Raw genomic sequence first — 56,831 nt, 5'->3', positions numbered from 1 at the left:
GCGAGGCGAAGACGCTGGGAGCATCAAAGCGCGTGCAGCAGTACCAGTCGATCGTGCCGTTCGTGCCCACCAGAGCCGCACTGCGCAGGTCACCGATCAGCCCGTGATCGGCTACCGGAAGATAACGAGGTTCACCGGCACCGGACGCTCCCAGGGGCACCTCATTCTCACTGCCCATTGTCCGACCTCCCAGCACTACCGCCCGGGGGATCCGGGAATTCGAGCGGGATGTGACACCGACGCTCCCTCAGCCGGGAGCCGGCGGACCGGAGATCCAAGTTGAGCCCCGCACCAGGACGAATTCCCGGGCGCCCGGATGTAAGGCCGGGTGAACCAGCGCTCGGTCGATATTCTCCGAGCCGCGAAAATGGCCACAATTTCAGACTGCGTCCACGCACCCGTCTCCCGCTTCAACGTAATACGGCGAAACCCCAGCCGCAACAGGGGGCATCCGCACATACCGCGTGAGCACCGAGAGTCCGAACGGGAGCAGCCCTCGGTGACGGCGGTGCGGGGAGCGGGTCGCGGGCCGGGGCCCGGTACGGCTGGATCATCACCCCCCGAGTTGCGCGGCACGTCGGGTACACCCGCACCGGACGACGCATCGTCCGCCGCACCATCGGTCTCGGGCCCGCGACGATCGCCCCCGGCGAGACCGTCCGCTACCTGTGGGCCGCGCTCACCGGCGGGCGTGTCGAGGCCGACGAGGTGACGGCGTATCAGATCGTCTGGCAGATCCGTACGCCCCGGGTGCTGCTGGCCGCGCTGGTGGGCGCGGGGCTTGCCACTATGGGCGTCGCCGTCCAGGCGCTGGTGCGCAACGCCCCGGCCGACCCGTTCATTCTGGGAGTCTCGTCGGGAGCGTCGTACGCCGCCGCGGTCGGCCGCGGCGGCGCGCTGGCCCCGCTGCGCCTGGTGCTGACCGGCGTGGCGATGGCGCTCGGCTTCCAGGCCGTGATGAGTGTGATCGTCTACTTCGCCCCGGACAGCGAGGCCACCGCCACCGTCCTGTACTGGACCATGGGCAGCTTCGGCGCCTCCACCTGGGGGGCGTTGCCGGTGGTGGCCGCCGCCGTGCTGCTGGGCGTGCTGGTGCTGCACCGCAGCGGCCGGGCGCTGGATGTGCTGGCGCTGGGCGACGAGCTCGACGAAGCCTGTCGCGGCACCGAGGCGGTCGGCCCAGCGCTCGACCACGTTGCCGGCCACGAACGGCTTCCTCCCGAACGCGAGCTGGCCCGGCAGCTAGATGAATGAGTCCGATGTTCTCAGTGGTCGTAGTCGATCAGAGATCGTTTGATCTTGGCGTCGGTGGTCCAGTTGTGCCAGATGCCGGCGGCCAGGGCGAGGAGGCGTTGGCCGGTGCGGGCGAAGACCCCGGCGGGGGTTCTGCCGCCATGGTGTTCCAGGCTGAGCTGACCTTTGAGGGTGTCGAACACCGCCTCGATCCACTGGCGGACACGGGCCAGTCGGCCGTGCCGGGCGGGTTCGTCCTTGCGGTCCGGCCGCACCAGGTGGATGCCCAGCCGTTCGGTGAGGAACGCCTCGAACTCGCGCCCGGCGAAGCCCTTGTCGGCGAGGATCACCTGCCCGCTGCGGACGAGGTGGTGGTCGCGTTCCAGCAGCGCGGTCATCACTTCGCGTTCGCCGAGCTTGGGGTTTGCCAGGCACCAGGACACCGGCATGCCTTCGGCGGTGGTGAGCAGGTAGAGCCGGAACCCCCAGAAGAAGCGGGAGTGGCTGCGGCAGTAGCCGTATCCGGCGTGCCCGGCCAGTGCGGAGCGTTTGACCGTCTCGCGGGAGGCTGCGCAGGGCAGAGGCGTGGAGTCGATCAGCCGCAGGTCGTCCTGCCAGGTCGGCACCTGCTTGGCCAGGGCCTCGATCACCTGGCTGATCAGCGGACCCGCCGCGTTGAGCCTTTTGTTGTAGGCCGACTGCTGGGGCAGATAGCGGAAGAGGTGCCCGAGCCGGGCGTGGGCGAAGCGGATCCAGTGCCGGGCCGAGGGGAAGCCGAGCAGTACCTGCGCGACGGCCAGGCACAGCAGTTCGGCATCCGTCAGTTTCGGGGGTCGCCCGATCCGGCGACGAGGCGCCACGTGGTCGTCGATGAACACGTACAGTGCCGCCAGAAGGGCGTCCAGGCTGGTAGTCACACACGAGCCAACGGGCGCCCTTCGCGATGGTCGCGACCAGCACAAACATCGGACTCATTCATCTAGGGGTGAGTCGACCGACTCTGCGTGAGGCCCTCGCCGCACTGGAACTGGCCACTGTGATCGAGTCCCATCAGGGTCGAGGCTCGGTCGTGACCGCCACCCCTTCCCGTATCGCGAACTGGGGCATAGAGGTGCTTCCCACCCAGGTCTTCGAGGTGCGACTCGCTATCGAGCCGCACCTCGCGGAGCTCGCGGCTACGAAGCGGTACCCCGAGGACATTGCCCATCTGTGCCAGGGCCGGCAGGGATCTGCGGGCCGAGTTCGAGACCACCGGCGCGTACCGCAGCGACCTCCCCGTCCACCGCGCCATCGCGCGGGCGGCCCGCAACCCGATCCTCGCCGACGCGCTCGAATCCACTCTGAAGCACACGGAGTCGCCGAGATGGACCGACCTGCGCACCCAGGCCCTCGCCGATCCGCACGCCCGTGAGGGGCATGTGGCCGAGGTCCGGTCCGTCATCGGACACATCGAGGCGGGCGAGGCCGAGGAAGCCGCCGCCCTGGCATGGACACCTGACCTATTTCCGGGACGAGATGCTCGCCGGCCTCAAGAAGGACCAGGACGCCCCGGCGGCCGGGGCCCCGGGGCCAGGACCGGGATTCGTCCGCGCCGTCCCGCGCCTGATGTCCGGCCGCGTGGGATTCGCGCGGCAACCGGAAAGACCCCGGACTCCTCTCTGCGACCAGACCGCATCCACGGCCTCTGGAGAGGCTCCCGGGCAACTACTACATCTACCCCGGTGCCCACCGACCGTGCTCTGCAGCGGTACCAAGCGTTTCTGCGGCCACCGGGGCGACGGCCCCTCTATCCGCAGGATGCGGAGTGTTCGTGCCGTGGCTGTTCCTTTGATGACGTGCGGCACGCCGTCGAGGTCCTTGAGGAGGTCTTGCTGCAGTTGCCTCCCCGGCCCCGGACGGAGCTGAAACAGCGAGTGTGGTCGCGGCCTATTGGCGCACCAACTTGGCGCTGCGCCAACTCGCCCCGGACGACCGATCCGCGAAGGAGCCAGCATGGGCATGAACAAGGCTCACGAGCTGCCCGAGCCGGTCGGAAGGGGGCGCGGGCGAGGTGAGCACATCCACCCAGGACTTGTCGTCCCACGGCAGAGCGACTACCCAGCGCTCGTCGATGTGGCCTTGGCGGCCCACGGTCAGCCAGTACGTCAACGTCATGCTGCGGTCAGGATGGTGATCGGCCGTCATCTTGATGACGCCGAACCGGAGTCCGTCTGCGGTGACGTATGAGTGACTGAGGGCCTGCTCGGCTGGCGTCTGTCCCTTCACAGTGGACCAACCATCCTTTCGCCTCGGCCCACGCACTGACCACTCTGGGCGTGGAGTCCGGTTCCGTACGCTGCCGCCGACCGCAGCGTACGGAACCGTGCGCGCGTGGCCACCAGCGAAGGAACTCGGGGTCAGGCTGCGTTCGCCGTCGCCAGGTGGTCGGCGACCGTGACCTCGGTGGCGGTCGCGGTGCGGACGTCGTCGACGCTTACGCCGGGGGCGAGTTCGTGCAGCAGCAGGCCGCCGTCGGTGACGTCGAGGACGGCGAGGTCGGTGATGATGCGCTGGACCACGTTCCGGCCGGTGAGCGGCAGGGTGCACTCGTCGACGAGCTTGGGGGAGCCGTCACGGGCGGTGTGTTCCATGAGGACGATCACACGGCCGGCGCCGTGCACCAGGTCCATGGCTCCGCCCATGCCCTTGACCATCTTCCCGGGGATGAGCCAGTTCGCCAGGTCGCCGCGGGCGGAGACCTGCATGGCGCCGAGCACGGCGACATCGATGTGACCGCCCCGGATCATTCCGAAGGATTGGGCGGAGTCGAAGAAAGCGGCTCCGGGGGCGACCGTGACGGTCTCCTTGCCCGCGTTGATCAGGTCGGGGTGGACGTCGTCATCGCCCGGGTAGGGGCCGACGCCCAGGATTCCGTTCTCGGACTGCAGGACCACCTCCACGCCACGGGGGAGATGGTCGGGGATGAGGGTGGGCAGTCCGATGCCGAGGTTCGCGTACGCGCCGTCGGGCAGGTCCCTGGCGGCGCGGGCGGCCATCTGCTCCCTGGTCAGCGGCATGTCAGTGCGCTCCTTCCGCTACGGGGCGCACCGTGCGCCGTTCGATGTGCTTCTCCGCCCGGGCGTCGCCGGCGGACACCGGCACGACTCGCTGGATGAACACGCCTGGCAGGTGGACGCTGTCCGCAGAGATCTCTCCCGGATCGACCAGTTGTTCCACTTCGGCGATGGCCACCTTGCCGGCCATCGCGGCGAGGGGGTTGAAGTTTCGGGCCGCAGCGTGGAAGACGAGGTTGCCGTGCCGGTCCCCGACGGCCGCCCGGACCAGGGCGAAGTCGCAGGTGATGGCCTCTTCCAGCAGGTATTCGCGATCGTTGAAGGTGCGGGTCTCCTTCGGCGGTGCGGCCACCGCCACCGTGCCGTCCGCGTGATGCCGCCAGGCCAGGCCGCCCTCGGCGACCGGGGTACCGACCCCGGCGGGGGTGTAGAAGGCCGGGATGCCGCAGCCGCCGGCCCGCAGCCGTTCGGCCAGAGTGCCCTGCGGCACCAGCTCCACCTCGAGTTCACCGCTGAGGTACTGGCGAGCGAACTCCTTGTTTTCGCCCACGTAGGAGCTGGTCATCCGGCTGATCAGCCGTTCACGCAACAGCAGGCCGAGGCCCCGGTCGTCCACACCGCAGTTGTTGGACACCACCGCCAAGTCGCCGATTTGCGGCTCCAGCAGCCCGTGGATCAGCGCACTCGGGATACCGCACAGCCCGAACCCGCCCACGGCCAGCGAGGCTCCGTGCGGAATGTCCGCGACGGCCTCGACCGCGTCTCCGACCACCTTGTCCAGACCCATGCGCACAACCCCTTCGGTGTGGGAACCGGGAGGCGGCGGGCTGGGTTCACCGCCGCGACCGGACCGAGGCTAGGAAGGGCGTGGCGGCACAGGCCATGGCGTGCGATGCCATAGCTGACGACCGTGCTGTGGTTGCGGCACACATGGGCTCCTTCGCCGTGTGTCCTTAACGTTTCCGGGCATGACAAGCGCACTCACCCCTCCGCCGGCGCCGGCCCGCAGCCTGACCGGCCGCACCGCCCTGGTCACCGGCGGCGGCAGCGGCATCGGCCGGGCCTGCGTAACAGCGCTGGCCGCCGCCGGCGCGTACGTGCACGTGGCGGACGTCGACGCAGAGGCGGCCAAGGCGGCCGCCGAGGCCGCCGATGGCACCGCTCACGTGGTCGACCTGGCCGACGCCGACGCCGACGCCCTCGACTGCCTGCCGACCGCGGTCGACATCGTGGTCAACAACGCCGGGCTGCAGCACGTGGCCGCCCTCCACGAGTTCCCGCCGGAGCAGTTCACGCGGATCCAGCAGGTCATGGTCACCGCGCCGTTCCTGCTGATCCGTCGCTCGCTGCCGTACATGTACGGCCAGGGCTGGGGACGGATCGTCAACATCTCCAGCGTCCACGGCCTGCGTGCCAGCGCCTACAAGGCCGCCTACGTCGCCGCCAAGCACGCGCTGGAGGGGCTGAGTAAGGTGACCGCCCTGGAAGCCGCCGAGCACGGTGTGACCAGCAACTGCATCAACCCGGGCTACGTCCGTACGCCCCTGGTGGAGCAGCAGATCACCGCCCAGGCCGCGGCGCACGCGATCCCCCAGGAGAGCGTGATCTCCGACGTGCTGCTCAAGCGGTCCGCGATCAAGCGGCTGATCGCCCCCGAAGATGTCGCCGGCGCTGCCGTGTGGCTATGCGGGCCGCACGCGGCCTTCGTCACCGGTGCGTCGCTGCCGCTGGACGGCGGCTGGACCGCCGGCTGACCACCGCACCCATCCCGCCCTCGCTATCCGCTCGCGAATACTGGAGACCTCATGGACTCGACTCCCCGGAAGGATGGCATCGGGCGCGTCGTCACGGCCAGTCTCATCGGCACCACCATCGAGTGGTACGACTTCTTCCTCTACACCTCGGCCGCCGCGCTGGTGTTCAACACCCTGTTCTTCCCCACCAGCGACCCGCTGGTGGGAACGCTGCTGTCGTTCATCACCTACGCCATCGGGTTCGCCGCCCGGCCGCTCGGCGGTGTCGTCTTCGGACACTTCGGGGACCGGATCGGACGCAAGAAGCTGCTGGTGATCAGCCTGCTGATCATGGGCGGATCCACCTTCGCGATGGGGCTGCTCCCCACCTACGACACCATCGGCGTCGGCGCACCGATCCTGCTGACGCTGCTGCGCCTGATCCAGGGCTTCGCCCTGGGCGGCGAGTGGGGTGGCGCCGTGCTGCTGGTCTCCGAGCACGGCGACGACCGGCACCGCGGCTACTGGGCCTCCTGGCCGCAAGCCGGTGCCCCCGGCGGCAACATGCTGGCTACCGGCGTGCTGGCGCTGCTCGCCGCGTTCCAGTCCGATGCCGCCTTCGACGCCTGGGGCTGGCGCATCCCCTTCCTGCTTTCCGGCGTGCTTGTCGTCATCGGCCTGTGGATCCGTATCTCGGTCTCCGAGTCCCCCGTCTTCCTCCAGGCACAGGCACAGGCACGGGCCGCCCAGCGCGCCAAGGCCGGCGCCGGCGTGGAGGAGCAGCCGCCCGTCGTCGAGGTCTTCCGCACGAGCTGGCGCAGCGTGCTCACCGCCATCGGTACCCGCTTGGGAGAGAACGTCTCGTACTACATCATCACCGCCTTCGTCCTGGTCTACATCACCGTCCACCTGGACCTGCCCAAGGGCTACGCGCTGAACGCCGTGCTCATCGGCTCCGCGGTGCACTTCGTGACCACCCCGGCCTGGGGCGCGCTGTCGGACCGTATCGGCCGCCGCGCCGTCACCCTCATCGGCTCCGTCGGCATGGCCGGCTGGGCGTTCGCGTTCTTCGCGCTGCTGGACACCAAGTCGTTCGCCGCCATCACCCTCGCGGTGACCTGCGGACTGGTGCTGCACGGTGCGATGTACGGGCCGCAGGCCGCGTTCATCTCCGAGATGTTCGAGACCGAAGTCCGCTACTCCGGCGCCTCGATGGGATCCCAGCTCGCCTCCATCGTCGGCGGCGCCCTGGCCCCCATCGTGGCCGTGGAACTGCTCAAGGACTTCGACTCGTCGGTGCCCGTCTCGATCTACCTCTGCGCCATGGTGCTGATCACCTCGGTGGTCGTCCTCTTCGCCGGTGAGACGCGCGGGCGCAGCCTCGCCGGCGAGCATCCGACGGCGGACGATGCCACCCGGCGGGAGGTCACGACCGCCGCGAGGTGACGAACGCGGAGAGGCCCGGCCCGGGGCCCGGACCGGGCCCCGCCCCCCACCGAGGAGACGCACCCGTATGCTCCCTCCCGTGACCGGCACAGACAAAGGTGTGGTGTCCGGCCTCCGGCAGCTCTTCGACCTCCTGGTCCGCGACGCCCCGGCCGAGGACTACACCCAGCCCGCCACCTGCGCCAGAAGCGCCGGCGCCGACGGCGCTGCGCTGCAGGCGCTGGACGAGGCCACCCAGGCCGCTCTGCACATCCGCGGAATCCTCCGTCAGCACCGCAAGCGTGAGGCGGAGCTGACCGCACTCTTCGACACCGCCGGCGACCTCGCGACGCTGCGGGACCTGGACGGGGTGCTGCGCGCCATCGTCCGGCGCGCCAAGATGCTGCTGGGCACCGACGTCACGTACCTCTCCCTCAACAACGAGGAAGCCGGCGACACCTACATGCGGGTCACGGAAGGTTCGGTCTCGGCCGCCTTCCAGCAACTGCGCCTGGGGATGGGGGAGGGGCTCGGCGGCCTCGTCGCCCAGACCGCCCGTCCTTATGTCACCGACAACTACCCGCAGGACCCCCGCTTCCGGCACACCTCGGCGATCGACGGGGCCACCGGCGAGGAGGGGCTGCACGCCATCCTCGGCGTCCCCCTCCGTCTCGGCCCCCGGGTCATCGGCGTCCTGTACGCCGCGGACCGCACCGCCCGGTCCTTCGCCCAGGACGAAGTCGCCCTGCTGTCCTCGCTGGCCGACCACGCGGCCATCGCCATCGACAGCGCCCGGCTGCTGGAGGAGACCCAGAGCGCGCTCGCGGAGCTCAATCAGGCGAACGACATCATCCAGGCGCACAGCGACGCCCTGCGCCGCTCGGAGGACGCGCACGACCGCCTCACCGACCTGGTGCTGCGCGGCGGCGACATCGCCGAGGTCGCCGCTGCCATCGGCGAGGTCCTCCGCGGTGGCACTCTCGTCCACGACGCCGACGGCATCGAACTTGCCCGCGCCGCCCACACCGACTCCCTGCCGCCGCACCCCGACGCCGTCGCCACCTCCCGCTCCACCGGCCGCGCCGTCGCCCACGACGGCACCTGGGTCTGCGCCGCTCTCGCCGGACCCGAACTGCTCGGCAGCATCACCCTCACCGGCCGTACCGACCTCGACGACGCCGGACGGCGCCTCTTCGAGCGCGCCGGTGTGGTCACCGCCTTGCTGCTCCTGCTGCGCCGGTCCGTCGCTGAGGCGGAGGACCGCATCCGCGGCGACCTCCTCGGCGAGCTGCTCAGGCCGCACGGCGACCCGGCCGGCCTCGCCTCCCGCGCCCGCCGGCTCGGCATCCAGCTTGGCCGGCCGCACACCGTGCTGATCGCCCACAGCGACGCTGTCCCCCGCCAGCAGCTCCTGACTGCTGCCGCCCGCAGCGCCCGCCGCCGCAACGGCCTGGCCGGCCTGCACCACGACCACGTGGTCCTGATCGCCCCGACCACCACTCCCGGTCCCACCGCCCGGGCCCTCGCACGCGAGCTGACCCAGGCCACGGCCGCCCCGACCACCGTCGCCGCCGGCGGACCCGCCGCCGGATCCCCGGCACTGCCCGCCGCGCACGCCGAGGCCGAACGCTGCCTGGCCGCCCTCGAAGCCCTCGGCCGCACCGGGGAAGGCGTCGCCCTCGACGACCTCGGCTTCCTCGGCATACTCCTCGGTGACAACGCCGACCTGGACGGCTACATCCGCTCCGCCCTCGGCCCGGTCCTCGACTACGACGCGAGGCGCGGCACCGACTTGGTGCACACCCTCCAGGTCTACTTCGCCTGCGGCATGAGCCAGGCCAGAGCCAAGGAGGTCCTGCACCTCCACGTCAACACCGTCGTCCAGCGACTGGACCGCATCGGACGGCTCCTCGGCCCCGACTGGCAGCACCCTGACCGGTCCCTGGAACTCCAGCTCGCCCTCCGGCTGCACCGCGCGTCACCGGCGAACCGCCGATCGGACTGAGGGCTCAGGACTGAGACTGGAGCTGCGAGGGCGAAGGGGGCGGCGGGGCACCGGCCCATCGCCAGTGGAAATACCCTGTCAGGTCTGGCCGCTCGTGTACGTCTGCACCACGAAGCGGCCGGAATCGGTCCTCCCGTCGGGAGAGGGTGGGGCGCGGTCGTCTGCCGGGGGCCAGGCCCGCATCGAAGACTCAACCGCACGCTAGCCACGCGCCGCTGCCGGGCCAGTGGCCCAGACCCACACTCTTGAAGTCCGGGCGTGTGGCCCGCTCTGTCCGGCGGATATCGACACAACGAGCCGGTCGAGTCGGACTCCTCCAGCGCGGGCGCATACGACTGCGGCAACAGGGGCCTTCCGATACTCGGTTGGATGTGCGTGCCAGAGCTACCGCGGGGCCCAGTTCTCGTACCGGCGCCGCCGGAAGATCGCCCCAGCGGGGAGAGTGCTCCGAATTAGCATCTCCGGTTCGGCGGGTCAACGGATCTGTGGCCGGTTGGTGGCAAACGGACTGTGGAAGTCCGCGCCATGTCGACGACGCCGCCTCCCTCCTACGGTGTGTGGATCTTCGACCTTCGCCCACCGTTCGGAGTGGTGGCCGAGGGCCGGGGTGCGGGACCGGGACGGTCCCATTCCCCCCACTAGGAGGTCTCCTGTGCAAGCCCATGGAATGCCGCCGGAAACGAAGCGGCGGGCGCGCCACGCGATCGACCGGCGGTTCGGACTGTTCGGGCTGCTCGCGATCGCTGCGGCACTGGCCGCGGTCGCGACGCTGGTTTCTCCGTCGTCCCACGCGAGTGCCGCTGTCAGCCTGGAGAAGGTCTCCAACTTCGGAAGCAATCCGGGCGCGTTGAACATGTACGTGTACAAGCCGTCGTCGGCGCCCGAGAAGGCACCGGTCGTGGTGGCACTGCACGGGTGCACCCAGGACGCTCAAGGGTACGCCGACCACTCCGGCCTGCCCGAGATGGCCGACAAGCACGGCTTCATCGTGGTCTTCGGTGAGCAGACGTCGTCGAACAATCTCAACAAGTGCTTCAACTGGTTCCAGTCCGCCGACATCAAGCACGGTCAGGGCGAAGCGGCGTCGATCGCGCAGATGGTTGAGCACGCGGGCTCGGCCTACGGCGCGGATACCGGCAAGGCGTATGTCACCGGGCTGTCGGCGGGTGGCGCCATGACCTCGGTGATGCTCGCGGCCTACCCGGACGTGTTCAAGGCCGGTGCCGTGGTGGCCGGGCTGCCTTACGACTGCAGCACCGGCTCGTCCCCGTACACATGCATGAGCCCCGGAGTCGACAAGACGCCGGACGAGTGGGCGCAGCGGGTCCACGACGGCTACCCCGGTTACTCGGGCACCTACCCGCGCATCGCGATCTGGCACGGCGACAACGACACCACGGTCGTGCCGAAGAACGCCGATGAGCTGCGGGACCAGTGGACCGCGGTGCACGGCCTGGGCCAGACTCCGGACAAGACCGGCAGCATCGGGCCGAACGGCACCAAGCAGGAGCAGTACCTTGCCGGGGACGGCAGCGTGGCCGTAGAGGTCGACAAGGTGCCCGGCATCAACCACGGCACGCCTGTGGACCCGGGCAGCGGCGAGCAGCAGTGCGGGCAGGCGGGGGCCTACTTCCTGGACTCCATCTGCTCCAGCCACTTCATCACCGATTTCTTCGGGCTGCAGGGTAGCTGAGCTGGACAAGCGTCGTTCGCGGGCGCCACAGCGGGACTGTCCGCCGTGGCGCCCGCACCCGTGCCGGCACACCGGGGACGCGCGGATCTGTGTTCTGCCCATCCACGTGAACACGGTGCAGGGCCCGGCGCGTGTCACCCAACTCCTCGGGCGTCGGCTGCCGGTCTCGGACCGGCCCTGGAACCTCAGCCGGCGATGCGCCCGCACGGGATCACTGCCGTGCAGGAAGGCCGGTACCTCGCGGGAGCACTCCCGTTACGTGGGACGCAGACACTCTCCGGGCGGCAGGAATGGCGTGCGTCCACATATCGGCACCGGAGGCCCACTTCTATCGTTGCCGACACCATTCAGCCAGAGAAACAGACTTACCGGGAGCCGCTCATATGGTTGCCGCCGCCCGCCTCCGGGGGCGGCTCTGCAGGTTCGCGATCGGCGGTGCCGCCGCCCTCGGCGGCGCCCTCGGTGGCCTGTACTTCGGCTCCGCCGACCCCGGCCAGGGGACCTCACTGCTGATCTTCGCGTTCGTGGTGGTGGTGATGGGTGGCATGGGCTCCCTCGGCGGCACCATGCTCGCCTCCGTCGCCGTCGGGCTGGTCCAGCAGTTCGCCAACTACTACACCGCCGCCGGGCTCGGCGACCTGGCCGTCGTCGTTCTGCTCGCCGTGCTGCTGCTGGTCCAGCCGCGCGGCCTCACAGGGAGGCTTGCCTGACCACCGCCACGAAAGCCGAGACCAGCGCCACCGCCGCCGCCCCCGCCGGGACAGCCCCACCACAGCCGCTACACCCGCTGGTGGCCCGCGCTCGCCCTTGCCGCACTGCTGGCCGCACCACACAGCGCGCTCCCGCTGCCCGGCCTGCTGCCGGGAGCGATCGGCAGCCCCGGCAGCCTGCAACTGATCGCCCTATGCCTGATCTTCGGCGCCCTGGCCACCGGCTACGACCTCCTCCTCGGCCGTACCGGGCTGCTCTCCTTCGGCCATGCGCTGTACTTCGCCGCCGGCACCTACGCCACCGCTGTGATCACGAATGAGGCAGGGCTGAGCTTCGCTGTGGCGGCTCCGCTGGCGCTGGGATCCGGGGTGGCGCTCGCCGCCGTGCTCGGCTCGGTCAGCCTACGGGTGAGCGGTATCGGCTTCTCCATGGTTACCCTCGCCTTCGCCATGGCCGGCTCCCTTCTGGTCGAGCGCGATCCCGGCGGCTTCACCGGTGGCGAAGAGGGCCTGTCCGCCCCCCCCCCCCCCCCGCCGACCTGCTGCCCGCCGCCCCGTCCGGTGTGGACAACACCCCCCACCTGTAGTGGATCGCTCTCGGCTACGCGCTCCTCACCCTCGCTGTCGTCCACTGGGCGGTCCGTTCCCCCACAGGACGCGTCTGGGAAGGCATCAGGGAGAACGAACGCCGGGTGGAGGTGCTGGGCCTGTGCACCTACGGATTCAAGCTGGTCGCCGCTGATCGGCGGTGCCACCCCGCAGATCACCACGTCCGAATTCACGTTGTCGCTCCATGGGCGCCTTCGTCTCCGCCGCCACTGCCGCCCGCCACCCGGACCTGTTCTCCTCCGTCCTGCTGGTGGACGGCGGCATCGGCTTCCCGGTCCCACAGGACGCGGATCCGGACGAGCTGCTCACCGCCGTCATCGGATCGGCCATGCAGCGGCTCGCTCGCGCCGAGAGCCCGATCCGCAGGGCTGGGCGCTGGAGCCGACGGCGCGGGACGACACGCGCCCCGGTGTCATAGCCTCCAGATTTGTGTCTTTTGTCTATAATGTCCAGTTGTAAGCGTCGGTGTGCGCGTGGCGCGGTCACCGGGTTTCGCCCAGCGCAGCGTGGTACTCCTGCGCTGGGACCGACACCGGAGCGCCCCGGGAGGCGGCATATGGAACACCGGATCACTCTTCTGGTGGACGGCACCGAGAGGGCCGTGACGGTCGACTCGCGCACCACGCTGCTCGACGCGCTGCGTGAGCGTCTGGGGGTGACCTCCCCGAAGAAGGGCTGCGACCACGGCCAGTGCGGTGCCTGCACAGTGCTGCTGGAGGGCCGCAGACAGCTCAGCTGCCTGACCTTTGCCGTCGCGCACGACGGTGACCAGGTGGTCACCGCCGAGGGTCTCGGCGAGGTACGTGGCGACGGTGGACTGCACCCGGTGCAGCGGGCGTTCATCGAGCGGGACGGCTTCCAGTGCGGCTACTGCACACCCGGCCAGGTCTGCTCCGCCGTCGGCATGCTCGACGAGGTGGAGGCCGGCCACCCCAGCCACGTCACCCAGGACCTGACGCCGCCCGGCGCGCCGAACTCGCCGGTATCGCTCGACGACGAGGAGATCCGTGAGCGGATGAGCGGCAATCTGTGCCGGTGCGGGGCGTACGTGAACATCGTCGCCGCGCTGCGCGAGACCGCGACGGCATCGCGGGGGGCGTCGTGATCCCCTTCGAGTACCGCCGGGCCGCCGACGCCGAGGAGGCGGTCGCCACCGTCGCCGCCCGCCCGGACGCCGTGTTCCTCGGCGGCGGCACCAACCTGGTCGACCACATGAAGCTGGGTGTCGCCGCACCGCACATGCTCGTCGACGTGTCGCGGCTGCCTCTCACGGAGGTGGAGGAGACGCCCGGCGGCGGGCTGCGCGTCGGGGCGGCGGTGCGCAACAGCGACCTGGCCGCCCACCCCCTCGTGCGGCAGCGGTTCCCGGCGCTGGCCCGGGCGCTGCTCTCCGGCGCCTCCGGGCAGCTGCGCAACGCTGCCACCACCGGCGGGAACCTGCTGCAGCGCACCCGCTGCCGCTACTTCCAGGACGTCACCACACCGTGCAACAAGCGCGAGCCCGGCTCCGGCTGCGCCGCGATCGGCGGCTGGGACCGTCACCACGCGGTGCTCGGGGCCTCCGAGCACTGCATCGCTGTGCACCCCTCCGACATGGCGGTGGGCCTCCTCGCCCTGGACGCGGCGGTGCATGTGCTCGGCGCGGACGGCGCCCGTACGCTGCCGCTCGCCGATCTGCACCGGCTGCCTGAAGACGCCCCGGAGCGGGACACGGTGCTGGCGCACGGTGAGCTGATCACCGCCGTCGAGCTGCCGCCGGCGAGCGGCATGACGCGGCGGTCGGCGTACCGCAAGGTTCGAGAGCGCGCCAGCTACGCGTTCGCGCTGGTGTCGGTCGCCGCCGCGCTGGACCTGGACGACGACAACAGTGTCGTACGGGACGCGCGGATCGCGCTCGGCGGCGTCGCCCACAAGCCGTGGCGCGCCGAGCGGGCGGAGGACGTGCTGCGCGGCGCGCCCGCGACGGAGGAGTCCTTCCGCCGGGCCGCCGACGCCGAGTTGGCCGCCGCCGAGGTACGGGACGGCAACGGGTACAAGGTGCCGCTGGCCCGCAACACCATGGTCGCGGTCCTGCGCGATCTCACGGAGGCAAGGCGATGACCACACTCCGCCCCCGGGCCGTCGGCACTCCGCTGCAGCGCCTGGACGGCCCGGCCAAGGTGACCGGGACCGCCCGCTACGCGTTCGAGCATCCCGTCGAAGACCCGCTTTACGTCCACCCCCTGCAGGCAACCGTCGCCCGCGGCCGGATCACCGGCGTGGACACCGAGGCGGCCGCGGCCTGTCAGGGCGTCGCGGCCGTGCTCACCCACAGCGACGCGCCCCGGCTCGAGGAGACCGGCGACGAGGAGCTGGCAGTGCTGCAGTCCGGCCGCATCGCCTTCCGCGGCCAGCTCGTGGGCGCGGTGATCGCCGAGGATGTGGAGACCGCCCGGCACGCGGCGTCCCTGGTGCGGATCGCATACGAGGATGAGCGACCCGATGTCGAACTACGTGCCGACCGCGACGATCTGTACGCCCCGGAGACCGTCAACCCCTTCTTCGCCACCGACACCGAGGAAGGCGACGTCGACGCGGCGATGGACCGGGCCCCGGTCACCGTCGACGTCACCTACACGACGCCGATGGAGCACAACAACCCGATGGAGCCGCACACCACGGTCGCCGTGTGGCAGCCGGACTCCGCGGTGCGATTGCTGCTCTACGCCTCCACGCAGGGCGTGCACCCCGTACGCACCACCCTCGCCCCGCTGTTCGGGCTGGAGGCCGATCAGGTGCGGGTGATCTCTCCGCACGTCGGCGGCGGGTTCGGATCGAAGGGCATGCCGCACGCGCACGACGTGCTGGCCGCGCTGTGCGCCAGGGCGGTGCCGGGCCGGCCGGTGAAGCTGGCGCTGACCCGCCAGCAGATGTTCACGCTCGCCGGGCACCGCACCCCCACGATCCAGCACCTGCGGCTGGGCTGTGAAACGGACGGCCGGATCACCGCGATCGGCCACGACGTGGTCGAACACACGGCCCGTATCAAGGAGTTCGCCGAGCAGACGGCCACCGGCACCCGGATGATGTACTCCGCGGCCAACCGCCGCACGTCGCACCGACTGGCGGCGCTGGACGTGCCCGTGCCTTCCTGGATGCGGGCACCGGGCGAGTGCCCGGGCCTCTTCGCGCTGGAGTGCGCGATGGACGAACTGGCCGCCGCCTGCGGCCTGGACCCGATCGAGCTGCGGGTACGCAACGACCCGCCGGAGGACCCGGAGACCGGGCGTCCGTGGTCCGGGCGGAAGCTGGTGGAGTGCCTGCGCGAGGGCGCCCGCCGCTTCGGCTGGGACCGGCGCGCCGCCGCTCCCGGCGCCCGCCGCGAGGGACGGGAGCTGGTGGGCCTCGGCGTGGCGTCGGCCACGTACCCGTACTACGCGAGCCAGGGCTCGGAGGCCCTGGTCCGCCACGAGGGCGGGGGTCGCTGGACGGTTCGGATCGGCGCGGCCGACATCGGCACCGGGACCTGGACGACACTCACCCAGATCGCCGCCGACGCGCTGGACGCGACGCCCGACGACGTGACGCTGCACATCGGCGACACCGCACTGCCCCCGGCAACGGTGGCCGGCGGCTCCTCGGGCCTCGCGTCCTGGGGCTCGACGGTGGTCGCGGCCGTCCGCGCCTTCCGCGAGCAGCACGGCGACGACCCGGCGCCGGGCGCCGAGTCCCGCGCCGGCACGCCGGAGAACCCGGACCAGAAGAAGTACGCGCTGCACTCCTTCGGCGCGCAATTCGCCGAGGTACGGGTCGACGTCGACACCGGCGAGATCCGCGTGCCGCGGATGCTCGGGGTCTTCTCCGCGGGCCGCATCGTCAACCCGCGCACCGCCCGCTCCCAGTTCCTCGGCGGCATGACCATGGGTCTGTCGATGGCGCTGCACGAGCACACCGTGCTGGACCCGCGCACCGGGCACGTGGTGAACGACGACCTCGCCGATTACCACATCGCCGCGCACGCGGACGTCTGCGACATGGACGCGGTCTGGCTGGACGAGGAGGACCCGCACAGCAACCCGATGGGCACGCGTGGCATCGGCGAGATCGGGATCGTGGGATCGCCATCGGCCGTGATCAACGCGGTGTTCAACGCGTCCGGCGTGCGCGTACGGGACCTGCCGGCGACCCCGGACAAGCTGTTGGAGGGCCTGGACGCACTGCGCGGATGATGTCTCGCCGGTATCGAGGGCTGCCGACCTTCGATGACCGGACTCATCGTTGGGGGTAGGCCCCGAAGCCGAACTTCCGCAGCGACTTGTCGCGGGGGAAGCCTGCCGCCTGCGTCACCATCCGTGGCATCCGCCGCCCATCAAGCTCATCGCGAGTCGGCGAGAAGGAGGGCTTGGCAGTGGCAACGGTTGGATGGGGCGGCAGCCTGGCCGACTACCGCTGAGGCACGCGCCACTTCTGCTTCATCGCGCGCCTCAGAGCAACCGCAACAGCCATGCGGCGACATCACCGCCGCGCTTCATGATCGGTCGGCTATCGCCGTGGCTGGCGGGGCCAGTTCCGGGTGGTCAGCACCAGCAGGTAACCGTCGGGGTCCTGGACTGTCACGCCCCAGGTTTCCCAGTACGGGTTGTGAGCGGGTACCCGTTTGCCACCGTGCTGTTCCAGCCGTTCCACCAGGCTGTCGGGCACCGGTTCGCCGAGGTAGATCACCAGCAGGTCCTCAACGGTGGGTCGCGGATCGACGGGGGCGGCCGGGTCGTGGACGAGTTCGAGGTGCCAGGCGGCTTCGGGCCAGCCGACCATGAGGAGTGAATGCTGGCCGGGAGTGCCGTCCGCCGTGTGCCGGTACTGGATGTCGAGACCGAGACCAGAGATCCAGAAACGTTCCGCCGCCTCAAGGTCGCGCGACGGGCGGGCGATGCGTAGGTGAGCTGTGGCGTCAGCCGGCAAATCGGTGCCTCCTGATCGATGTGGCCCGCCTGGACCCGGCGGTGTCACGGAGCCTAGGGACCAGGGGACCGTCCGCCCATAGGGCTTTGGTCCTCGTACTCCAGTCGTAGATCGTATTGCTGCTGGTCAGGGCTGAGTTTCTGAGTGTGTGCGGCGGACGGGCAGGCAGTGACGGGGAGTTCGTGACCTCGGGTGCGGCGGTGGCGGCGGCAGGCCGCGGGCGGTGACGATGCCGAAGCCCGCACCTCGCAGGGCGGTCGTCAGCAGGACGGGGAGCAGGTGGTCGCTGAGGGCTTGCGGGAGGGCGGGCAGACCGAGCAGGAGAGCCCCGAGGCCGAGGGTGCGGGTCCACCCGATCTTGCGCAGGGCCGTTCTGACGCACAGTTGCGCCAGGACGGTGGCGGCCATCAGGACCGCGGTGACCTCGGCGGTATCTGCCGGGGGAGAGGCCGAAGTGGCGTTTGAGCGCGGCGGCGAAGGCGGACTCGGAGGCGTAGCCGACACGGGTGGCCACGGCATCGAGCCGGGCGGCCGGGTCGGCCTCCAGCAACCGGGCCGCAAGGTTCATCCGCCACCACGTCAGGTACGTCAACGGCGGCTGCCTGACGAGGGTGGTGAAGCGGCGGGAGAGCGTGGCCCGCGACATCCGCGCTGTGTCGGCCAGTTCCTGCACTGTCCAGGGGTGGGCGGGGTCGTCGTGGATGGCGTTCAGGGCGGCGCTGAGGCCGGGGTCCGAGGGCCGCGCCCCAACTGGCGGCCGTATCGGTGTCCTGCCGTTCCTCGAACCAGACGCGCAGACTGCACAGGAGCAGCATGTCGAGCAACGCTGCTACGAGCGCGTCCGTGCCCGGCCGCCGTCGGCTGTCGAGTTCGGCGCCGAGCATGTCCACTGCTGCCCGCAACTCGGGATGCCGGCCCAGGCGGGCGGGGATATGGATCGTCGCGGGCAGTTCGCGCAGCAGCGGGTGCAACGGGTGCGGGGCGAGCCGGTAACCGCCGCACAGGGTGACGGCGTGGGGCGGGTGGCCGGAGTCGCGCGCGGGCGGATCCGGACTGTCGCCCCGGCCCACAGGACACCGGGTCGCCGGGACGTCCCCCGGGCGCTCGGCCAGGGGTGTGTCCGCGCTGTCGACCAGGGCGTATCCGTTGCCGTGCGGAGAGAACACCAAGTCGCCGGGGTCCAGCCGGACCGGAGGGGCTTCGTCCTCGACGAGCCAACACGAGCCCTGCAGTACGACATTGGCGGGATCTACGACGCGGCCGCCGACCACGACCACTACCTGACGACGGGCCCGCTCGACGAGTGGTTCGACGCGGTGGTGCACGTACGCACCATCACGCCGACGAACCTGCTGTCCCAGCGGCCCCGATGACACGCAACACCCGCGACCAGGAGCACACCATGCACACGACCGTGGCCGTCGTCGGCGGCGGATACGGAGGCATCACCGCCGCCAAGACGCTCGACGCCTTCACCGACGTGATCCTCATCGACCCCCGCGACGCCTTCGTCCACAACGTCGCCGCACTGCGAAGTCTGGTGGACCCGCGATGGACGGACCGGCTGTTCTTCCCTTACGACAGGCTGCTCAGCCGGGGCACGTTCCTGAGGGACGAGGCGGTCCGGGTGGACGAGTCATCCGTCACCCTGGCCTCCGGTACCCGGGTCGACGCCGACCACATCGTCCTGGCCACCGGATCGGCCTACCCCTTCCCGGCCAAGCCCCGTTCCGTCGACAGCGACGCCGCCAGGCGCGCCTACCGCACCACCCACCACGACCTGGAAAGCGCAGACTCCGTCCTCCTGCTCGGCGCCGGTCCCGTGGGCCTCGAATAGCGGACGCCGATCTCCCGGCCCGGCCAGGCCGTCGTGATCCTCTCCCCGCGGTCACCGTCATTGGTCACGGTGAACTCCTGCCCGGTGGACGGGTCCTGGAAGGAGACGACCACGGGTATCCCGTCGCGCGCCGAGCCGCCGTGTCTGGGCTCGCGCGCCCGCTCGATCCGTCCCATGACCCTCACCGCCCGCTGGGCCGGGGTCATCCCGGCCAGCGACCGGGCGTAACCGACCAGCGCGATGGTGCCGAACGCCCCGCACCACAGCGCCAGATACCCATGCGGGCCCATGAGACTCCTCTTCTTCGGTGAGACGCGGACGGCGCGACGTCCGTCACTGCGCCGGGGTACGCCGCACCACCTTGCCCTGCGCGTCCGCCTCCAGCGTTGCGGTTCCCTCGGCACCCGTCACCACGACCCTGATGGTGAGGGAGCCGGTGAGGCGTTCGACGGTGAGCTGCCAGGTTTGCGGGGAACCGGTACCCAGGCCGGCCCTCGCCTGATCGACCAGGGCGGGGAAGCGGTCGTACGGCAGGGAGTCCGGGTCGAACGCCGGGGCCTGCGAGCCGGTCGGTGCGTACACGACCGACAGCAGCCGCTCCTGCACGACGACGGTGAGCGCCGCGCGCGCGTCCGTGTCCTCGGTGAGCGAGCCGACGGCCTTACGCAGCTCGCCCTGGTCGAGGAACGATTGGTTCGGGCCCAGGGTGACCGTGCCGGAGGCCGACGTCACCGTGGTCGACGACGAGGGGGAAGAGGGAGGGGAGGAGACCGGCGGCTCGGCGGAGGAGGGCGGGGCCGCGGCGGTTCCCTGGTCGAAGAGGTCGGCGCGGAAGAGCAGGACCACGCCGGCCGCGGCGAGCAGCAGGCCGAGCAGCGCGACGAGGCCGACGGCACCGCCGTAGGAGGGCTCGCCCACCAGCACCGGCCCCGGCACCGAATCGAGACGGGCGCCGGCCGCCCGCTCCTCCCACTCCGGTGTCGGCCGCTTCACGATCCGCACCCGCCACGGCCGGTCCGGCGGGTACTGGACCACCACGACGCCGCCCGGCCGGTAGTCGGGCAGGTCCGCGAGGTTGATGTCCTGCCTGAACGCGACGCGGTACGCCGGCGCGTCGTCCGGCGCGACCGTCAGGTCGAACCGCACCGCCACGTCGCTCGTCGCCTCACCCCCGACGGCCTGCAGACTCTCGACCGCCGCGAGTGCGGTGCGCGGTGCGACCGCGGCCTCCCGGGCACGCCTCGGCGCACCGGCGAGGAGGAAGAGCAGGCCGTAGACCACGGGCAGTCCCACACCCGCGACACACAACGGCACGCTCCCGATGACGCAGCCGACGACGAACGCGGCGAGCGACGCCCCGATCACACCGCCCGTGAGTAAGCCCAGGGCGAGGGTCACGGGGGTGTTGCGCGTGGGCGGCGCGCCCGTGGGTGATCGTCATAGCGTGAGTATGCCGGGCTCGGGTGACGGTCGGTTGGTCTCCATGTGTCTGCCTCCGGGGTTGCCGGGAAAGACCCCGCGCGGGGCGTTCGGCGGCCCCGCGCCGGGCGTCCTGGTCTGGTGCCCGGCAGGGACCGCGCCTCCTAGTTCCTCGTGGTCGAAGCCTCTTCGCGGACGCGTCCCTGACATCGCCGGTCCGGTGCGGGCGGGATGGGGCCGTGCGGTTTCCGGCCTCACTTGAGGCCCGAGTGGGCCAGGCCCTCGACGAACTGGCGCTGGGCGATGACGAAGACGAGCAGGACGGGCAGGACGGTCATGGTGGCCGCCGCCAGTTGGGTGTTCCACATCTCGCCGCCGTAGGCGTCGGTGAACCGGGTGAGTGCCTGCGGCAGCGTGAACAGCTCCGGCGAGGTGAGGTAGACGGTGGGTTCCAGGTAGAGGTTCCACGAGGTGAGGAAGGTCAGGATCGCGACCGCGGACAACGCCGGCCTGGCCAGCGGCAGGAAGATCCGCCACCAGATCGCGGGGCGGCCGAGGCCGTCCAGCCGGCCGGCCTCCTCCAGTTCGGCAGGAAGCGCGATGAAGAACTGCCGCATGACGAAGGTGGCCAGCACGCACGGTCCAGCCAGCGCGGTGACCAGGATCAGCGGCCAGTGCGTGTTGATCAGCCCGGCCCGTTTGAACATCTGGAACAGGGGCACGATCGTCACCTCGCTGGGCACCAGGAGGCCGGCCAGGACCACCAGGAAGAGGGCGTTCGCGCCGGGGAAGCGGATCCGGGCGAAGGCGTACCCGGCGAGGCTGGAGACCAGCAGCGTGATCAGGGTGACCAGGACGGCGATGTACACGCTGTTCGCGTACTGCCGCGCGAACGGCTGGAAGCTGAACGCCTCGGTGTACGCGGACAGCGTGGGGTCGGCGGTCCACAGTGACGGCGGGGCCTTGAATATCTCGGGCAGCGGCTTCACCGAAGCCGCCACCATCCAGATGCTCGGCACCACGAACGGGATCGCCAGGACGCCCAGCGCCGTCACCAGAAGCGCCCGCCGGAGGACGGATCTCGGCCTACTGCTCATGGAACACCCACTTCCGGCGTAGCTGCCATTGCAGCAGGGTCAGCAGCATGACGAAGGACAGCAGCATCAGAGCGAGCGTCGAACCGTAGCCGATGTGGTTGAACTCGAAGGCTTGCTGGAAGACGTAGTACACGAGCACGGTGGTGCTCAACTCCGGGCCCCCACTGGTCAGGACGGCGATCTGCGCGAACGCCTGCAAGGCCCCGACGATGGTGATGACCGAGGTCAGCAGCACCGTGGGTGAGATGAGCGGCAGGGTGATCCGGGTGAAGGTCACCCTGTTCCCCGCGCCGTCGATCCGGGCGGCTTCATACAGGTGCCTCGGCACTCCCTGCAAGGCGGCCAGGAAGAGCACCATGTTGACGCCGACGCTGCGGATCACCTGCGTGATGATCACCGACAGCATGGCGGTGTCGCCGCGCTGGAGCCAGTTCGGCCCCTCGATGCCTATCGCGCCGAGAAGACCGTTGACACCGCCGTTGTCCTGGAGCAGGAAGCCCCAGACCAGGGTCCACGCCACCACGGAGACGACTACCGGGGAGAAGAACAGGGTGCGGAAGAACGTCGCTCCACGGAACCGCCGGTTCAGGAGTACGGCGAGCAGCAGACCCAGGCTGATGTTCAGGACCACGACCCCGCCGCAGAAGACGGCGGTCGCCGACAGCACCGACGGCAGTTGCGGGTCGGAGGCCATGGCTGTGTAGTTGTCGGCTCCGACGAAGGTCTGCTTGCCGGTGAAGACGTTCCAGTCGTGCAGGCTGTACCAGATCGCCAGTCCGACCGGGATCAGCACGAACAGCACGACCCCGGCGAGCTGCGGCGTGATGAACAGGTAGCCGGCAAGTAGGTCTCTGCGCCGGGTCGTCCAGAAGGGTGGTCCGGAGGTGTCCCGGGTGGCGGGGGCCCTGGTGGAGGGGACCCGGGCTGCTGTCGGCGGCCTGGATGCGTTCGGTGTTTTCGTGAGGCCGGCCATGGTCACTTGGCCAGGATCGGTTCGATCGCGGCGCAGACCGATTCCAGCACGGCGGGGACGTCGGCGTCGGCCTTCCACATCGCGTCCAGCGCGGTCTTGCCCTTCTGGGCGATCTCGGCCGGACTGGTGTGGTTGGGCAGAGTGACGGCGTTCGGGAGCTGGTCGACCACGGCCTCCTGCAGTTGCGCGGCGGTCAGCACCTTGTTGTCGGCGGCGAGCTTCGCGCCGGTGAGCAGGGATGTCCGCGGCGGCGGGAAGTACCGCGCAAGCTTCTCCGAGTTCGCCGGATTCGTCAGGTAGGCGAGGAAGTCCGTTGCCTGCTCCTTGTGCTTGCCGGCGGCCAGCACGCCCACGCCGGCCTGGCCGATGACGGCCTGCCGGCCGGCCGGGCCGGCGGGCAGGGGGTGCAGGCGAACGCGAACTTGTCCGTGAGCAGCGAAGAGCGGGAGACCTGGGCCACCGTGAAGGCGGCGTCACCGGCGAAGAAGTCGGCCGTCGTACCGGGGCCGGGCATGGCGTCGGTCCTGAACGCGGCGTCGTGCAGGAAGGTGAACGCCTGCTGCATCTCGGGGCTGGTGAAGGTGCAGGTCTTGCCGTCCGGGCTCCACGCGGCGGCGCCGAAGCCGGCCCATACCGTGGCCAGCACGTTCCACGACTTGTAGTCGAAGTCCCGGACGACGAAACCGGCCTTTCCGGTGGCCGCGTGGACTGCCGCGCCGGCGGCGGCGACCTTCTCCCAGGTCAGGGTCTTCGGGTCGATCTTCTGTCCGGCCTCCGCCAGCAGGTCGGTGTTCACATACAGCGCGAACGGCGAGGTCGAGAACGGGTAGGCGTACAGCGTGCCGTCCCGGCTGAACTCCTTGGTCGCGCTCTCCTCCAGGTCGTCGTACCGCCAGCCGTCGGTCGCCTTGAGTGTGTCGGTGAGGCCGACCAGCGCGTCGGAGGCGATCAGGTCCTTCGACAGGTCGCCCATCCAGGCCAGGTCGGGAGCGTTGCCGCCGGCGATCTGGGTGGTCAGGGTGGTGTTGTAGTCCTCGAAGGGCAGGCTCTCGAACGTGATCGAGGAGACCTCGGGGTGCTTGGCGCGGTACGCCGCCGCGATCGTGTCGAACAGCTTGAGCTGCTCCTGATCGGAGGTCCAGACCGTCATCCGCAGCTTCACGTCCGTGGCGTCGTCCGCCCCGGAACCGTCGGTGGAGGCGCCGCAGGCGGCCGTCAGCGCCAGCGCCGTCGTCAGCGCAACCGCGCCGAACAGCTTTCTCGCTCTGTTCATGGTGTGGGTCCTTAGTGCTCTCGGCGCGCGCTGCGCCTCGGGTTGGCTAGTAGCCGGCTATGTGCGGCCAGTGGAGTTCGATCCCGGCCGCGGTCAACCTGCCCTGGAGCCGGTCGACGAGGTGCTCGTCGACCGCGACCTGCTGCGGGCTCAGGCCGAGATCGAGGCAGTACGCGACGAGCTCGCCGGCCGATTCACCGACGTTCCACTCGACCGGATGCAGCCGGTAGGCGCCGTTGGTGATGTGGGTGGTGCCGATGTTCTTGGCGGCCGGCACCAGGTTCTGGGTGGCCACCGGGACCAGCGCTCCGAGCGGTATCTCGAACGGCGCGCACTCGACGTCGATGTAGTTGTCGCCACCGGTGGAGGGATGCAGATCGATCCGGTACATCCCCACCCCGACCGAGCCGCTGAACCGGGCCGGTCCGGTGACTCCGCGGGCTTTGACCGAGATGTCCTGCTCGCGCACGGTAGTGAGTGCCTTGATCCGCCGGGATTCGCGGATGTACGGCGCCTGCGCGAACCCGTCGGCGGTGCCGACCAGGTCGCCACGCAGGCGCAGTCCGGGCCAGCCGCGGCCACCGTCCGGGCGAGGCGCTTCGGTCTGCAGCCAGTACACATAGGCGCGGGACTGTGCCTTCGCGGCGTCCAGGTGGCGCTGCCGGTCGTCGGTGTCGATGATCGAGCCGCTGACGTAGTCCAGTTGCGGCCAGTTGGCCAGCACGATGTCGCTGTCGTAGAAGCCGTCGGTGAAGTTCTGCCGGGCGGCGATCCGCCGGAACTGCCACAGATCCTGGTCGCCGGCGTCGAATCGGGGGTCCCCGGTGGCGTCGCCGGCCGGGTTGACGTTCATGGTCCGTTCCTCCGGCACGAGGGTCCGTGGGTTCGGTGCGGTGAAGGACAGCATCGGCGCACCCCAGAACGGCAGTTCGAACGAGCGCCAGAAGTCGTAGTCGTCCGGCCGGGCGATGGTGTGATCGCCGGCGGCGTGATCGAAGACGAAACACCACGCGATCGACTGCACGTTGCCCGGATCGGCGACCTCGGGAGCGGTCGGCTCACCGGTGTCGGACCGCCCCTCGGCCCCGACGACGTACTCGGTATCGGTCAGGGGCAGCAGGTCGCCGGTCTCGGTCCCGTCCAGGACGTACTCGGCGGTGATCACGGTCTCGGCTCCGGTCCGCGGGTCCGCGACGGTGACGGTGCGGACCGTCGCCTGGCTCACCTCCGCGGCGACGGGCACCGCGGGTTGCAGGACGGTGAGCCGCCCGCTCGACCGGTACGGCGCGAGCAGAGCGGTGATCACCGCGTTCGCCACCACCGGTTCGTGGCACAGCCTGCTCACCCGGCCACGGCCCGGGTTGAGTTCCCGGTCGGCGCGGGCGGACGCTGTCAGCGGGTAGTGATCGCGGTAGTAGCGACGGATGCCCTCCCGCAGCGCGCGGTATCGCGCGGTGACGCCGAACTGTTCCACCCAGATGTGCTCGTCGGGCGGAACGGCCTGTGAGGTGAGTTGCCCGCCGAGCCAGGCGTATTCCTCGGTCATCACCACGCGGCGGCCCCGCTGCAGCAACGCCAGAGCCGCGGCGACGGAGCCGAGTCCACCGCCGATGATCGCCACCTCAGCGGTGAGCCTGCCGGTCATGACGGCGCGTCCGTCCGCACGACGATCGTGTCCCCCGGCTCGACCTCGGCGACCAGCAGCCGCTCCCGGTCCAGACCGGCCCACTCTTGCGGGTCCGTGGTGATCAGGAGCTGCAGGAGATCGAGTGCCTCGACCGCGAGTTGTTGCCGGGGGACGTGGAAGCCGGCCAGTACCCGGCCCTCCACGCGATGGCCGCGTACCTCGCCGAGGGCGGCGATCGAGATCTCGTCCGGTACGGCGACCCCGGCGCCGAACAGCGCGTGTGCGACGTCCTCGGCCAAGAACGCGTCTTCCGCGATGATCAACGTGGCGCCGGTCACCCGGGCCAGCCGGGGCAGTTCGGCGATTCTCTCCTCGCCCACCAGCAGGAAGGCCAGCCTGCCTGCCGCCGAGGCGGTTTCGACGGCGCCGCGCCGGTCCCGCGCGGTCGGCGTGTCCCGGCCGCGGTGGACATACAGCGCCTGCTGGTGTCCGCCGACCGCGGCCTGATCGATCACTGCGTTGGTCGGGGTGATGTAGTCGATGGCCACGTACGGCACCGCGGCAGCGGTCTCGTCCCGGCGGCCGATCGCGACGAACGGGAACTGCTCGGCGACCAGCCGTTCCAGCTCGGACGCGACCATCTGCTGACCGAGCAGGACGCATCCGTCGGTCAGCCGCAGCCGCGTCTTGCGATGGAAGAGGCTCCGCGTGCCGTTCTCGACCGGCGAGGAGGTGAAGAACAGCAGGTCCCAGCCGATGTGCTCGGCTGCTCGCTCGATCCCGTTCAGCAGCGGGCCGTAGAAGTCCATGCTCTCGGGAGACAACGCGGCCTCGTAGGTGAAGACGCCGATGATCTGGTTGTCCAGACCGGCGAGCCGGCGGGCCGCGGGGTCGGCTACGTAGGTGAGTTGCTCGATGGCCTGCTTGACCCGCTCCCGGGTGGCCTCGGGGACCCGCACGTTCGAGCCGTCGCGGCCGTTCAGCACCACCGACACCGTGGTCTGACTGACGCCCGCCAACTCGGCGATCTCGCGCTGGGTGACGCGGCGAGGTCTCGGCGACATCGATCCTCCATCTGATAATGCCTATCTTCACTTGCAGGTGATGACCGTATGGCAAGAGGGCGCGCCAGGGCAAGCATCTGTTGACACCGGGGTAGCGGCCTGGAAACGTGTCGTTCACGGAATTGAAGATAGGCATTATCAGCGTGCGCCTCCGGGGCGCTGGACAGGAGCGGATGATGACCCCCGAGACCTTCTCCCGGCCCACCCTTGATCGCCGCGGCTTCCTCGGCGCGGCCCTGGCGGCCGGCGTCGTACTCGTCGCGGAGCCGGCCCCGATCGCGGCGCACGCCGCGGCCGGCGACGTCACCCTGACCGCCGGCGGCATCAGCCTGCTGGCCAGTCCTGGGGGCAGACTCGCCATCCGTGACGCCGCCGGCGTCACCCGGTCAGCCGGGTCGAAGTTCCAGGTCAAGGACAGTGTCACCGGCATCCACGTGTCCACGGGCGGCACCCCGGCCCTGAGCGCGCTCCCGGACGGGACACCGGCGATCCGGATGGACTACACCTTCGACGCAGCCGCCGGCCCGACCACCGTCACCGGCTGGTTCACCGTCGGCACCTCCCGCGCCGGGCTGGAGTGGCGCATCACCGGGGCCGACACCCTGGTCCCGGACGGCTTCCTGTTCAGCCGGGCGATCCAGGCGCCGACAGCACCCGACGACTACGTCGCGATCACCGAATGGGTCCGCGACGCGGGCGGAGGCATCCCGTACGAGGACACCCTCGGCGTCGCCCACACCTCTGCCTGGGGAACCGCGCTGCACGGCCTGTTCCTGCTTGACCGGTCCCGCCAGGCGTGGACGAACGCGACCTGGGTGCACGCGCCGGGCGTCGCCGACCCGGCCGGCGGCTGGACCAGCCGGGCCGACTTCTTCTTCTCCGAGACCCGTCCGTCGGCCACCGCCACCATCGGCCGGGGCCGTGACCTCGGCCTCGAACTCACCACCGACCGCGACTTCAACCTGTACGAGTCGGCCGGCGAGCAGATGGAGCTCACCGCTCTGGTGGCCAACGGCGGCGCGGCCACCTCGGTCGACCTGGAACTGTGGGTGCGCAGCTTCGACGGCGCACTGCTGGCCGCCACGACCGCGACGGGCAGCGTCGCCGCAGCCGGCACCTGGCAGCACACCTTCACCCTGACCGCACCTGCCGGGGGGATCGCACTGGCTGAAGTGGTGGCCCGGTCGGGGGACGACGAGGCGTTCGCCCGGACCAATCTCGCGGTACTGCCGCCGTACGACTACCGGGCGGGCGCGGACAGCATGTTCGCGATCGCCAACTACCCGTGGCTGCAGCGGCCGAGCGCCGACGCCGTGCTGGACCTCTGGCAGCGCGTCGGCATCGGTCTGGTCCGGATCGCATACGACGGCGGCCCAGGGCTGCCGCCCGCCGCCTTCGACGTCCGCGGCATGCGGCACAACATCGAACTTCAGCCGTCGCTGGAGGTGACCGACGCGGAAGCGGCCGCCTGGGCCGCGGACAAACTGGCGGTGGCGGTCGGTGCCGGCGCCGGCTACTTCGAGGTCGGCAACGAGCTGAACAGGCCGTTCAACACCGGCGAAGCCGCGCAACGCTACCTGGACAAGGCGCTGCGGCCGGTCTTCGACCGGCGAGCGGCCACCGGCGAGGTCGTCAAGCTGATGAACAACGGGCTGGCCGGCATGGACAAGCCGTGGGTGGAGAACTTCATCGCCGGGGGTGGCTGGGACCTGATCGATGCCTTCGCCTACCACCCGGGACGCGGCAACTTCACCCCGGACTACGTACCGCCGGGCGACGACTGGAGCGCCGGCGGCAATGGCACCTACTGGAACTTCTACGGTGGCCTGCGGCAACTGAAGGCGCTCATGGCCGAGCACGGCGAGAAGGAGATCTGGCTGACCGAGGCATACGCGCCGACCAAGCCCAACAGCTGGTGGCACGACACCTACCGGCACGCCGCGGAGAACGTGCTGCTCACCTTCGCACTGGCCAAGGCCGAGGGGATCCGGTGCGTGTGCTGGTACCAGTTCCACGACAGCGTGCTCGGCATGCCCCAGGTCGCCGACCCGGACAACGCCGAGTACCACTACGGCCTGATGAACCGCGACCTCAGCCCGAAGCCGTCGCTGCTGGCGTACGCGACCGCGGCCCGCACACTCGACCAGGCCACCTTCCGGGGCCGGCTGGCCTTCGCCGACCCGCAGACGTTCGGCCTCTGGTTCGACACACCCGCAGGACCCGCGGTCGTCCTGTGGAACCGGGCCGACGGCTACCTGCTGAACACCGTCGGCCGGCGCACCGACTGGCACTTCCCCGCCCCCGAAGTGTGGATCGACCCCTGGCCGACGAAGACCCCGGTCGTGGTCGCCGCTTCGACCGCCGTACGGCAGGTGGACACGATCGGCCAGGTCCGGCAGATCCCGGTCACCAACGGCAGGGTGACGCTGACGCTGGACGGCGCACCGCGGATCTACTACGGCCTCATCCCGCGCACGGACAGCCGAGGCAACCACACCCTGGCGGGCGCCCGCCCGGGACGTCCCAAGGGACCGAGGACCGACGATCGTCGCTGACGCCCCGGGTCCCAGCACACGGCGGAGGGCCGCAGGTCGAAGCCCTCCGCTCGACGGCGGAGCAACCCGCGCGGCTGCCTCGGGGCCCATATGGCTTCTCCACTGCCGATTGAAACGCATCAATCCCTGGGCTTGCCAACTTGGCTTCGGTGCAGCGGCAACTTCTCACGATCCATTTCGTCCGCTTCTCGCGAGAGTTGCGGTCGGCGACCGCATCCCCTGCGGCACCCGAGAGGAACCCGACGTCGATCACCTCGGTGGAGGCGACCCGCTGCCTGGATGGGGTTATTGAACGGTTTCCCGCAGCGGTGCTGCTGCCGCTACTCCTTGACCGCTCCGGCGTTGGCGCCACGGATGAAGTGGCGCTGGAAGAAGAAGAACAGCACCGCCACCGGCACCGTCGACAGCACCGCCGCCGCGAGCTTCAGCGGGAACTGGCTGCCGCCGCCGAGGCCGCCGGAGACGAACCTCGCCAGGCCCGTCGTCAGCGTCTCGTACTGCTCGGACTGCGTGGCGACCAGGAAGTGGGTGAACTCGTTCCAGGAGCCCTGGAAGGACAGGATCGTCAGCGTGATCAGGGCGGGCCTCGCCATGGGCAGCACCACCGACCAGAACGTGCGCAGCACCCCCGCCCCGTCGATCCGCGCCGCTTCCTCCAGCTCGCGCGGCACGGTCTCGAAGAACTGCTTCATGATGAAGATCCCGGCCGCGTCCACCAGCAGCGGCACCACCATCCCGGAGTAGGTGTCGAACATGCCGAAGCTGTTGAGCACCAGGAACCTGGGAATCAGCAGCACGACCCCGGGCACCGCCATCACCGCCAGGACGAAGCCGGCGAGCACCGCCCGGCCCGGGAACCGCAGCCGGGCCAGCGCGTAGCCGGCCATGGAGTCGAACAGCACCCGCCCCGCCGTTATCAGCACGGTGACGAGCGCGGAGTTGGCGAGCCAGCGCGGGAACGGCACGCTGTCCGCTTCTTCCCCGCCCAGGCCGAACAGCCGCTCGTACGTGACCGTCGTCGGCGTCGACGGCCACAGCGCCAGCGGATCGGCGGCCGCGTCCGCCTCGGTCTTGAAGCTGTTGGAGATCTGCAGCAGGAAGGGCAGCAGGTACAGCAGCGCCAGGCCCGCGACCAGCGCGTAGCCGAACAGCCGCGCGGGCCGCGGGAACCGGGGCAGGACCGGCCGTTCGTCCCGGGCGTCGTCTGTCGGGCGCCGCCGGCCGAGCAGGCGGGCGCCGGGATGCAGGCGACGTACGGACCTGCCGCGAGCCGTGCGCTCCCCGGCCATGGCGCTGCCTTCCTCCTCCGCGGCGCGAGGCGTGGTGTCCGTGGCAGTCATGCGCGGCTCCTCTGTGAGGCGCCCCGCCGGCCTCGATTCCTGAGCCGGTCCCGCCCGGGGCCGCGCTCCCGCAGCAGCCAGCGCTGCAGCAGGACGAGCGTCAGGATGATCGCGAAGAGGAGGAAGGCGACCGCCGCTCCCTGCCCGAAGTCGGCGCTGTCGAACGCCGCGCTGTACGACAGGAAGGCCGGCGTCAGCGTGGTGTTGGCGGGGGAGCCCTGCCCCATGACGTACACCATGTCGAAGACCTGCCAACTGCCGATCAGCGCCAGGGTGAGAACCAGGAACACCACGGGGCGGATCGACGGAAGGATCACGTGCCACAACATCCGGCGACGGCCCACGCCGTCGAGCGCCGCGGCCTCTTCCAGCTCGCGCGGGATGTTCTGCAGGGCGGCCAGGAAGATCAGCATGAAGGTGCCGGAGGTCGTCCAGGTCGCCATCAGCACCAGGGTGAGCAGCGCCACCGAGGGTCCGGCCAGCCACTCGGTCAGTGGCAGCCCGAGGAAGTCGTGCGCCGCCACGGACGCGCTGGGGTTGTCGGGGTCGACCAGGCCGAGGCCGCCGAGCAGCACCCAGATCACGCCGCGCGGGTCGTTCAGCCAGTTCGGCCCCTCGACGCCGACCCAGGAGAGCAGGTTGTTGACCGCACCGCTGCCCTGGAAGAGGAAGAGGAACACCGTGGCGACGGCGATCGAGCTGGTGACGGACGGGAAGTAGAACGTGGTGCGTGCCAGCCCGCGGCCCTTCAGCAGGCGCTGGTTGACGACCAGCGCGAGCAGCAGACCTGCCGAAGTGGCGAGCGGCACGGCCAGCAGGACGTAGTACGCGTTGTTCCGCAGCGAGGTCGCGAACAGCGTGCGGTCCAGGCCGTCCTGCGTGAGCAGCGCCCGGTAGTTGTCCAGGCCGACGAAGTCCGCCTCGCCGCCGGTGAAGGGGTTGGACTGGCCGTTCCAGTCGAGCAGCGACACCCATATCGCCATGAACACGGGCAGCGCCAGGAACAGGCCGAGGACAACCGCCATGGGGCTGACGAACAGCCAGCCCCACAGGCGTTCGCGGCCGCGGACGGTGGCCCTGCGCCTCACTTCGTGCTCTCTTCTATCACCGGCTCTCCGTTGCGCTGCAGGTCGGCGAGGATCGTCGCCGGGTCCGCGCCCTTCAGCCCGAGCAACTCGCTGTTGAGCTGGGCGAGCACCTTGTCCATGCCCTGGACGGTCACCGGTCCCTGCATGCCCTCGCCGGCGGGGGTCCAGGGCTCGCGGTCGGGGTGGTCGCCGAAGTACGTCTCCGCCGCGCTCTCCCGGGCGGGGATGGCACCGAAGCCCTCGCCCATGGCGGCCTGTTGCTCCGGCGCGGTGAGGTGCCGCACGAGATCCACGGCGGCGGCGCGGTGCCCGCTGTCCTGTGCCACGCCCCAGCAGGTGCTGAAGGCGAGGTCGCCGCCGCCCGCGGGGCCGTCGGGCAGTTCGACGAGCCGGTAGCCGGTGTCCGGGTAGTCGTGCTCCATCTGGCCGGCGAACCAACTGCCCTCGATGGTCATGGCGGCCTTGCCCTGGCCGAAGGCCTCACCGGCGTTCAGCGCGTCGACGTCCTTGGCGTACTTCCACCAGCCGTCCTGCAGCCCGCGCTTGACGAATCCGAGGGCCTCGGCGTTCTCCGGGGAGTCGGCCGTCATCTCCGTCTGCCCGCCGTCGGTGATCCATCCGCCCGCCTGCTTCATGAACGCGCCGAGGCGCTGGTACTCCTCGCTGGTCACCAGCCCGGTGACGTCGCCGCGGGTGAGCTTCTTCGCGACGCTCTCCAACTCGGCCCAGCTCGTGGGGTAGTCCGCCTCGGTGAGCCCGGCCGCCTTCCACAGCTTCGGGTTCACGGCCAGGGCCAGGGAGCTGGCGTCCTTGGGTACGCAGGTCAGGTCGCCGTCGTACGAGAACGACTGCCGCAGTGCCTCGGGGAAGTCCTCGACGTTCTCGACCTTGTCGCCGTACGGGAAGAGGGAGCCGCCGGAGGCGTAGTTGGCGAACTGGTCGGAGGCGACGTAGAAGACGTCGGGCGGGTTGCCGCCGGCGAAGGCCTGGCCGAGTTGCTGGTTCATGTCCTTCGCCGCCTGCACGCGGACCTCGTTGCCGGAGGACTTCTCGTAGCCGGCGACGGCCTTCTCCACGGCGTTCGTCTCGGCCGCGCCGGAGGAGGCGATGAGCACCGTGAGCTCTTGCTTTCCGCCTGTGTCCTGCTCGGTGTCGTCGTCTCCGAAGCCGGAGGAACAACCGGTGGCGACGAGGAGGCTGAGGCCGCCGGCGAGGGCGACCAGAGAGGTGCGGTTCTTCATCGGGAGTCCTTCGGGTTGCGGCTCGGGATGCGGGGAGGGTGCGGTGCGCGGATGCGGTGCGGGGAGGTACGCGGGGGGTACGGCCCGGTGCCGTACGGCTCAGTGGCGTGTGCGCGGCTGCGGCCCCGCGGCGGGGCCTGCGGAGTCGCGGACGACGAACGAGGGCGGCAGCAGCAGCCGTTCGGGCGCGCGGCCGGGGTCGGCCATGCGGGCGAGCAGCAGCCGGACGCACTCCCGGCCCGCGGCGTCCAGCGGCTGCGCGACGCTGGCCAGGCTCGGCGTGAGCAGCGGCGCCGCGGGGGTGTCGTCGAAGCCGGTGACGGCCACGTCCGCGCCCGGCGTGAGGCCGCGGTCGGCGAGCGCCCGGTAGCAGCCGACGGCCAGGGTGTCGCTGGCCGCGACGACGGCGGTGGCGCCGGCGTCGAGCAGCGGGCCGGCGGCGTGCCGGGCGGCCTCCACGTCGTCCTCGCACTCCGCGCGGCGGCCGCGGACCGGCAGCCCGTGGCGCTGCAGGGCGCGTTTCCAGCCCGCGGCCCGCTCGTCTCCGGTGCCGGAGCCGCGCGGCCAGCCGAGGAAGGCGATCCGCACGTGGCCCAGGCCGACGAGATGGTCGACCGCGGCGTCGGTGCCGGCGGCGTTGTCGATGTCGACCCAGTCGCCGACCTTCCGCCCCGACCACATCCGCCCGAAGGCGGCGAACGGCACGCCGCGCCCGGCGAGCCACGCCTGCCGGGGGTCGCCGTGCGCGGTGCCGCTGAGTACGAAGCCGTCGACGTTGTGGGTGTCCAGCAGTTCCTGGTACGCCTCCAGCAGCCCGGGCCCGGTGGGGGCGGCGAACAGCAGGATGCGATGGCCGGCCTCGTCCGCGGTCTGGGAGAGCGCGTGCAGAAAGTGATCGAGCACCGGGGTGGCGGTACCGGGCGGCACGGGCTGGATGCCGTAGCCGAGGAGTTTGCTGGAGCGGGTGCGCAGGGTCTGCGCGGCGCGGTGGGGGCGGTAGCCGAGGGCGTCGATGGCCTGACGTACGCGCTCCAGGGTGTCGGGGCGTAGGAGGTCGGGCGAGTTGATGGCGTTGGAGACGGTCTGCGGGGAGACCCCCGCGCGTGCGGCGACCATCGCCAGCGTCACGTTCCCGGTCGTCCCTGCCCGCTGGGGCGCTCCCGCCCGTTGGCCCGACAGCTCTGCCATGGCTGTCCCTCCTGCGCCGTGCTCCCGGTGACAGTCCGCGGAGCTTCGTGAAGCCGCTGAAGCCCCGTGGGTTGGAGCGATCCAAAGGATTGTGATCCATTTGAACTGCGCTTACATTTCTTGGAACGCTCCAATGCCTCAGAGATTGGTCCTCACCTGAGATGAGTGTCAAGACCCCGGAGGGGACCGGCGTCGAATCGGTCGCCCACGCGGGCCTGCAGCCCTTTCTGCACGACCGTGTCGTCACGCTGCATGCGCCGGCCTTCGCCGTCTCCCGGCCCGACGGGCAGTTGCACGACGGCGCGGACGGCTTCTACCACGGCGAACGCCGCGCCCTGGCACGGCTGTCGGTCTCCGCCGACGGCGGGCCCCCGGCACCGGTCTCGGGCGGGCTGGAGGGCGCGGACCGCGCGCTGTTCCGCACCGTGCTGCGCGGGGTCGCCGAGACCACCGCCGACCCCGCCGTCGTACTGGAGCGGCGGCGCGCCACCGCGCCGGGCCGGCTGACCGAGTCGCTGCGGGTACGCAACTCCGGCCGGATCCCGGCACTGATACGGCTGACCGTGGACGCGGGCACCGACCTGGCCACGATGGAGCAGGTCAAGGCGGGCCGGCCTCCGGGCCCGGTCGCTGCCGCGATCGACGTCGCCACCGGTACCACGCTCGTCTGGACCGACGCCACCGTGACGGTACGGCTGACCGGCTCCCCGGCGCCCACCGGCATCGAAGCCGGCGCCTCCGGGGGCCGGTTGCACTACGACGTAGCGCTGGCCCCCGGCGATATCTGGGACGCCGACCTCGTGTGCACCGCCGAGGACGCCGAGGGTGAGCCGTTCCCCGCCGCGGCCCCCGGCAGCCCACCCTGGCGCACCCCCCGAGTACGCAGCGCCGACCGCCGACTCGACGTCTGGCTCGACCGGTCCCACGCCGACCTCGAACGGCTGCTGCTGGCCGACCCCCGGCGCCCCGACGACCTGTTCCTCGCGGCCGGGGCCCCCTGGTTCGCCACGCTCTTCGGCCGCGACTCGCTGTGGGCCGCGCGGATGCTGCTGCCGCTCGGCACCCGGCTCGCCGCGAGCACGCTGCGGATCCTGGCCCGCCGCCAGGGCACCGTCACCGACCCGGCCACCCAGGAGCAGCCTGGCAAGATCCTGCACGAGGTACGCCGCGCGGGCCTGCGCCTGTCCGGCAGGTCCGCGTCGCTGCCGCCCGTGTACTACGGCACGGTCGACGCCACCCCGCTGTGGGTGACCCTGTTGCACGACGCGTGGCATTGGGGTCTGGACCCGGCCGAGGTCGAGGCACTGCTGCCGCACGCCGAGCGGGCGCTGGCCTGGATGAGCGAGTACGGCGACGCCGACGGTGACGGCTTCCTGGAGTACGTCGACACCACCGGCACGGGCCTGGCCAACCAGGGCTGGAAGGACTCCGGCGACGGCATCCGGTTCCGCGACGGCCGGCTCGCGGAGCCGCCGATCGCCCTGTGCGAGGTGCAGAGTTACGCCTACGAGGCCGCCCGGGGCGGAGCCGCGCTGCTGCGTGCCTTCGGCCGCCCGGGCGCCGAGCGATGGGAGGAATGGGCGGAGCGCCTGAAGTCCCGGTTCCGCGAGGCGTTCTGGGTCGAGGACGCCCGTGGCCCGTACCCGGCCGTCGCGCTGGACCGGGACAAGCGCCCGGTCGATTCCGTGACGTCGGGGTTCGGGCATCTGCTGGGCACCGGGCTGCTGGATCCGGACGAGAGCGCCCTGCTGGCCAAGCGGCTGGCCGAGGGTGACCTCGACTCGGGCTTCGGGCTGCGCACGCTCAGCAGCGACTCCGGCGGCTACAACCCCCTCGGCTACCACATCGGCTCGGTCTGGCCACACGACACGGCGATCGCCGTGCACGGCCTGGCCCGTGCCGGCTTCCCGGAGCCCGCGGCCGCCCTGGCCACCGGCCTGCTCCACGCATCCGGCGACTTCGACGCCCGGCTGCCGGAGCTGTTCGCCGGCTACGGCAGGGATTCCGGAAGCCGCCCGGCCCCGTACCCGGCGGCCTGCCGCCCGCAGGCGTGGGCGGCCGCGTCCGTGGTGCTGGTGTTGCAGTCGCTGCTGGGTCTCGCGCCCGATGTCCCGAACGGCACGCTGGTGGTCTCCCCGCAGGTCCCCAGCGCCCTCCTCCCCCTCCGCGCCGCGGGCCTCGAAGTCGCCGGTTCCCCCCTGGAGATCGCCCTGTCCGCCGACGGCACCCCGACAATCCAGGCGCCACCGGGCATCACGGTCCAGACCGCGGGATAAAGCCGACGTACACCGGACCTCCGCCGCGCCGTGACGCCGTGGCGGAGCTTGCCGGCCCCACGACGCGCCGCAGATGCGGGAGCACGCCGACGCAGGAGGGTCCGTGTGCCGGGGCCGCCTCGGTGGGAAGTCAGTGCGCGGGTCGTACCAGTCCGGTCTCGTAGGCGTGCACGACGGCCTGGGCGCGGTCGCGCAGGCCCAGTTTGGTGAAGATCCGGGTGACATGGGTCTTCACCGTCTGCTCGGCGAGCACCAGTTCGCCGGCGATCTCCGCGTTGGACAGGCCGCGGGCGACCAGGACCAGCACGTCGGTCTCCCGCGGAGTGAGCGCGTCCGCCCGGTCCCGGGCGGCGGGTGCGGGGCGGGCGCGGGCGAAGTCCTCCACCAGGCGGCGCAGGATCTCGGGTGCGATGAGCGCGTTACCGGCCGCCACCACCCGCACCGCGCGGACGAGTTCGCCCGGGGGCGCGTGCTTGAGCAGGAAGCCGCTGGCACCGACGCGTAGGGCTTGGTAGACGTACTCGTCCAGGTCGAAGGCGGTGAGCATGACCACCCGCGGCGGGCTGTCGGCCGACCGGAGCAGGTTCTCGGTGGCGGTCAGCCCGTCCACGTGGGGCATGCGCACGTCCATCAGCACCACGTCGGGTGCCGTGTCCGCGACGACGGCCGGTACCTCGGCGCCGTCGGCCGCTTTCCCCACCACCGTCATCTCCGGCTCGGCTTGCAGCAGTGCGCGGAACCGGCCCGCACCATCTCCTGGTCGTCCACGATCACCCACGCGGACCGGCATCGGCTCACTCCCCGCCGGTAGGGACGCTGACCCGGAAACCGCCATCCTCTGTGGGTCCCATCTCCTCGGTGCCGCCCGCGGCGACGACTCGCTCCCGGATGCCGCGCAGCCCGCTCCTCGAGCTGGGCCCGCCGGTCCCGTTCCGCGGCCGATTCGGCGCGCTGGCGTGCCATGTCCCGGCCCATCTGGACACGGGCGCCGGCTATCTCGCCCAGCACGGCCGCCACCGCGGTGATCAGCCCAGGAACGTTCAGGCCCGTCACCGGCTGGCCCCGGACCAGCGTCAGCCACCAGAGCACCCCGGCCAGCTGCAGACCTGCCCAGGCGCCGGCCAGCGTCGCCCTGCGCCGTACTGGCGTGACCACCCGGCTTCCCGCCGCTACCAGCACGAGCGCCCAGATCACGGTGGTGGTGATGGGCCAGGGCCACGGTTCTGCCGGGCTCACCGGCGTCAGCGCCGGCGCGGATGCCGCCGAGACGAGCGTGACGAGCACGGCCGCAGCCGACGGTCGGAACCACACCAGCGCCACCGGCACCAGGCGCACCACGGTGAGCATTACTGCGAGCCGCGCCCCCTGCCCGTAGTGCTGTACGCAGTCCGCCGTGCCTAACCCCACCCGGCGAGCACGGCACCAGCCGTAGCCAGACCGGCCGGCAGCAACAGGGCAGAACGGCCGATCTCACGTGCCAGCCCGGGAGCGGCGACAAGAGCGGAGGAAACGGGATTGTGCGGGAGCTGTTCCGCAGGGTCGTGCCGCCACGCCGACCCGCCCCGGTGGACGGGGGCGTTAACCGTAGTATTTGACGTTGTCCCAGAAGTCGGTCCGCGGGTCGACGGCGCGCGGGTCGTCGGTTCGGAGCATCCAGTTCTGCAACTGCTCCCGGAGCCGGGTCTTCACCGCGGCACATTCGGGATGGTCCGCGAGGTTTTCCAGGCTGTGCGGATCGGATTCGAGGTCGTAGAGCTCCTCCTTCGGCCGCTTGCCGGTGGCCAGGTGGAATGCCGTGGCGAATTCCGGCCGGTGCCGGTTCTCCAGGAGCTGCGTCTTGGTGGGGCCCGCGTCGATGTCGCCGAAGATCCCACGGTCGGGCGAGGGTGGCTGCGGGTCGCCGGCGGGCCAGCGCTCCGGGAAGAAGTTGCGGATATACAGCCACCTGTGCGTCCGTAGTGCGCGGATGGGGTACGAGAGATTCCCCTCCCGGGCGAAGGAGTGTCGCTCGCGCTCGATGACGACGAACTCGCGCTGGGCGGCTGTGCCCGAGAGCGCCGGCAGCAGCGACTGCCCGGTCATCGCCGGCGGCGTGGGCAGCCCGGCGGCGTGGAGGAAGGTGGGAGCGAGATCGCTCAGCACCGTCAGGCGATCGACCACTGTTCCCGGGGCGGCCCGGCCCGGCCAGCGGATCGCGAGCGGCACGTGGGTACCGGCGTCGTAGGCGTTGGCCTTGGCACGTGGCCAGGGCCAGCCGTGGTCTCCGGTCATCACCACGATCGTGTTCTCGGCGAGCCCACGCTCCTCCAGGAGTTGCAGGGCATCGCCGACCTCGCGGTCGAAGCGTTGCACCTCCGCCAGGTAGTTGACGACGTCGGCGCGGACCTCCGGCGTGTCCGGGAGATACGGCGGGACATCCACGGAGGCCGGGTCGATGCCGGACTGCTCGCCCAGGCCGGGGTCGTACGGTCGGTGTGGATCTGAGGAGCCGAGCCAGAAGCAGAACGGCGTACGCTCTGGCTGCTGTTGGAGAAACTCGCCGAACGACGGGAAGGCCGGGCCCGCCGGGTCGTGCGGCCACTGCGGAAAGACGCCGGGGCCGTAGCCCTTGCGTATTCGCCCGATACGGTATCCCGCCTGCTCGAGGAGGGTCGGGTACACATCGAAGGTGGCCGGGAGCTCGGACCACAGGTTCGCTCCCGCCCCGAGGCGATGCGGCGCCTGGCCGGTGAGGAGCGCGTTCCGTGACGGCGTGCACGAGGGGGCGGCGCAGTAGGCGTGTGTGAACAGCGCGCCTTCTGCAGCGAGCCGGTCGAACGTCGGCGTCCGTGCGGCCTGGGAACCGTAGGCGCCGGCGTCCGGGTAGCCCCAGTCGTCCGCGATCGCCAGCAGGATGTTGACCGGTCGGTCCGGCTCGCCCCTCGCCGCCCGTGCCGGCGCGCCCAGCGCCAGCGCACCGGTGATTCCTGAGATCCCGGAGATCAGCATCGTGCGCCTGCGTACGTCATTGCCGCCCAGGTGCCGTGAACTCATCGAAGACCTCCGCTCCGGTCGTCACCGCTATCGGCCGCGTCGTGATCGCACTGTCTCCTCGGAAGAGCAACTCGTCATGCGGTGTGGCTTCACACCGCAGTGGGCTGCAGGAGCGGCGAGCCCGACATCTGTTACGTGTACCTCGCCAGGCCCAGCATGCCCTCAACTGGTCTGAGGAAACGCCGAGTGGAGCCAGGCCCGGGTGTGGGGCAAGCTGCACCGTCCGATCTTCGAGGAGCTGGGCGCGCGAGGTGAGCCCGACTGGTCGCGGCACGCGATCGACTCGGCGAACACGCGGAATCGCCTGGGCTGTGCGCTGCCCGGCAGGATTGCTGATCCGGTCGCGTTGCCAGGTGGGTTGGTGCAGGGCGGTGTTGTGGTGGCGGTGGTGTGGGTTGGCTGTGGGCGCCGCTCTGTTATTCGGTCATGGTGAGCGGCGCCCGGTCAGCCGGGGGTGTTCAGTAGACGGTGACGTCGTTGTCGATGTTGCCGGCGGTGAAGTTGATCAGGCTGCCGCAGGCGAGGGCGCAGAAGCCGTAGGGCGGTGTGGGGGGAGTGGGGGAGGAGGAGATCACGACGGTGGTTTCGTCGTTGGAGGCGGCGCAGTTGTCGTTGCCGTTGTAGGCGGCGGTGATGGTGTGGGTGCCTGTGGTGGCGAAGTTCGTGTCGTAGGTTGCGGTGCCGTCGGGGGCGACGGGGACGGTGGCGAGGAGGTCGGGGCCGTCGAAGAAGGAGACGCCCAGTCCGCCGCTGGGGTCGTCCGGGCAGCCGACCGTGGCGGCCAGTTCCACCGGTGCGCCGACGGCCGCGGTTGAGGGTGTGGCGGTGACCGAGGTGGTGGAGGGCTCCAGGGCTGCGGCCGGGGAAGCCAGGCCGATGACTGCGGCCAGTGCGCAGAAGAGCGCTGCCTTCCAGAATGTCCATCGCTGCCAACGACTCACTGATGGGCTCCTTGAGCTGAGGGTTTTGCGGGCTTGTTCACCCGCCGGACAGCCGAGGACCGTAGTCGCCGCTTCGGTGACGGCACGGAAGGCGCTCGGGAGTCGGTCCACTTGGATCACACGGAATACCCCACCGGAGTAACCCACCTTTCCCGGAGCCTCCGAATCCTCCTATCTCGGATAGGGACGCCCGGGTGTGGCCGAGTGCGCCCGGACGAAGTTGTGGATCGGCTCACATGTATTTATATGTCCCAACAGTCACACGAATATAACTTGTTTGGTGATGAATCATGCATATTCTTGCCACCCTTTCCAACCGAGTGGCTCACTGGCTATGTCCGCCACAGGCGGACCGCACATCCCTCCGCTGGGGGCATCGGCGGCAGTGCCGCGATTCCCTAGACGCCTCGGCTCGGCATCCCGGTCACGGGCGTACCCGGCGTGGTGATCCCATCTGCTTCCTCCTATCTGTTGCCGCACGCGGCACCGGTCCGGATGCGGCGGCCCAACTCATTCCTCAAAGGAGGACTCCATGGCCCCCTTCATCACGTCCATCAGCCCCACCCAGGGCACGGCCGGTACCTCGGTGACCATCACCGGGACCGGGTTCGGCGCCCTGGCCAGCACGCCGGTCGTCCACTTCGGCAACACGTCCGTGAACGGCACGGTCACGGTCGCCAACACCCAGATCAGCGTCACCGCCCCCGGCGGCTGCGCCGGGCAGGTCAACGTCAGCGTGACCGTGGGCAGTTCCACCAGCAACAGCAAGGCGTTCTTCTCCATCGCCGCCCCCGCCATCGGGGCTGTCAGCGCCAACGCCGGCCCCGACACCTCCCCGCCGGCCAGCACCCTCTACGGCAGCGGATTAGCTGCCGCCACGGCGGTCACCTTCGGCGCCGCCGGCGCCGGCACCCTCGGCACCGTCGTCAGCGACTCCCAGCGCTCCGCCACCCCGCCCTCCTTCGCCGTCACCGGCGTCCCGGTCACCGTCAACGTCACGGTGACCAACCCCGGCGGCACCAGCAATGCCCTCACCTTCACCTACCAGTGACCAAGCCACGCCGCACCCGGCATCCGTCGGTCCCACCACCTGCGCCGACATCGGCCCGCCGACGCCGGCTCGGCTGCCTCAAGTCGCAACTTCCCGCGGCGCTGCAGTTCCCTTCCGCCACGGCGGCAGCAGCCGGCTGTCCGGTCCGTCAGTCGGGCTGCTTCTCCATATGGGCGAGGAGGCGGTCCGAGATCCGGGCGAGGACGGCGAGTTCCTCCTGGGTGAGGGCGTTGATGAAGAGCCGGCGGACGTGTGCGACGTGTAGCGGTGCGGCTTCCTCGATCGCCTCGTAGCCGGCCGGAGTGGCGACGATGAACGCTCCGCGTCCGTCGTCGGGACAGTCTTCCTTGGTCACCAGGCCGCGTTTCATCATCCGCCCGACCTGGTGGGACATACGGCTCTTCTCCCACTCCACCAGCTTCGTCAGGTCCATGAAGCGCATTCGCCCCTCGCCGCTCTCGGTGAGCTTGACCAGCACGGTGAAGTCGGCCGCGGACATGCCGGAGTCGGCCTGGACCCGGCGGGAGAGCTGTCTGATGAGCTTCTCCTGCATCCGGATGAAACTCTCCCAGGCGGCGGTCTGCTCCGAGGCCGGCCAGCGAGGCGTTGCGTCCATGGGGGGAGCGTAGCGAGGCCGCCGACAGCTCTTCTATCCGGTGGCCGCGGCCGATTTCGAATCATCCCCAGAACGTCCGGGGCGCCGCGCGCGTCGGCACCCTTTCGCCACCGCAACGTCAGCACCCGGGCGAGGGCCGGCAAGTCGCCGACCCGGGCGTCTAATTGACGCGTCAACGATCAGTCCCTAACGTAGGTGACTCGTCAACCAGATGGCGCGAGAGGCCACCCTCCGGTCGGCCCTGCGCTGCCTGGCGTCCGCGAACGCACAGCTCCAGAAGGGGACTCCCATGAGCACCGAGAACAAGGCCGGACTCGACGCGCTGCTGACGCCCGAGGAGAGCGTCCTCGTGCTGATCGACCACCAGCCGTTCCAGTTCGCCAACCTGAACAGCCACGAGCCGACGATGGTCGTCAACAACGTCGTCGGACTCGCCAAGGCCGCGAAGGTCTTCGACGTCCCGACCATTCTGACCACCGTGCTGGAGGAGCGCGGCGGCCTTCTCCTCCAGGGAGTGCAGGACGTGTTCCCCGAGCAGAAGCCGATCAACAGGACCTTCATCAACACCTGGCAGGACCAGCGCGTGGTGGATGCCGTCAAGGCGACCGGGCGCAAGAAGCTGATCATCGCCGGCCTCTGGACGGAGATCTGTGTGGCGATGCCTGCCATACAGGCGGCGGGCGAGGGCTTCGAGGTCTTCGTCGTCACCGACGCCTCGGGTGGCGTCTCGAAGGAGGCGCACGACATGGCCGTGCAGCGCATGGTCCAGGCGGGCGTGGTGCCGATCACCTGGCTGGCCGTGATGGGTGAGTGGCAGCGCGACTGGGCCCGTGAGAAGACCATCGCGGGTGCCGCCGAGGTCCAGGCGCAGCACGGCGGCGCCAGCGGGGTGGCCTTCGCCTGGGAGATGCAGCTTCTCGCGACGCCCACCGGAAGCGACGCCTGATGTGACCGCCGCTCCCGCGACCGGCCAGGGAGTGTCCGGCCGCGATGCGGGTCAGTGCAAGAACGGAGCGAGGCGGATCGTCGTGTCCCCGCCGGGGTCGTCCTCCGGACAGCTCAACTTCCCCGATGCGGAGGCTGTCGCCGCCGCGTGACGGAGCGCGTCGGCGCTACACTCGCTCGTGGTACAAGTTGATGAATCAACAGGATTGGTCCGCGTGGAGCACGGTCCGCGCGGAAGGTACACGGAGGAACACGTGTCAGTGGAAGTGAGTGACGCTCCCGAGGCCAGCCGGTACGAGGCCCGGGTCGACGGGGAGTCCAAGGTCGCGGGCGTCGCGGCCTACATCCGTACACCGGAACTCATCGCGTTCGTACACACCGAGGTCTCGCCGGAGTACGAGGGCAAAGGGGTCGGGGCGGCGCTGGCCCGCACCTCCCTCGACGAGGCGCGCGCCGCGGACCTGCGAGTGCTGGCCACCTGCCCGTTCTACGCGGGGTGGATCGCCCGGCACCCCGAGTACAAGGACCTGCTGTATCAGTCCCGCAGCAGAGTCAGCGACTGAACACCGGGCATGGGCAGCGAGGGAGGCGGCATGAGCAGCAAGACCCAGAAGAAGGCCTACGAGGGCAAGTCGATCACCGTGACCTTCGAGGCCGGGCGCTGCCTGCACGCCGCCGAATGCGTCCGCGGTCTGCCGGAGGTCTTCGACCCGGACGAGCGCCCGTGGATCCGGCCGGACGGTGCCGGGGCCGAGCGCCTGGCCGAAGTGGTACGGCGCTGTCCCTCGGGCGCGCTGCAGTACGAACTCGTGGACGGAGACGCGGAGAGTCCTGACCGGCCCACGCACGTCGCCCGCAACTCCGTCGGGCAGGTGCTCGTACGCGGCGAGTTGAGCCTGGACACGGCGGCAGGCCCGCGGGCGGAGACCAGGGCCGTTCTCTGTGGTTGCGGGCAGAGCGGTCTTCAGCCCTACTGCGACCACGGGGGTCCATGCGGTCGGACAGCGTCGGACTGACCCGCCCGTCCATATGTAAGTGCCCAGAGCGACCAGGAGCCGAGCAGTTGTCCCTCGCAGTGCAGTTCTCCGAGTACGGCACCCCTGACGTGCTGCGTGTCGTCGATGTCCCGCCGCCCACCGCGGGCCCCGGACAGGTGCGGCTCGCGGTACGGGCCGCGGGGGTCAACCCGATCGACTGGAAGATCCTGCACGGTGACATGCGCCAGGTGATGCCACTCGACCTCCCGGGCGGGCTCGGATCCGACGTGGCCGGCGTGGTCGACCAAGTGGGCGAAGGCGTGACCGCTTTCGGCGTGGGGGACGAGGTGCTGGGAGCCTCCCTCACCCCGTCCTACGCGCAGCTCGCGCTCGCCGACCCGGCCGCACTGGTCGTCAGGCCGGCCTCCGTCCCGTGGGAGGTGGCCGGAACCCTGGCCGGCGCGGGCATCACCGCCTGGGAGGTGCTGAACAAGCTCAAAATCGCCGGGGGCGAGACGCTCCTGGTCCATGCCGCCGCGGGCGGCGTGGGCACGTTCGCCGTGCAGCTCGCCGTCGACCGAGGGGTGCGCGTCATCGGCACCGCGAGCGAGGCCAACCACGAGCGGCTCCGCGCCTTCGGCGCGGAACCGGTCACGTACGGCCCGGGGCTGGTCGAGCGCGTACGGGCCGTCTCTCCGCGGGGAGTCGACGCGGTGCTCGACGCCTCCGGCCGCGGCGAGATCCCGGACTCGATCGAACTCGCCGGCGGCCCGGAGCGGGTCCTCTCCCTCGTGGCCTTCGACGCGGCCGGGAGCGGAATCCAGCTCCACCAGACCGAGCCGGGAGCCGGCGGGCCCCGAGCGCTCACGGACATCCTCGCCTTCATCGAGGCGGGCCGGCTGCGGGTCCCGATCCAGCGGACGTACCCCCTCGGCGGGGCGGCGGACGCGCTCGCGGTCAGCAGGTCGGGGCACCCGGGAGGCAAGCTCGTACTGCTCCCCGCGTAGGGCGCGACCCAACGGGACGCTGCATTCCGACGCGACGGTCGAAGGCACTCTCCACCACCTTGTCGGGACTATCGAGGAAACATGACCACGACGGGCAGCACCGCGGCCGACCAGGCTCAGCGCAACACCGAGATCGTGCTTGCCGCCATGCGAGAGCTCTTCGGGGAAGGGGATCTCGCCGCGCTCGACCGGTACTGGGCAGAGCCCTACGTGCAGCACAGCCCTCAGATGCCCAGCGGGCTGGACACGCTCCGCACGGTCGTGCCCGGCCTGGAGGGCTTCTCGTGGGAGCCGCAGCGGACAGCCGCGCAGGGCGACCTCGTGTTCACCCACAGCATCGTCCGCGGCTGGGCGGCGAACCCCGTCGTCATCGTCGACATCTTCCGGCTGGAGAACGGCCGTATCGTCGAGCACTGGGACGTCGTCCAGGACCTCACCCCTCCGGACGCGACCGTCAGCGGCAACCCGATGGTTTGAGAAACACGGGCGCTGCTGGTGGCCGAGAAAGTCCGCAAGACCGACCTGTACGGAGCATCCATGGCAGACGTTTTCATCATCGGTATCACGGGCGGCGTCGGCCGTCTGCTCGCGCCGAAACTGCACTCGCGAGGGGACACCGTACGCGGGCTCGTCCGCCGGGACGACCAGCAGGCAGAGCTGGCAACGCAAGGCATGGACGCACGAGTCGGCGATCTCTCCAGCATGACCGTGGACGAACTGGCGGCAGCGTTCCGTGGTGCCGACGCGATCGTCTTCAGCGCCGGATCGAACGGTGGCAGCAGGGAGGTCACGAAGGCCGTCGACGGCGAGGGAGTGGCGAAGGCGATCGCCGCGGCACACCTGGCCGGTGTCGAGCGCTTCGCTCTGGTCTCCGTGCTCCCGGAATCGTGGCGGGAACGCGACCTCGGCGAGGAGGTCGAGTACTACTTCGCGGTGAAGAAGGAAGCGGACATCGCGCTCAGCCGCAGTGAGCTGAATTGGCTCATTCTCCGTCCCTCACTCCTAGTCGACGGTCCCGGAGCCGGCGCCGTGTCCCTCGGGCCTGCGGAGTTCCACGGCCAGATCACCCGCGACGACGTTGCCGCCACCCTGGCCGAACTGCTCCACGAGCCCCGGATCGGCCGGCAGATCCTCGAACTCAACACGGGTTCCACGCCGATCGAAGAGGCGGTCCGGGCGAATGTTCGCTGACGAGGGAGTCTCCACGCCGGGGTATGGCTTGGCGCAGCGACGTGGTGATTCGGTGAGACGCTGAAGGCCACGGCGCAGAATATTCCCTTCGGCATGGAGGAGCACGAATGCGGTCAGTAATTCCCGACTATCTGACCGAGGCACTCGGAGACGTCGAGTCGGACACTTCCGGAGTGCAGGCGGGATACATCCCCGAACTCGCGGCGGCGGACCCCGAGCGCCTCGGCGCGGTCGTCGCCACCGTCGACGGCAAGGTCTACGGCGCCGGCGACGTCGATACCGAGTTCACGATCCAATCGATCTCCAAGCCGTTCACGTACGCGCTGGCACTGGCCGATCGCGGCTTCGACCCCGTGCTCGCCAAAGTCGGTGTCGAGCCGTCGGGGGAGGCGTTCAACCAGATCTCACTCGAAAGCGACACCGGGCGACCGCTCAATCCCATGATCAATGCCGGTGCGATCACCACCCACGCGCTGGCCGGCTCGGGGGACCTGGATCCGGCAGCGCGCGTCGAGCGCGTGGTCAGGGGACTTTCGGCGTTTGCCGGCCGTCCGCTGAAGATCGACGAGGCGGTGTGCGTATCGGAGATGGAGCACGCGCACCGCAACTTCGCCATCGCCCACATGCTCCGCAGCCACGGCGTCCTCACCGAGAAACCGGAGGCGGTCGTCGACGGCTACACCCGCCAGTGCGCCGTGCTCGTCACCGCGCGAGACCTGGCCATGATGGCGGCGACGCTGGCCAACCGCGGGGTGAATCCCCTCTCGGGTGAGCAGGTGGTAAGTGAACGGGTGGTGCGCCAGGTGCTGAGCGTCATGTTCACCTGCGGCATGTACGACGCCGCCGGTGACTGGGCGACCCAGGTCGGCATCCCGGCGAAGAGCGGCGTGGCCGGTGGCCTGATCGGCGCGCTCCCCGGCCAGATCGGCATCGCCACCTTCTCGCCACGACTGGACCAGCACGGGAACAGCGTGCGCGGGGTGTCGCTGTTCGAACGCTTCTCCTCCGACATGGGCATGCATGTGATGCAGGTCCCGCCCCCGGCGCGTGCGGTCGTGCGATCCAACCACGTCGTCGGCAGTGGACCGAACGCGGTCCGGGTCCTCCAACTGCAAGGCGGGATCGGCTTCTCCGGAGCGGAACGAGTCGTCAGGGAAACCGTGGACACGGCACCCGCGGAGGTCGGGGTGGCTCTGGACCTCACGATGGTCTACTCGATCGATGACGTGGCACGGCGCATGTTGCTGGAGGTCGTGCGCCGGCTCACGCTGGACGGTCACGAGGTCTACCTCGTCGACCCGGAATCGGTCATGCCGGACCCCGATCCGGGAGACGGCGGCCGGGTCACCGTCGTAGGCAACGTGGACCAAGCCGTGATTCCGCCGCACAAGGCAGCCCAGTACTAGAGCCGTCGGCAGCAGGGAGAGGCTGGATGCGTGCCGCGGGCGATCCTGGGCGGGGCCTCCTGATGGAAGAGACCGAGGACATGCACACCGAGAGCACGTGGACCACCACCCCCGTCACCGCAGACCTGCTGCGCGGAGCCGTCGACGTGGAGCACACCGAACGCGGCGTACTGCCCCACCGGCTGCCCGCGCTCGCTCGCCGGCAGATCCCCGACGACCAGATGGCGATGGCGGAGTCTCAGCCCTCCGGCGTCCGACTCGTCTTCCGCACCCCGGCCACCGCCGTCGAGCTGGATGTCGTGGCCACCAAGCGGGTCTACGTCGGCGCACCGCCACGCCCCGACGGGGTGTACGAGCTTCTCGTCGACGGACGGCTCGCCGGCCGGGCCGGCGTGACCGACGGCGACGTCCTCACCATCGACATGGCCGCCGGGACCGCGGAGACCCGGCCCGGGCCGGTGCAGACCGTGCGGTTCACCGGCCTGTCCGGCGACGACAAGGACGTCGAGATCTGGCTGCCACACGACGAGACCACCCGACTCGCCGCCCTGCGCACCGACGCCCCGATCCGGACCGCGGCGCCCGACGGCCGCAGGGTCTGGCTGCATCACGGCAGTTCGATCAGCCACGGCTCCAACGCCACCACCCCGACCGGGACCTGGCCCGCCGTGGCCGCGGCCCTGGGCGAGGTGGCGCTGGTGAACCTCGGATTCGGCGGCGGCGCCCTGCTCGACCCCTTCACCGCCCGCACGATGCGCGACACCCCCGCCGACCTGATCAGCGTCAAGATCGGCATCAATGTCGTCAACGCCGACCTGATGCGGCTGCGCGCGTTCGGCCCGGCCGTCCACGGCTTCCTCGACACCATCCGCGAGGGACACCCCACCGCACCTCTCCTGGTCGCATCCCCGATCTACTGCGCCATCCACGAGAACACCCCCGGGCCCAGCGCCCCGGACGTCAGCGCGATGAGCGAGGGGCGGATGCGGTTCATGGGCACCGGCGACCCCGCGCAGACCGCCGCCGGGAAGCTGACCCTCACCGTGATCCGCGACGAGCTGACCCGCATCGTCCGGCAGCGCGCCGCCACCGACCCGCACCTGCACTATCTCGACGGCCTCGACCTCTACGGCGAGACCGACTACGCGGAGCGGCCGCTGCCGGACGAACTCCACCCGGCCCCCGCCACCCACCAGCACATCGGCGAACGCTTCGCCACCCTCGTCTTCGGCGACGGCGGCCCCTTCACCACCGCGCGCCGCTGACCGGCCGACGGCAGGGAAACGTTCCGGGGATCAGCCGACGGGTCCGCCGACCGCGGTGAAGGTGCGGGAGACCGCGAAGGGGCCGTGGCCGTACGACACCGTGATCCTGTCGCTGTGGCCCGCGTCCACCGCGGTCAGGTCGAGGGTCGCGCGGAACGTCCTCGCGTTCTGCGCGGCCTGCGTGACGGTCAGGGGCACGGCGGCCCGATCGCCCACCCGCACCTCGACCGAGCCCCGGTCGACGGAGCCCGCGTCCAGGTTCAGCGGTGCCGTCAGCTCCACCGTCACCTTCGCGTCACGGGGCACCACGCGGGCGGGGGCGCCACCGCGGGTACGGACCTCGATGCCGGTCTGATCGGCGGCGCGCCAGGCGAGTGAGGCGTTCCAGGCGCTGTTGAACGCCACCCAGCCCTCGGTGTGGCCGATGTTCCCCTGGTCCGGGTTGAAGGGGTAGTGGCCGTTCTTGGGGCTGCCGTCGAGTACGCCGGGCAGATCCTCCAGCAGGCCGGCGCCACCGCGGTACTCGGAGAACCAGCCGCGCTCCACGCCCTCGAAGCCGGCCGTGCCGCTGGGCGCGTCGTACGAGGCGTGCCGCCCGGTGGGGTTGCGGCCGAAGATGTTGTCGACGTGCGCCGCCGCGATCTCGCGCAGCCGCCCGGCCAGCGGGTCGTCGCCGAGCAGCCGGGCCGCGGCGAGCGCCGGCGCGGCGAAGCCGGCCACGTTGCCCGTCTCGTTGGGGTCGTCCGCGCCGCCGCCGGTGAAGGCGGGGATGGTCCAGCGGTCGTCGGAGTAGCGGCGGAAGTCCCAGAGGTTGTCCGAGCGGCTGGTCACGGTCTGCGCCCAGTCGCGGACGAAGCCCTCGATCCCCGGGGGCGCCTGGTCCGGGTACGTCTCGGCGAACTGCACCAGACCGGTGATCAGCACGTGCTCGCTCTGCCGCTGCCCCTTGGTGGTGCGCGGGTCGCCGACGTCGAGGTTCTCGACCAGCCAGGCGGCCTGGTCCTGCGCGGCGCGCAGGTAGCGCTCCGCGTCGTCGCGGCCCTCCCGCTGCGCGACCTCGTACATCATCAGGTTCGGCCACACCGAGTGGCCCGGCGCGAGTTCGCCCTTGCCGGTGCCGACCTGGGTATAGGTCTGGAAGAGGTCGCCGGTGTGGGGAGTGAACGCCTGCCAGTAGTAGCGGTCGCGGGCAGGAGCGCCCCAGGTGGCGAAGAGGTGGTCGAGGGTGCGCTCGTAGACGTCGGCGGGTATCCACTCGGCGAGTTGCGGATAGGCGTAGGCGAAAGCCGCGAGCTGCTCCTTCAACTGGGGATCGTTGACGTCCGCTTCGAGGAGCAGTTCAACGCCCCAGTGGATGAGCCGCACGATCTCCGGCGTGCCGTCGGGAAGCGTCACCGGAAGCCCCTTGTAGACCGCGTCGTCCACGGTGATCTGCTCGAACGCGCTCGGGTTGGCCAGGTAGAGGTCGACGAGCGTCTGGATCTCCTTCGAGTACTGGGCCCCGTCCCGCCAGGTCACCGCCTTCATGCACGCGCGGTGGCCGTACTCGTCGCTGATCAGCCCCGGCCCTTCCGCCTTGCGGGTGAAGTCGCCGAAGTAGCAGCGGCTGCCCGACATGAACTCGATGGCCCTGCTGTACGAGACCCGGTCGATCCAGTACGCCCCGATGCCGAACGGCACCGAAGTGCCCTGGCCCGCCGCACCGTTGACGGTGACGACGAAGTCCCCGGTGTCGCGGGGGTCGAACGCGGTGAAGTCCCCGACGCCGTCGGTGACCTTGCCCCGGTACCTGACCTTCCCGGACGCGTCGCTGACCGTGAAGGCCGCGCCGTCCTCGGCCCGCGGGGCGGTGAACCGCTTCGGCTCGCCCAGACCGAACCCGCTCTGGTTCAGCAGCACCGGCTGGTCGGCGCGCGGATCGCCGGGCGTCAGCCCGCTGACAGCGGCTGGCTCGGCCGTGGCCGCGACGGCGGTCGCCGGGAGGGCGCCGAGGCAGAGCACACCGACGGCGATGAATGCCTGGACCTTCATACGTGCCTCCAACTTGCTGATCTGCAAGGGAAATTCACGATGCGCATGCTTCAGTCATCATGTGCAACGCGTCAACCCCCGCTGCACGTGAAAGTGGAAGCCGGTGCCGCCGCACTCGACAGCCGTCCACGCGGGCGCACCGAACCTGACCAGCTCGGGCAGGGTTTCGGGCCGGGCCGCTAGGCCCGTGCCAGGAACCGGCGCTGTGCGGCGCGGAGGCCCGCTTCCTCCGCCGCCTCGCCGGGGTGCGAGAAGTGGCCCGCGGTGAGCACGTGCAGCTCCTTCGGGCCCGGCAGGGCGTTGTACACGGCGAACTGACCCGGTGGCGGGACGGCCGGGTCGAAAAGCGCGGCTCCGACGTGGACCGGGATGCCGATGTGCCGCGCCGCGGTGGCGGCGTCGAAGTACGCCAGCACATTCGCGACTTCCGGATGCGCGGCGTGGTGCTGCCGGACCGACTCGCCGCTCCCGGTGCACGGCAGCGTCAGCCGCAGCGGGTGGTTGCCGAAACTGGGCACGGTCAGCACGGCGGCCGCGAACCGCTCGTCCCACGGCAGCGCCAGCGCCCCGATGCCGCCGCCGAAGCTCGCCCCCGCGTACGTGAGCCGCGGCATCGACGCGGGTACGAGTTCCGCGAGCGCCGTCGCCGCGCACCACACGTCGGCGGCGCAGCCTCCGTGCACGTACGACCGCCGGGACCCGATGCCGTGCAGGACGTGCGCGGCCGCGTCGGACGGCATGTCCGGCTGGCGGCTGCGTGCGCCCTGGCCGCGCAGGCACGGCCAGATGGCCGCCGTGCCCGGCGGCAGCAGCGCAGGATCCGGGGCCTCCCGTCCGCCGTAGCCGTGCGTGACGACGCAGCCCTGGCGCACCTGCCCGTCCGCCGGCAGCGTCACCCAGCCCCCGATGCGGCGCCCGCCGAGCGAGGTGTACGCGACCTCGTGCACCGCCACCGCTTCCGCCCCGCCGATGGTCTCCGCGCGACCGCGGAGCCGGGGCGCGACCCGCGTGCCGCGGGCCTCGGCGTGCAGGGCGCGCCAGAACTCCCGGAAGTCGGAGGGGGCTTCGGGGGCGGGTACGGCGAGCAGCCGGTCCAGGTCGTAGCCGTACGCGGGGTCGAAGGGAAGGTCGTGCACCAGGCCGGCCGCCTGCCCGCGCGGGCGGTGGCCGCGACCGCCGCCATCCGTACGCACCACCCAAGCCTCCCGCCCCGTACCGCCGTTCGCCCCAAGGTACCCGGGCGATCCACACAGGCGAGGGGCGCGGTCCTCAAGTCCGGGAAATCTCCCGGAAATTCGTTCGCCACCGCCTGTTGACGGGGCCATGCCCCGCTCCTATGGTCGCTGCTACGAAACAGCAAGAGGTGCTCAAGTCCTGCTAATGAGCTGCTGATACGTAACAGCAAGGGGTTCCCTTTGTCAGTCAAACGCCGTCGCGGGGCACCGACCCAGGCCGACGTCGCCCGCCGTGCGGGCGTGTCGCAGGCGACCGTCTCCGCCGTCGTGAACGGTCGTGCCACCGACCACCGGATACCCGTCGAGACGGAGGAGCTGGTCCGCCAGGCCGTCCGCGACCTCGGCTACGCGGCGAATCCCGCCGCACGCAGCCTCAAGGGCAAGCGCAACCGGATGATCGGGGTGCACACCTTCGAGTCGGTCTTCCCGATCGCCAGCCGCGACTTCTACCACGAGTTCCTGGTCGGCGTGGAGGAGCAGGCCGTCGCCGAGGGCCACGACCTGGTGCTGTTCACCTCCACGGAGGGCCCCGACGGTCAGCGTCAGCTCTACAGCGACGGCTCGAACCGGCTCAACGTCGCCGACGGCAGCGTGCTGCTCGGCGTCGCGCACGACCACTCCGACCTCGCCCGCCTCAGCCGGGAGGGCTACCCCTTCGTCCATATCGGCCGCCGCGACGTGCCGGGCGCCGACATCGCCTGGGTCAGCGCCGACTACGCCGAGGCGACCCGCGACGCCGTCGCCCGGCTGGTCTCGCTGGGCCACCGCCGGGTCGGCTACCTCGGCATCACGCACCGGGTCGAGGCCGTCGTCGACCGCGAGGCCGGCTACCGCGCTGCCTGCACGGACGCCGGCATCCCGCAGCTACCGGTGCTGATGAACGCCGGGGACCTCACGCAGGAGTGGTTCGACCTGGCCCTGGCGTCCGGGATGACCGCGTTCGTCGCCGAGGACGAGTCGTTCGCCGGCCGCGTCGCCGGGTTCGCCGCCGCCCGGGACCTGGCGATACCCGCGCAGCTCTCGCTCGTCGTGCTGCGGGGTACGGAGACGGGCCCGTACCCCGGGACCGGCTGGAGCTGCGTGGAGATCCCCCGCCGGGAGATCGGCCGCGAGGCCGTGCGGCTCCTCCTGCGGCTGCTCGACGCCCCGGACGCGCCGCGCGAGGACCAGATCCTGCTGTCCTGCACGCCGCCCGGCGAGGAGACCGTCGCCGTGGCCCCGGCGAGCGCTCCGGAGGGAGAGGCATGACGGAGCTGCGCACCGACATAGCCGTCGTCGGGGGCGGGCTCGGCGGCGTGGCCGCCGCGCTTGCCGCCGCCCGCTCGGGCCTCAGGGTCCTCCTCACCGAGGAGTACGACTGGGTCGGGGGCCAGTTGACCGTCCAGGGCACGCCGCCCGACGAGCACCCCTGGATCGAGCAGTTCGGCTGCACCGCGAGTTACCGCCGGCTGCGGGACGGAATCCGCGACTACTACCGGCACTGGTATCCGCTGTCGGCGGCGGCGCGCCGGGAACCGGCCCTCAACCCCGGCGCCGGCCGGGTGAGCGCGCTGTGCGCGGAGCCGAGCGCGGCGCACGCCGTGCTGCGGGCCATGCTCGCGCCGTACCGGGCGAGCGGCCTGCTGGACCTGCGGCTCAGGCACCGCCCCGTCGCGGCGAGCACCGACGGCGACGCCGTCACCAGCGTGACGCTGCGCGACCTCGACTCCGGTGACGACGTCACGGTGACCGCCCGGTACTTCCTGGACGCCACGGAGACCGGCGAGCTGCTGCCGCTCACCGGCACGGAGTACGTCACGGGGTTCGAGTCGCAGGCCGACACGGGGGAGCCCAGCGCCCCCGCGGAGCGCCGGCCGCTCAACATGCAGGCCGCCTCCTGGTGCTTCGCCGTCGAGCACCGGGCCGGCGAGGACCACACCATCGACAAGCCCGACGACTACGGCTTCTGGCGCGACTACCGCCCCCCGTACTGGCCCGACCGGATGTTCAGCATGGTCGCGCCCAAGCCGCAGACGCTGCGGCCGACGACGCGCGTGCTGATCCCCAACCCCGCGCCCGGCGAGCCCGCCCTGCAGGGCCTCGCGGGCGACCTCGACCTGTGGGCCTTCCGCCGCGTCCTCGCCCGCTCCTCCTTCGAGGACGGCACGCTCACCAGCGACGTCGTCATCGTCAACTGGCCGATGATCGACTACGTCGAGGGGCCGCTGTACGGCGTCGAGCCCGCGGCGGCCGCGCGCCACCTGGCCGGCGCGCGGCAGATGAGCCTGTCCTTCCTGTACTGGATGCAGACGGAGATGCCGCGCCCCGACGGGAGCACCGGGCTGCCCGGGCTGCGGCTGCGCGGCGACGTCGTGGGCACGGCGGACGGGCTGTGCAAGGGCCCGTACATCCGCGAGTCCCGGCGCATCCGGGCGGTGTACACGGTGACGGAACAGGACGTGTCCCTCGCGGTACGGGGTGACCGCGGGGCGGTCGCGTACGAGGACTCGGTCGGCATCGGCTCGTACCGCATCGACCTGCACCCCTCCACCGGCGGCGACAACTACATCGACGTGGGCTCCTCGCCCTTCCGCATCCCGCTGGGCGCCCTGCTGCCCGAGCGGATGGGCAACCTGCTGCCCGCCGCCAAGAACATCGGCACCACCCACCTCACCAACGGCTGCTACCGGCTGCACCCGGTCGAGTGGAACGCCGGCGAGGCCGCAGGACTGCTCGCCGCGTACTGCCTGCGCCACCGCACCACCCCGCACCAGGTCCGCGCCCGGCCCGCCCGACTCGCGGACTACCAGCGCGCGTTGACCGGCCACGGCGTCGAACTCGCCTGGCCCGACATCCGCGGTTACTGAACCCGAGGGAGCAAGAAGATGACGGGACGCATCGACAGGAGAAGGCTGCTGATGGCCGGCGGGTCGCTGGTGGCGGCCGGGGCAGTGGGCGGACTCACGCTGAACGGCTGCGACTTCAGTACGGATCCGGCGGGCGGCGGGGACACGGGGCCGGTCGAGGGGAAGGGGCAGGCGCCCGAGCTGCAGCGACTGGTCGACGAGGGGAAGCTGCCCGCGCTGTCGAAGCGGCTGCCGGCGGAGCCGCTCGTGGTCCGCCCCGTCGACCGGGCGGCGGCCTACGGCGGCACCTGGCGCAACGCGCTCATCGGCGCGGGCGACGCCGGCCGCCTCGGCTACGCCTTCGCGTACGAGAACCTGGTCCGCTGGGACCGGGACTGGAAGAAGATCATCCCGAACGTCGCCGAGTCGTTCAGCGAGAGCGAGGATGCCACGCGGGTGACGTTCAAGCTCCGCAAGGGCCTGAAGTGGTCCGACGGCGAGCCCTTCACCGCGGACGACATCGAGTTCGCCTTCCGGGACCTGATCACGAACAAGGAGATCATCCCGGACACGCCGGGCCAGTACACCGTCGGCGGGGGCCCGGCGAAGCTGCGGAAGATCGACGCGTACACCGTGGAGTTCACGTTCGCCGGGCCCAACGCCCTTTATCTGACGGGCATGGCCAACGAGGTCTACGACATGCTGACCCGGCTGCCCAAGCACTACCTCGGCCAGTTCCACCCCGGCCTCAGCCCGGACGCCGAGAAGGCGGCCAGGGAGATGGACTACGCGGGCCCGATGGAACTGCTCCAGGACGCGCTCTACGCGGGGATGCTCTGGAAGGACCCGCGGCTGCCCCGGCTGCACGCCTGGCTGCCCGACGACGCCATCGGCGGTGGCACGCGCATGCGGTTCACCCGCAACCCGTACTACTTCAAGGTCGACCCGGAGGGCAACCAACTGCCCTACCTCGACGGCGTCGACTTCGCCATGGCCCAGGACGCCGAAGTGGTGCTGCTCAACGTGCTCCGGGGCGACATCGACATGATCGAGCGCAACGTCACCACCACCAAGAACAAGCCGGTGCTGGCCCGGGACCGGACCAAGGGGCACTACCGCTTCTTCGACCTGGCGTCGGACAAGCTCAACACCCTGACGATCATGCTCAACCTCACCTGCAAGGACGAGACGAAGCGCGAGGTCTTCGGCAGCCGCGACTTCCGCATCGGCCTGTCGTACGCCATCGACCGCCAGAAGGTCATCAAGGCGGTGCACGCCCGGCAGGGCGAGCCCTGGCAGGTCGCCCCCGCGCGCGACTCCGGCTTCTTCGACGAGGAGATGGCCAAGCAGTACACCGAGTACGACCCGGACAAGGCGAACGAGCACCTGGACCGGGCCGGTCTGCGGCGGGACGGCGACGGGCCGCGGCGCGGCCCGGACGGCGAGCCGGTCTCCTTCCGCATCCTGGTCAGCGCCGGGGCCGGGAAGCCCGAGCTGGCCGACGCGCTGGAGATCATCAAGCCCATGTGGGAGGCCGTCGGCGTGCGGATGAGCGTGCAGGCGGAGGACGAGACCCTGCGCATGCAGCTCATCCAGGGCAACGGCCACGAGGCACTCGCCTGGGACGGGGACGGCGCCCTGGACCCCGTCAGCACCCCCGCCTTCTTCATGCCGGAGTGGGGCGAGAACAACGCCTTCTGCCCCGAGTGGTTCACCTGGCTGGCCACCGGAGGGGAGGAGGGCATGGAGCCGCCGGCCCACGCCAAGGAGCAGTACCGCCTCTACCACGAGGAGATCGTGGCCGAGACGGACGAGAAGCGGCGTGCCGCGACGATGAAGCAGATCCTCGCCATCGCGAAGGAGCAGTTCTACACCATCGGGATCAGCACCCCGCTGCCCGGCTACGGCGTCGTCGGCGAGACCTTCCG

The 56,831-nt window shown here is 70.7% G+C and carries 48 protein-coding genes and 10 pseudogenes (2 of these 58 running past the window's edge); 30 read left to right on the top strand and 28 right to left on the bottom strand.

Annotated features, from left to right (window positions below):
• Window positions 1-178 carry the 5' portion of a glycoside hydrolase family 15 protein gene (locus OG946_RS01200; protein WP_326794282.1) on the bottom strand. It extends 1,667 nt beyond the left edge of the window, so only the first 178 of its 1,845 coding nucleotides appear in the window; the start codon lies at window positions 176-178; its stop codon lies beyond the left edge, outside the window.
• A 425-nt stretch (window positions 179-603) separates the two neighbouring features.
• Between OG946_RS01200 and OG946_RS01195 the strand changes: the two are divergent.
• A pseudogene (locus OG946_RS01195) lies at window positions 604-1,143 on the top strand (FecCD family ABC transporter permease); the annotation flags it as partial.
• Window positions 1,144-1,265: 122 nt separating this feature from the next.
• Here OG946_RS01195 and OG946_RS01190 read toward each other — a convergent pair.
• On the bottom strand, window positions 1,266-2,150 hold the full coding sequence (locus OG946_RS01190) for an IS982 family transposase (RefSeq protein ID WP_326794281.1): 885 nt from the start codon (window positions 2,148-2,150) through the stop codon (window positions 1,266-1,268).
• Window positions 2,151-2,176: 26 nt separating this feature from the next.
• On the opposite strand from OG946_RS01190, the pseudogene OG946_RS36020 reads away from it, so the two are divergent.
• Both OG946_RS36020 and OG946_RS36015 read left to right on the top strand, forming a co-directional pair.
• Window positions 2,177-2,263: pseudogene (locus OG946_RS36020) on the top strand (hypothetical protein); the annotation flags it as partial.
• A gap of 169 nt (window positions 2,264-2,432) precedes the next feature.
• A pseudogene (locus OG946_RS36015) lies at window positions 2,433-2,660 on the top strand (FCD domain-containing protein); the annotation flags it as partial.
• Window positions 2,661-3,159: 499 nt separating this feature from the next.
• On the opposite strand, the gene OG946_RS01185 reads toward OG946_RS36015, so the two are convergent.
• From OG946_RS01185 to OG946_RS01175, 3 genes are all read right to left on the bottom strand, one after another.
• Entirely contained in the window at window positions 3,160-3,498 is a 339-nt protein-coding gene (locus OG946_RS01185; protein WP_326794280.1) for a hypothetical protein, read from the bottom strand.
• Between the two features lie 131 nt (window positions 3,499-3,629).
• The gene (locus tag OG946_RS01180) at window positions 3,630-4,289 is read right to left on the bottom strand and encodes a 3-oxoacid CoA-transferase subunit B (RefSeq protein ID WP_326794279.1); all 660 of its coding nucleotides are present in this window, start codon (window positions 4,287-4,289) and stop codon (window positions 3,630-3,632) included.
• A 1-nt stretch (window position 4,290) separates the two neighbouring features.
• On the bottom strand, window positions 4,291-5,073 hold the full coding sequence (locus OG946_RS01175) for a CoA transferase subunit A (RefSeq protein ID WP_326794278.1): 783 nt from the start codon (window positions 5,071-5,073) through the stop codon (window positions 4,291-4,293).
• A gap of 181 nt (window positions 5,074-5,254) precedes the next feature.
• On the opposite strand from OG946_RS01175, the gene OG946_RS01170 reads away from it, so the two are divergent.
• The 10 genes and pseudogenes from OG946_RS01170 (at window position 5,255) to OG946_RS01125 (ending at window position 16,669) form a co-directional block, all read left to right on the top strand.
• A complete protein-coding gene (locus OG946_RS01170) occupies window positions 5,255-6,040 on the top strand; it encodes a 3-hydroxybutyrate dehydrogenase (protein ID WP_326794277.1) in 786 nt (261 codons plus the stop codon).
• 51 nt (window positions 6,041-6,091) lie between these two features.
• Entirely contained in the window at window positions 6,092-7,465 is a 1,374-nt protein-coding gene (locus OG946_RS01165; protein ID WP_326794276.1) for an MFS transporter, read from the top strand.
• Between the two features lie 67 nt (window positions 7,466-7,532).
• Complete coding sequence (locus OG946_RS01160; protein ID WP_442814251.1) at window positions 7,533-9,449, top strand: helix-turn-helix domain-containing protein; 1,917 nt, start codon at window positions 7,533-7,535, stop codon at window positions 9,447-9,449.
• Window positions 9,450-10,101: 652 nt separating this feature from the next.
• Window positions 10,102-11,142, top strand: a complete 1,041-nt coding sequence (locus OG946_RS01155) for an extracellular catalytic domain type 1 short-chain-length polyhydroxyalkanoate depolymerase (RefSeq protein ID WP_326794274.1) — start codon at window positions 10,102-10,104, stop codon at window positions 11,140-11,142.
• Window positions 11,143-11,564: 422 nt separating this feature from the next.
• Window positions 11,565-11,852, top strand: a pseudogene (locus tag OG946_RS01150) (ABC transporter permease subunit); the annotation flags it as partial.
• A gap of 105 nt (window positions 11,853-11,957) precedes the next feature.
• Window positions 11,958-12,644 (top strand): annotated as a pseudogene (locus tag OG946_RS01145) (branched-chain amino acid ABC transporter permease); the annotation flags it as partial.
• Window positions 12,643-12,804: pseudogene (locus tag OG946_RS01140) on the top strand (alpha/beta hydrolase); the annotation flags it as partial. The pseudogenes OG946_RS01145 and OG946_RS01140, both read left to right, overlap by 2 nt.
• Window positions 12,805-13,017: 213 nt before the next feature.
• Window positions 13,018-13,566: a 2Fe-2S iron-sulfur cluster-binding protein gene (locus OG946_RS01135; protein ID WP_326794273.1), complete on the top strand. Its 549-nt coding sequence runs from the start codon at window positions 13,018-13,020 to the stop codon at window positions 13,564-13,566.
• Window positions 13,563-14,561 (top strand): FAD binding domain-containing protein, encoded by a 999-nt coding sequence (locus OG946_RS01130; RefSeq protein WP_326794272.1) that lies wholly within the window; start codon window positions 13,563-13,565, stop codon window positions 14,559-14,561. The genes OG946_RS01135 and OG946_RS01130 overlap by 4 nt, the downstream gene beginning before the upstream one ends.
• Entirely contained in the window at window positions 14,558-16,669 is a 2,112-nt protein-coding gene (locus OG946_RS01125; protein ID WP_326794271.1) for a xanthine dehydrogenase family protein molybdopterin-binding subunit, read from the top strand. Before OG946_RS01130 ends, OG946_RS01125 begins: the two co-directional genes overlap by 4 nt.
• Window positions 16,670-16,982: 313 nt before the next feature.
• Here OG946_RS01125 and OG946_RS01120 read toward each other — a convergent pair whose 3' ends face one another.
• From OG946_RS01120 to OG946_RS36005, 4 genes and pseudogenes are all read right to left on the bottom strand, one after another.
• Window positions 16,983-17,402 carry a VOC family protein gene (locus OG946_RS01120; protein WP_326794270.1) on the bottom strand — a complete coding sequence of 140 codons (420 nt, stop codon included), beginning with the start codon at window positions 17,400-17,402 and terminating at the stop codon, window positions 16,983-16,985.
• Between the two features lie 126 nt (window positions 17,403-17,528).
• The gene (locus OG946_RS01115) at window positions 17,529-17,810 is read right to left on the bottom strand and encodes a hypothetical protein (protein ID WP_326794269.1); all 282 of its coding nucleotides are present in this window, start codon (window positions 17,808-17,810) and stop codon (window positions 17,529-17,531) included.
• 76 nt (window positions 17,811-17,886) lie between these two features.
• Window positions 17,887-18,048: pseudogene (locus OG946_RS36010) on the bottom strand (helix-turn-helix domain-containing protein); the annotation flags it as partial.
• Window positions 18,049-18,241: 193 nt separating this feature from the next.
• Window positions 18,242-18,586: pseudogene (locus tag OG946_RS36005) on the bottom strand (cupin domain-containing protein); the annotation flags it as partial.
• Here OG946_RS36005 and OG946_RS01110 point away from each other — a divergent pair.
• Together OG946_RS01110 and OG946_RS01105 are read left to right on the top strand one after the other, a co-directional pair.
• Window positions 18,554-18,775: a hypothetical protein gene (locus OG946_RS01110; protein WP_326794268.1), complete on the top strand. Its 222-nt coding sequence runs from the start codon at window positions 18,554-18,556 to the stop codon at window positions 18,773-18,775. The pseudogene OG946_RS36005 and the gene OG946_RS01110 overlap by 33 nt on opposite strands.
• Window positions 18,772-19,239 carry an FAD-dependent oxidoreductase gene (locus OG946_RS01105; protein ID WP_326794267.1) on the top strand — a complete coding sequence of 156 codons (468 nt, stop codon included), beginning with the start codon at window positions 18,772-18,774 and terminating at the stop codon, window positions 19,237-19,239. The genes OG946_RS01110 and OG946_RS01105 overlap by 4 nt, the downstream gene beginning before the upstream one ends.
• Here the strand turns inward: OG946_RS01105 and OG946_RS01100 are convergent.
• The 8 genes and pseudogenes from OG946_RS01100 to OG946_RS01065 all read right to left on the bottom strand — a co-directional run.
• Window positions 19,230-19,529: pseudogene (locus tag OG946_RS01100) on the bottom strand (DUF3592 domain-containing protein); the annotation flags it as partial. The gene OG946_RS01105 and the pseudogene OG946_RS01100 sit on opposite strands and share 10 nt — an antisense overlap.
• Window positions 19,530-19,572: 43 nt before the next feature.
• A complete protein-coding gene (locus OG946_RS01095) occupies window positions 19,573-20,637 on the bottom strand; it encodes a DUF3592 domain-containing protein (protein ID WP_326794266.1) in 1,065 nt (354 codons plus the stop codon).
• Window positions 20,638-20,912: 275 nt separating this feature from the next.
• A complete protein-coding gene (locus OG946_RS01090) occupies window positions 20,913-21,755 on the bottom strand; it encodes a carbohydrate ABC transporter permease (protein ID WP_326794265.1) in 843 nt (280 codons plus the stop codon).
• The gene (locus tag OG946_RS01085; protein WP_442814581.1) at window positions 21,745-22,728 is read right to left on the bottom strand and encodes a carbohydrate ABC transporter permease; all 984 of its coding nucleotides are present in this window, start codon (window positions 22,726-22,728) and stop codon (window positions 21,745-21,747) included. Before OG946_RS01085 ends, OG946_RS01090 begins: the two co-directional genes overlap by 11 nt.
• A gap of 2 nt (window positions 22,729-22,730) precedes the next feature.
• Window positions 22,731-23,081: a hypothetical protein gene (locus tag OG946_RS01080; protein WP_326794263.1), complete on the bottom strand. Its 351-nt coding sequence runs from the start codon at window positions 23,079-23,081 to the stop codon at window positions 22,731-22,733.
• Entirely contained in the window at window positions 23,021-24,001 is a 981-nt protein-coding gene (locus tag OG946_RS01075; protein WP_326794262.1) for an ABC transporter substrate-binding protein, read from the bottom strand. Before OG946_RS01075 ends, OG946_RS01080 begins: the two co-directional genes overlap by 61 nt.
• A 46-nt stretch (window positions 24,002-24,047) precedes the next feature.
• A complete protein-coding gene (locus OG946_RS01070) occupies window positions 24,048-25,646 on the bottom strand; it encodes an FAD-dependent oxidoreductase (protein ID WP_326794261.1) in 1,599 nt (532 codons plus the stop codon).
• Window positions 25,643-26,692, bottom strand: coding sequence for a LacI family DNA-binding transcriptional regulator (locus OG946_RS01065; RefSeq protein ID WP_326794260.1), 1,050 nt, complete (start codon window positions 26,690-26,692; stop codon window positions 25,643-25,645). The genes OG946_RS01070 and OG946_RS01065 overlap by 4 nt, the downstream gene beginning before the upstream one ends.
• Before the next feature lie 176 nt (window positions 26,693-26,868).
• Here OG946_RS01065 and OG946_RS01060 point away from each other — a divergent pair, with 176 nt between their 5' ends.
• On the top strand, window positions 26,869-29,247 hold the full coding sequence (locus tag OG946_RS01060; protein WP_326794259.1) for a hypothetical protein: 2,379 nt from the start codon (window positions 26,869-26,871) through the stop codon (window positions 29,245-29,247).
• Between the two features lie 320 nt (window positions 29,248-29,567).
• Here the strand turns inward: OG946_RS01060 and OG946_RS01055 are convergent, their stop codons facing one another.
• From OG946_RS01055 to OG946_RS01040, 4 genes are all read right to left on the bottom strand, one after another.
• Window positions 29,568-30,587, bottom strand: coding sequence for a carbohydrate ABC transporter permease (locus OG946_RS01055; RefSeq protein WP_326794258.1), 1,020 nt, complete (start codon window positions 30,585-30,587; stop codon window positions 29,568-29,570).
• Window positions 30,584-31,675: a carbohydrate ABC transporter permease gene (locus tag OG946_RS01050; protein ID WP_326794257.1), complete on the bottom strand. Its 1,092-nt coding sequence runs from the start codon at window positions 31,673-31,675 to the stop codon at window positions 30,584-30,586. Before OG946_RS01050 ends, OG946_RS01055 begins: the two co-directional genes overlap by 4 nt.
• A complete protein-coding gene (locus tag OG946_RS01045; protein WP_326794256.1) occupies window positions 31,672-32,916 on the bottom strand; it encodes a sugar ABC transporter substrate-binding protein in 1,245 nt (414 codons plus the stop codon). The genes OG946_RS01050 and OG946_RS01045 overlap by 4 nt, the downstream gene beginning before the upstream one ends.
• 99 nt (window positions 32,917-33,015) lie before the next feature.
• The gene (locus OG946_RS01040) at window positions 33,016-34,104 is read right to left on the bottom strand and encodes a LacI family DNA-binding transcriptional regulator (RefSeq protein WP_326794255.1); all 1,089 of its coding nucleotides are present in this window, start codon (window positions 34,102-34,104) and stop codon (window positions 33,016-33,018) included.
• A gap of 161 nt (window positions 34,105-34,265) precedes the next feature.
• Between OG946_RS01040 and OG946_RS01035 the strand changes: the two genes are divergently transcribed.
• A complete protein-coding gene (locus OG946_RS01035) occupies window positions 34,266-36,380 on the top strand; it encodes an amylo-alpha-1,6-glucosidase (RefSeq protein WP_326794254.1) in 2,115 nt (704 codons plus the stop codon).
• 130 nt (window positions 36,381-36,510) lie between these two features.
• Here OG946_RS01035 and OG946_RS01030 read toward each other — a convergent pair whose 3' ends face one another.
• From OG946_RS01030 to OG946_RS01025, 3 genes are all read right to left on the bottom strand, one after another.
• On the bottom strand, window positions 36,511-37,089 hold the full coding sequence (locus OG946_RS01030) for a response regulator (RefSeq protein ID WP_442814250.1): 579 nt from the start codon (window positions 37,087-37,089) through the stop codon (window positions 36,511-36,513).
• The gene (locus tag OG946_RS36000) at window positions 37,086-37,727 is read right to left on the bottom strand and encodes a hypothetical protein (RefSeq protein ID WP_442814249.1); all 642 of its coding nucleotides are present in this window, start codon (window positions 37,725-37,727) and stop codon (window positions 37,086-37,088) included. The genes OG946_RS01030 and OG946_RS36000 overlap by 4 nt, the downstream gene beginning before the upstream one ends.
• A gap of 231 nt (window positions 37,728-37,958) precedes the next feature.
• Entirely contained in the window at window positions 37,959-39,413 is a 1,455-nt protein-coding gene (locus OG946_RS01025) for a sulfatase family protein (RefSeq protein ID WP_326794253.1), read from the bottom strand.
• Window positions 39,414-39,597: 184 nt separating this feature from the next.
• Between OG946_RS01025 and OG946_RS01020 the strand changes: the two are divergent.
• Window positions 39,598-39,753 (top strand): annotated as a pseudogene (locus OG946_RS01020) (IS5/IS1182 family transposase); the annotation flags it as partial.
• 118 nt (window positions 39,754-39,871) lie between these two features.
• Here OG946_RS01020 and OG946_RS01015 read toward each other — a convergent pair.
• The gene (locus tag OG946_RS01015) at window positions 39,872-40,354 is read right to left on the bottom strand and encodes an Ig-like domain-containing protein (protein WP_326794252.1); all 483 of its coding nucleotides are present in this window, start codon (window positions 40,352-40,354) and stop codon (window positions 39,872-39,874) included.
• A 532-nt stretch (window positions 40,355-40,886) separates the two neighbouring features.
• On the opposite strand from OG946_RS01015, the gene OG946_RS01010 reads away from it, so the two are divergent.
• A complete protein-coding gene (locus OG946_RS01010) occupies window positions 40,887-41,405 on the top strand; it encodes an IPT/TIG domain-containing protein (RefSeq protein WP_326794251.1) in 519 nt (172 codons plus the stop codon).
• A gap of 148 nt (window positions 41,406-41,553) precedes the next feature.
• On the opposite strand, the gene OG946_RS01005 is transcribed toward OG946_RS01010, so the two are convergent.
• Window positions 41,554-42,021 (bottom strand): MarR family winged helix-turn-helix transcriptional regulator, encoded by a 468-nt coding sequence (locus OG946_RS01005; RefSeq protein WP_326794250.1) that lies wholly within the window; start codon window positions 42,019-42,021, stop codon window positions 41,554-41,556.
• A gap of 289 nt (window positions 42,022-42,310) precedes the next feature.
• Here OG946_RS01005 and OG946_RS01000 point away from each other — a divergent pair, with 289 nt between their 5' ends.
• The 8 genes from OG946_RS01000 (at window position 42,311) to OG946_RS00965 (ending at window position 48,812) form a co-directional block, all read left to right on the top strand.
• Window positions 42,311-42,967: a hydrolase gene (locus OG946_RS01000; RefSeq protein ID WP_326794249.1), complete on the top strand. Its 657-nt coding sequence runs from the start codon at window positions 42,311-42,313 to the stop codon at window positions 42,965-42,967.
• 253 nt (window positions 42,968-43,220) lie between these two features.
• A complete protein-coding gene (locus OG946_RS00995; protein WP_326794248.1) occupies window positions 43,221-43,529 on the top strand; it encodes a GNAT family N-acetyltransferase in 309 nt (102 codons plus the stop codon).
• Window positions 43,530-43,559: 30 nt separating this feature from the next.
• Window positions 43,560-43,982 carry a (4Fe-4S)-binding protein gene (locus tag OG946_RS00990; RefSeq protein WP_326794247.1) on the top strand — a complete coding sequence of 141 codons (423 nt, stop codon included), beginning with the start codon at window positions 43,560-43,562 and terminating at the stop codon, window positions 43,980-43,982.
• Between the two features lie 47 nt (window positions 43,983-44,029).
• On the top strand, window positions 44,030-44,950 hold the full coding sequence (locus OG946_RS00985) for an NADP-dependent oxidoreductase (protein WP_326794246.1): 921 nt from the start codon (window positions 44,030-44,032) through the stop codon (window positions 44,948-44,950).
• Between the two features lie 81 nt (window positions 44,951-45,031).
• Window positions 45,032-45,427, top strand: a complete 396-nt coding sequence (locus OG946_RS00980) for a nuclear transport factor 2 family protein (RefSeq protein ID WP_326794245.1) — start codon at window positions 45,032-45,034, stop codon at window positions 45,425-45,427.
• 60 nt (window positions 45,428-45,487) lie between these two features.
• Window positions 45,488-46,141, top strand: a complete 654-nt coding sequence (locus tag OG946_RS00975) for an NAD(P)H-binding protein (RefSeq protein ID WP_326794244.1) — start codon at window positions 45,488-45,490, stop codon at window positions 46,139-46,141.
• A gap of 107 nt (window positions 46,142-46,248) precedes the next feature.
• A complete protein-coding gene (locus tag OG946_RS00970; protein WP_326794243.1) occupies window positions 46,249-47,547 on the top strand; it encodes a glutaminase in 1,299 nt (432 codons plus the stop codon).
• A gap of 80 nt (window positions 47,548-47,627) precedes the next feature.
• Window positions 47,628-48,812, top strand: a complete 1,185-nt coding sequence (locus tag OG946_RS00965) for a GDSL-type esterase/lipase family protein (RefSeq protein WP_326800107.1) — start codon at window positions 47,628-47,630, stop codon at window positions 48,810-48,812.
• Between the two features lie 30 nt (window positions 48,813-48,842).
• Here the strand turns inward: OG946_RS00965 and OG946_RS00960 are convergent, their stop codons facing one another.
• Window positions 48,843-50,843, bottom strand: a complete 2,001-nt coding sequence (locus tag OG946_RS00960; protein ID WP_326794242.1) for a hypothetical protein — start codon at window positions 50,841-50,843, stop codon at window positions 48,843-48,845.
• A 179-nt stretch (window positions 50,844-51,022) separates the two neighbouring features.
• A complete protein-coding gene (locus OG946_RS00955; protein ID WP_326800106.1) occupies window positions 51,023-52,036 on the bottom strand; it encodes an acetylxylan esterase in 1,014 nt (337 codons plus the stop codon).
• A 222-nt stretch (window positions 52,037-52,258) separates the two neighbouring features.
• Between OG946_RS00955 and OG946_RS00950 the strand changes: the two genes are divergently transcribed.
• The 3 genes in view from OG946_RS00950 to OG946_RS00940 are tightly spaced (at most 18 nt apart) and all read left to right on the top strand, a layout consistent with a single transcriptional unit that may run on beyond the window.
• Window positions 52,259-53,326 carry a LacI family DNA-binding transcriptional regulator gene (locus OG946_RS00950; protein ID WP_326794241.1) on the top strand — a complete coding sequence of 356 codons (1,068 nt, stop codon included), beginning with the start codon at window positions 52,259-52,261 and terminating at the stop codon, window positions 53,324-53,326.
• The gene (locus OG946_RS00945) at window positions 53,323-54,924 is read left to right on the top strand and encodes an FAD-dependent oxidoreductase (RefSeq protein ID WP_326794240.1); all 1,602 of its coding nucleotides are present in this window, start codon (window positions 53,323-53,325) and stop codon (window positions 54,922-54,924) included. Before OG946_RS00950 ends, OG946_RS00945 begins: the two co-directional genes overlap by 4 nt.
• 18 nt (window positions 54,925-54,942) lie before the next feature.
• A protein-coding gene (locus OG946_RS00940; RefSeq protein ID WP_326794239.1) for an ABC transporter substrate-binding protein crosses the window boundary here: on the top strand, window positions 54,943-56,831 show its 5' portion. It continues 85 nt past the right edge of the window; only the first 1,889 of its 1,974 coding nucleotides appear in the window; it begins with the start codon at window positions 54,943-54,945; its stop codon lies off the right edge, out of view.

Source organism: Streptomyces sp. NBC_01808, from assembly GCF_035917395.1.
In the GTDB taxonomy this organism is placed as follows: Bacteria; Actinomycetota; Actinomycetes; order Streptomycetales; family Streptomycetaceae; genus Streptomyces.
This window is presented reverse-complemented; position numbering and strand designations above follow the sequence as displayed.

Bases quoted from the DNA above. Each gene is read 5' to 3' on its own strand.
- OG946_RS01180 (WP_326794279.1), bottom strand. From the start codon at position 4,289: ATGCCGCTGACCAGGGAGCAGATGGCCGCCCGCGCCGCCAGGGACCTG.
- OG946_RS01175 (WP_326794278.1), bottom strand. From the start codon at position 5,073: ATGGGTCTGGACAAGGTGGTCGGAGACGCGGTCGAGGCCGTCGCGGAC.
- OG946_RS01170 (WP_326794277.1), top strand. From the start codon at position 5,255: ATGACAAGCGCACTCACCCCTCCGCCGGCGCCGGCCCGCAGCCTGACC.
- OG946_RS01165 (WP_326794276.1), top strand. From the start codon at position 6,092: ATGGACTCGACTCCCCGGAAGGATGGCATCGGGCGCGTCGTCACGGCC.
- OG946_RS01160 (WP_442814251.1), top strand. From the start codon at position 7,533: ATGCTCCCTCCCGTGACCGGCACAGACAAAGGTGTGGTGTCCGGCCTC.
- OG946_RS01135 (WP_326794273.1), top strand. From the start codon at position 13,018: ATGGAACACCGGATCACTCTTCTGGTGGACGGCACCGAGAGGGCCGTG.
- OG946_RS01125 (WP_326794271.1), top strand. From the start codon at position 14,558: ATGACCACACTCCGCCCCCGGGCCGTCGGCACTCCGCTGCAGCGCCTG.
- OG946_RS01115 (WP_326794269.1), bottom strand. From the start codon at position 17,810: ATGGCCGCCACCGTCCTGGCGCAACTGTGCGTCAGAACGGCCCTGCGC.
- OG946_RS01105 (WP_326794267.1), top strand. From the start codon at position 18,772: ATGACACGCAACACCCGCGACCAGGAGCACACCATGCACACGACCGTG.
- OG946_RS01090 (WP_326794265.1), bottom strand. From the start codon at position 21,755: ATGAGCAGTAGGCCGAGATCCGTCCTCCGGCGGGCGCTTCTGGTGACG.
- OG946_RS01085 (WP_442814581.1), bottom strand. From the start codon at position 22,728: ATGGCCGGCCTCACGAAAACACCGAACGCATCCAGGCCGCCGACAGCA.
- OG946_RS01075 (WP_326794262.1), bottom strand. From the start codon at position 24,001: ATGAACAGAGCGAGAAAGCTGTTCGGCGCGGTTGCGCTGACGACGGCG.
- OG946_RS01070 (WP_326794261.1), bottom strand. From the start codon at position 25,646: ATGACCGGCAGGCTCACCGCTGAGGTGGCGATCATCGGCGGTGGACTC.
- OG946_RS01065 (WP_326794260.1), bottom strand. From the start codon at position 26,692: ATGTCGCCGAGACCTCGCCGCGTCACCCAGCGCGAGATCGCCGAGTTG.
- OG946_RS01060 (WP_326794259.1), top strand. From the start codon at position 26,869: ATGACCCCCGAGACCTTCTCCCGGCCCACCCTTGATCGCCGCGGCTTC.
- OG946_RS01055 (WP_326794258.1), bottom strand. From the start codon at position 30,587: ATGACTGCCACGGACACCACGCCTCGCGCCGCGGAGGAGGAAGGCAGC.
- OG946_RS01045 (WP_326794256.1), bottom strand. From the start codon at position 32,916: ATGAAGAACCGCACCTCTCTGGTCGCCCTCGCCGGCGGCCTCAGCCTC.
- OG946_RS01040 (WP_326794255.1), bottom strand. From the start codon at position 34,104: ATGGCAGAGCTGTCGGGCCAACGGGCGGGAGCGCCCCAGCGGGCAGGG.
- OG946_RS01035 (WP_326794254.1), top strand. From the start codon at position 34,266: ATGAGTGTCAAGACCCCGGAGGGGACCGGCGTCGAATCGGTCGCCCAC.
- OG946_RS01030 (WP_442814250.1), bottom strand. From the start codon at position 37,089: ATGACGGTGGTGGGGAAAGCGGCCGACGGCGCCGAGGTACCGGCCGTC.
- OG946_RS36000 (WP_442814249.1), bottom strand. From the start codon at position 37,727: ATGCTCACCGTGGTGCGCCTGGTGCCGGTGGCGCTGGTGTGGTTCCGA.
- OG946_RS01025 (WP_326794253.1), bottom strand. From the start codon at position 39,413: ATGAGTTCACGGCACCTGGGCGGCAATGACGTACGCAGGCGCACGATG.
- OG946_RS01010 (WP_326794251.1), top strand. From the start codon at position 40,887: ATGGCCCCCTTCATCACGTCCATCAGCCCCACCCAGGGCACGGCCGGT.
- OG946_RS01005 (WP_326794250.1), bottom strand. From the start codon at position 42,021: ATGGACGCAACGCCTCGCTGGCCGGCCTCGGAGCAGACCGCCGCCTGG.
- OG946_RS01000 (WP_326794249.1), top strand. From the start codon at position 42,311: ATGAGCACCGAGAACAAGGCCGGACTCGACGCGCTGCTGACGCCCGAG.
- OG946_RS00990 (WP_326794247.1), top strand. From the start codon at position 43,560: ATGAGCAGCAAGACCCAGAAGAAGGCCTACGAGGGCAAGTCGATCACC.
- OG946_RS00980 (WP_326794245.1), top strand. From the start codon at position 45,032: ATGACCACGACGGGCAGCACCGCGGCCGACCAGGCTCAGCGCAACACC.
- OG946_RS00975 (WP_326794244.1), top strand. From the start codon at position 45,488: ATGGCAGACGTTTTCATCATCGGTATCACGGGCGGCGTCGGCCGTCTG.
- OG946_RS00970 (WP_326794243.1), top strand. From the start codon at position 46,249: ATGCGGTCAGTAATTCCCGACTATCTGACCGAGGCACTCGGAGACGTC.
- OG946_RS00965 (WP_326800107.1), top strand. From the start codon at position 47,628: ATGCACACCGAGAGCACGTGGACCACCACCCCCGTCACCGCAGACCTG.
- OG946_RS00960 (WP_326794242.1), bottom strand. From the start codon at position 50,843: ATGAAGGTCCAGGCATTCATCGCCGTCGGTGTGCTCTGCCTCGGCGCC.
- OG946_RS00945 (WP_326794240.1), top strand. From the start codon at position 53,323: ATGACGGAGCTGCGCACCGACATAGCCGTCGTCGGGGGCGGGCTCGGC.